The organism is Williamwhitmania taraxaci (assembly GCF_900096565.1).
GTDB classification, from domain to species: Bacteria; Bacteroidota; Bacteroidia; order Bacteroidales; family Williamwhitmaniaceae; genus Williamwhitmania; species Williamwhitmania taraxaci.
Genome location: NZ_FMYP01000011.1, coordinates 1 through 57,671 on the forward strand (window position 1 = coordinate 1; position 57,671 = coordinate 57,671).

Sequence of the window (57,671 nt, forward strand, 5' to 3'; positions counted from 1 at the left end):
ATATCCTCGGCGCATTCGCCGCCGCATAAAACCAGCATGAGGTAGGATCGAAACAAATCACTGTAGGAATACTGTGCCTTAACTCCCCGAATGCCAAGCGTTTGGTCTATGGTGTCGTAAATAGAGGCCTCCCGGATAATTTTGTCTGCAAAATTTATTCCGCCAAAAGAGTTGATGGTGTCGCTAGAATATGTAATTTTCATCCGCTACGATGTTTTCACCTAAGTAGGTGAAAATATTTTAATCGGGAAAGCCTTGTGATGATTATTATTACAGGGGTTCCCGATTATTTTATGCTTTTATGTTGCGGATATAAGGTGATAATATCTTTTATCCGATCCGGATTAATGAGTGTTTGTATTTATTGACGAATGGCTTGCTTGTTACGACTAAAATACTGCTTGTAATATTTGTCTAGGCTCAATGCCTATTGGGCTTACTTCCACCATTAGCGGAAACACTTCAACTCCTGCCGCCATTGCTACTTCTAATTTCTTTGCGTATTCGGGATCAATAGCCTTGGCAGGTGCAAATGCTTCAACATCTGTTCTTTGTATAATGTAAAGCATTACTGCACGCATTCCTTGCTTCTTTACCTCTATTAGCGTTTCTAAGTGCTTTTGTCCGCGAGTAGTTACCGCATCGGGGAATTTGGCAAGGTTTCCGTCTTTCAGGCTAACGTTTTTTACCTCTATAAAGCACTCTTCGCTTGCATTTCGAGCATATAGGTCGAATCGGCTATCACCAAAGGTGACTTCACGCCTAACTTCAGTATAACCATCAAGCCCAGGTATTTGTCCTTGGCTCACCAGTTCGTGAGCAAGCTGGTTGGGGTTGGAGGTGTTTATTCCCACCCAACCGCCATTAATCTTAATCATCTCCCACGTGAATTTAGTCTTCCTGTTTGGATCGGCAGCAGGCGACAGGTAAACTTCGGCTCCTTCTTCGAGGCAGCTCTTCATGGTGCCAGAATTAGTGCAGTGCGCTACAACCACCTCACCACTGTCGAGCATAATATCGGCAAGGAAGCGCTTGTAACGCTTAATGAGAGTTCCGTGAACTAGGGGTCTGTCGAATTTCATAATTTCTATAGTTAGTAACTACTAAACCCAAGATAAATATTGATTGTTTATTTTGCTTCCAGTTTTTTCAGCCTGAGGATAATCATCCCATTCGCTTTATTTAACTTTTATAATCGATCTATTGTGGTAATTTTGCCAGCAAATCTAGCCTAAATGAGGATTGTTATAAGGAATTTTTTTGTTATTGTTTGTGCATCAGGGCTAGTCACTGCCTGTACTGTTACTACCAATATTCCCAAGCCCAACGAATTATATAAGGTTACCAGTATTGCTCCACCGGTATCGGAGGTTTCCATACCAGTTTCCTTTAGTAAGGCTAACCTTCTTGCCGAAATAAATTCCAGGATTAATGGAGTTATTTATGAAGATATGGATCTCTCCGATGATAACCTTCAGGTAAGAGTGTGGAAGACTCAACCTATGACTATGGAGTTTTCGGGAACCACTATCCTTTATTCTATTCCAATTAAGGTTTGGGTAAATGGTAGTATTGGCATACTTGGATTTTCAGTCTCATCTACCATGGAAGCTGAAATGTCCATGGCTTTTACTACCTCATTTTCGCTTTCTAAGGATTGGAAGTTTACTCCAAAAACAACCTTAACAGGCTATAAATGGATTAAAGAGCCGGTGGCTAACTTGGGTAGTATGAAACTGCCGGTGAATTTTCTTGCCGATAAGGCAATTAAAGAGTGTAAGGGTGGTATTTGCTCGTCTATCGATAAGAATATAACAGAAGGATTCAACCTTACCGCCGTGGTAAACCAAATAACCAATGCAGCCCATCGGCCAATGCTCATTAATTCAGAGCAGAATCTTTGGTTGGTGCTGATTCCTCAAAAGATATCGGTTTCGCCATTTACCTCTACCGACACTACCGTTACAACAACGATTGGTTTAAAAACAATTTCGGAGGTAGTGGTTGGCAAAAAAATGCCGGAGTTGTGGTTAGATATTCCAATGCCTGAACTATCTCTTGGTAATGGTACCGGAAAGTATTTAAGTGTGAATTTTGGTATTGACGTTCCATACAACGAGGCTGAAATCCTGTTTTCGAAGGAAATTGTAGGTAAGACCTTTTCCAAAGGTAGGAGGTCGGTAAGGGTAGATAGTATCCGCATTTACGGAAGCGGGGAGAAGATCGTGATTGGAGCCCAACTATCGGGGAGCGTTAAAGGTTGGATTTATTTTAAAGGTATTGCCTCTTATAATGCTAGCAACCGGACTGTCGAGTTTTTGAATCTTGATTATGAGTTACAAACAAAGAATATCCTCCACCGAAGTGCATCATGGCTTTTCCGAAGCACGATTATGAACTCATTAAAGGAATCGATGGTTTTTCCTATAGGCAATGAGCTGGATAATATGCTTCTGGCAGCAAATAGAAACCTAGTTCAAAATAGAAGCATTAAGAACTTAGAGTTGAATGGAACAATTTCAACGCTGGCTATTGAGAAAATCCAACTTGTTCCCGATGCTTTTAGAGTTATGGTAACGGCTAAAGGTGAGATATCTATTATGGTTACAAAGCTAAATTAGTATGGTTTATCGCTTCGATTTTAGTGGCTTTAAAAGAAATTCAAGACCATTTAGCTTAATTTCATACATAGTTTCTAGGAGCATTCCCAGCCGTCCGGTTGGAAATCCTTTTTGCTTGAACCATACAAGGTAACTTTCAGGCAAGTCGCACAACTTCCATCCCTTGTATTTGCCAAAGGGCATAGGCATGGTTACCAATTCGAGCAGGGCTTTGGGGTCAGGTCCCAAGAGATCGTTAGACATTTGTGTGTAGATAGATTTTTGCTACTGATCAATGTTTCTGCGGTTACTCTTCTTTTCGGAGGTTGCCTTCTTATGTTCCAGCCGCCTTTCTTTTGATCCCTTTGTTGGCCGTGTTGGCTTTCGTTTCTTTCTTGGAGTTAACGCGGTTTGCAATATATCAAAAAACTTAATCACGCAAATCGCCTTATTTTTAAGTTGTGTTCGCTCTTCCTGCGATACAATAATGAGCAAGCCTGCTGCCGTAAGCCGAGATTGTATCTTTTGAGCAAGAGTCTCTTTTTCCCAAGAGGTAAGCAGTTCAGAATCAGGAACCGAAAAACGAAGCTCTACTTTTGTATTCACCTTATTTACATTCTGGCCTCCTGCTCCGCTGCTTCGAGAGGCGCTAAAAGTAAATTCTGTCGAAAAATCGCGCTTCCAAGCGGGTATTTCAAAAATCGATCTTTTTGGTTCTTCAGGCGGTAATTGGGGATTCATGGTTGTATTAAGAATTGTCACTATTGTCAACAATCACTTCTGATTCTGCTTCCAATGCAATGATATTGCCAGGATTTGTGGTTGATTTGAAGGAATAGTGCTTTTGTGAAAAATAGCTGAAAATGATAACAAACCCTGTCGCAAGCATTTTTGAAGGGGTAGGGTATATTCCTAACTGCTCAACAAATAGTTTTATTAGAATATAATTTATTAGTATAGAACCAAATACAATGATTCCGTAACGAAATAGTTGAACTCTTCCCCGCAAATCGGACTGTTGGAAGGTAATGAACTTATTCAGCAAGAACCCTGTGGGAAAAGTCACACAAAAAGAGATGATAAATGCAGCAATATAGGGGCTTACTGCAGTAAAGCCTAAATTTACAATCTCCTTATCAAGAATAAAGTTATAGCTTATGAAATATAGGAAGATATCTAGCACCATGTTTCCTCCACCGCAGGCTGCATAGCGAAATGTCTGCTGTGGTATAATCGTGCGAAATGGCTTATAGAACCAATCGATGGTGGATATTATCCAGCGCTGAAGAAAGTTAAAATTCATACTTTGTTTGTGTCTTGGATTCTTTCTGATTATGCGTTTCCCTAAAGGCATGCAAAAATAGGAAAATGTTCTATTCTACAATTGTTTGGCACGCAAAAATATGAAGTATTCCTTTTGGTCGCAGCATCATGACATAATTCTTATTGCAAGGTGCAGTATATCTGCGCCAATTCTACTGTTTTTTCTACTTTAGAATCCCTCTATTTTCAAATCTTATCACTTCTTCTTTATCTTTGCACCTCAAAAATATACAATTATGATATACATCGACTGCGACGACGTGCTGGCCGAAAGCACTCTTTCATACATTGATTTGATACACCGGGAGTTTGGTATTGAGCGTAAATTTGCGGAACTTACCTCTTTCGATTTACGAGAGTCGTTTGGACTCACTCAGCAGCAATTCGATCATTTCTTTCAATTGGTGCATACACGAGAGGAGGTTCTGAAATTTCAACCGCTTCCAGGTTCTATCGAAGTTCTTAATGAGTGGCGCAACCAAGGTATTAAGGTTGCTATTGTAACGGGCCGTATTACAGCAGCCTATGAATCAACGTTAGAGTGGTTGGCGATTCACAAATTTCCTTACGACTCCTTTACTATTGTCGATAAGTATAATCGTCCCGAAATGGATATGTCCATTGCAAAATCGCTCGATTACCTCAAAAAACAGCAGTTTTCGTTTGCCATTGAAGACTCCCTTACCATGTCAAAATTTCTGGCCCAGGAGATGAATCTCAATGTTGCACTGGTGAATAGGCCTTGGAATTTTGATAACAACCTAAATACAGGAATTATAAGGGTAAATACGTGGAACGATATTCGTAACAGTTACAATGTGTTATTTTCTTCAAAAACTATTGTATAGCAGTGGTTTATATTCTGTTTTCATCAATAAATCGACCGTTTGTATTTTACTTTGTAAGATAAATTGCCACAAACATTTTTTCACTATAATTCGTTTTATTTGTGCTAAGACACCCATATTATCTAGCTTTTTTGACTGCTATCGAATCGTTGTATAAGTTTTAAACGTTTGAATGGGATACAGGTCCAAATGTGAGTTGTTTTAGTAGTTTAATTAATCCTATTTTCAGTGAAAAAACAATTTCTTTATAGCATTGGTCTGTTGGCCTTAACATTAACTCTGGTGAGCTGGGGAGGTACTGGTCATCGCAGTATAAATGGACATACTACGTTTTATTTTAATCAGGAACTAAGTGCGTACACCACTTGGTCTAGTGCTCTTCAAAGTCATGCTTCTGATGCTGATAACCGGAAAGATTCTGATCCCACAGAAGGGAAGAAGCACTATATCGACATTGATAACTACTCCGAATACAATCAAAATGGAACTATAATGGAACGGTATGAAGATGCTGTTTCCAAGTATGGCTATAATGTCGGTTCTTGGGGCATCCTTCCTTGGGCAACTATTACAACATACGATACTCTTGTAAAGTGCTTTAGGCGAAATGATTTGAATAAAGCAGTTCTTGTAGCAGCCGATTTAGGACACTACGTGGGCGATGGCCATATGCCATTGCATATTACCGATAACTATGATGGACAGAATACCGGTAATAAGGGTATTCATAGTCGATATGAATCTTCAATGCTTGGTGATTATATTGGGCAAATTACCTATACACAACGTGATATTAGTGTTATTCGTAATGTAAGCCGGTATATATTCGATTATATATACAAAAACAGTAGGTATAAGGATTCAATATTTGCAGCTGACGTATACGCTCAAACCAAGGGCTCTATTAATAGTAATGCATACAATGCCGCCCTGTGGGAGAAAACAGCCACAATTACAAAGGAACTTCTTCCAAATGCGGCCCATGCGCTTGCTGAGTTAATTTATACGGCATTCATCGAGTCAAAATCTACAACAGGCGTGGAGGAGATGGTTTCAACAAAGTCTATCTCAATAGATAAGTGTTTCCCAAATCCTTTCTCGTCTTCTACATCTATTCACTATACTTTGGCAAAGTACTCAAATGTTGAAATGTTGGTGATTGATAGTAGAGGGCAACTGGTTGCCAACTTAGCTTCGGGTGTTATGAGCGAAGGCACACACGAGGTGGAATGGCATCCCACTTCTGTTTCTGCTGGTATATACTTCCTTGTGGCTCGTTCCGACAATTTTGTTGAAACTCAGAAGTTAGTCGTTGTTCGATAAAATATTTGTGATAACATGTAAAGGAGCCCTAAAGTGGCTCCTTTTTTTGTGACTTTCCGAATCATTATTTATTGCAGTAGTAATTGCGGTGTAGTATAGTCGAAAGAATAAAGGTCATTCTGTCTATATATCGGAAATGTATTGCAGACAATGGGCTAATATAAACCATATTGGTGCGAATAACTATATGGTGGTGGTTTCTTGTTGCTATTCGCGCATGGAATGGTATTGATATATAATAAACTAACTCCTAGTTACGGTTCTATTTGTAAGTTTTTAAAATCTTTCAGCTGAGCATACCGTTCTGCTAGCGATTGTATGGTTTCCGTTGTTACTAGGTCGTTTATTGCTTTACGGATGGGGGCATACCGTTCGTGCAGCGGACATGGATTGGTGCAATCGCACTTCTTAAAACCAAACCCGCACCCGGTTAAGGTGCTATCGCCCTCTATTGCATTTATTAGATCCTTAATTGGAAGATCTGCTTTCTCTTTGTCAAAAAAGAAGCCGCCGCCTTTGCCCCTTGTGGAAGAAACAAACCCATTTTTCACCATTCGTTGCAGCGTTTTGCCTGTGAAAAATTGCGGTGCATCAATTTCTCTTGCTATCTCTATAATTCCAGGTTTTCTATTGATGTTGTTTTGCGCCTGAATATAAACCAAGCCTCGCATCGCATATTCTGTCTCCTTGTTAAACATCCCGTTCCTTTTATTTAATAGCAAAAATACAAAATAAAAGATAGTTGACAACTAAAAGACCTTTTTGTCTTTAATTAAAAATATTTCATATATTTGCCTTCATAATTCTTAACAATAACTCTTATGAACAATAAACTAATGGCGACAGCATCGCTAGGCGAAATTGTAGCCAATGATTTTAGAACAGCTTTAGTATTCAAGGAAAACGGTATTGACTTTTGCTGTGGTGGCAAAAAAACGCTTAAAGAGGCATGCGATGAAAAAGCATTAGACACCAATATTATTGCACAAAAGTTGGAGGCAGTGCAAGTTGATTCGGCAAGCCCATCGCAAAATTTTAAGGACTGGGATTTAGGCTTCTTGGCAGACTATATTGTAAACAACCACCATAAGTATGTAATTAAAACCCTTCCTGAGCTGGTTTTTTACACCGAAAAAATTGCAAAGGTTCACGGTGAACGCCACCCGGAGCTGATTGAAGTTGCCGATTTGTTCGGGAAAATTAATGCCGAGTTAGTGCAACATCTTCAAAAAGAGGAGGAGATTCTTTTTCCGGCTATTAAGGAGGTGTTAAAAAGCAATTCAGTCTCGGCAAAGGCAACGGTAGCTTCAGAAATTGGCAGAATGAGCAGCGAGCATGAGTTTGCCGGAGGGGCTATGGATAAGATAAATGAGCTAACTAATGGATATGTAGTTCCTGACGATGCGTGTAATACCTATACTGTTTCGCTAAAGTTACTCCAGCAATTTGAAGACGATTTACATATCCATATTCACCTCGAAAACAACATACTATATCCGAAGTCTTTGGCTCTTTAGTTCAAATCTAATTATCCAAAACTTAAATTGTTTTCATACTATGACAACAGCAACAGCAAATTTAGAAAACGACCATATACACATACTTAGGCTAGTAGATGTTATGGAGCGCATTACCCATCTGGCTGAGGTTAATGTTGCGCATCTCGAAAACATTGTTGACCTGATACGAAACTTTGCCGACGGGCTTCACCATGCAAAGGAAGAACAAATGCTCTTTCCCAAAATGGTAGAAAAAGGTTTTTCCTTTGAGCAAGGCCCCGTTTGCGCTATGATGCACGACCACAAGGAAGGTAGAGCCTTCGTGGCTGGAATGGCAAACGCTATTGCACAGTATAAGTCAGGTAATCAAGGCGCATTAATGGATATTTTCAAGAATATGAAAGGCTATATCGAACTTCTCAGAGCGCATATTTCAAAAGAGAACAATGTTCTTTTCCGAATGGCCGATAGAGCATTTTCTGAAGAAGAACAGCTGTTTCTGTTAAGCCAATTTAAAAATGCAGAAACCGACTCAGCGCATGGAGGAGTTGTAAATAACTCTATTGCTCAGATAAATAGTCTTGCAATGTTTTATAATGTTCCATAACGTAAACCTTTATAATAGTCTAATTGGATGTGGAGAGAAAGAATTTTGTGAATCTGTTAAGCATATATCTTGATATCGTTTATCTGACGCTTCGGTACAACAGAATATTCATCCAGCGCCTGAACGGTCAGACAGCAGTGATTCACTGCAAAAATCACAGTATAGTGTGATAGTAGGTTAATTTCAGGAATTGCTGTTCTGTATTAACTTAAAAATCAAATTATAGTGTGATTTTTCTTTTGTAATTGGAGAATATGACACCAATCTAAAGCCAATTTTATCGATTTCGCTACACGATTAGGTGTAACCGAAGGTAGGACTGAAGTATTATTAACTCCTAATATTTATTTTCCAATACAAAACTTCGAGAATATATTGCCAAGAACCTCATCGTTAGTTATTTCGCCAGTAATGGTACCCAAGTAGTGTAATACCTCTCTTATATCTTGCGAAAGTAGATCGTTTGGGAGATTGTTGGAAAGCCCTGCTAGTGCTCGCTCTATACCAATTTTGACCTGATTAAGCGCCTCAAAATGTCTTGCATTGCTCACCAATACGTCGCCGTGGAGTTTCGTCGTGTCCATCACCACATTTGTAAGAGCGGTATGCAGTTCGTTTAGATTGCTGCCATCCTTTGCCGAAATGGTAATGACTTGGATGGCCGTTTTAATTTGCTTGGCAATTAACTGCTCCACGATGGTACTGCTGGCTTTATCTGCCTTATTAAGCAGTGCGAGAATCGTTTTTCCATTCAACCCAAATCGATTCACAATTTCATTGAGAAAGTCAACTTCATCCTGAGCATTTGCCGTGAGATCAAGCAGTGCTATAATAACGGACGCTCCCTCCATCTTTTGAAAGCTGCGCTCAATTCCCATTGTTTCAATTGTGTCCTGACTTTCGCGGATTCCGGCTGTATCAATCAATCGGAAACCAATTCCGTTAATCACGATTAGGTCCTCAATGGAATCGCGGGTGGTACCAGCAATTTCCGAAACAATTGCGCGCTCTTCTTTTAGCAACGTGTTTAGAAGCGTGGACTTACCTGCATTGGGTTTTCCCGCAATGGCCACTGGTATACCTTTCTTTATGGCATTGCCGAGGGAAAATGATTCGGTTAAACTTTTTGCGTATGCCGCAATTTCGAGCATAAGGTTTCGAAGCAAGGATCGCTCGGCAAACTCTACATCCTCTTCACCAAAGTCGAGCTCAAGCTCAAGCAGGGATACAAAGTTCAACAGCTTTTCACGTAGTTGATGTATCTCGTTCGATAAATTTCCTTTAAGTTGGTTGAGCGCCAATCGGTGATTAGCCTCTGAATCTGAGGCAATAAGATCGGCAACTGCTTCAGCCTGAGATAAATCTAGTTTCCCATTTAAAAAGGCTCGAAGTGTATACTCTCCGGGTTGAGCCATGCGAGCCCCAACCTCAATAAATCGCTGAAGAATTTGCTGCTGGATGTATGAGGAACCGTGGCAGCTTATTTCGGCGGAATCTTCGCCGGTGTAGGAGTGAGGTGCACGAAATAGTGAAACTAGCACCTCATCAATGAGGCTATCATTATGGTCTACAATTGTGCCGAAGTGAATTGTGTTTCCTTTTTGAGCGACCAGCGTTTTTCCATTCTTGGCAGAAATGAATACTTTGTCAACCAATTCAATGGCTCCTTTTCCACTAACTCTTATAATGGCAATGGCACCAACTCCTGCTGGGGTAGCAATGGCTGTAATAACTGCGTTATCCATGGATTTATTTTTCACAAAAATAGTCAAGTTATACGATTCAAAGAAAATGTGATCAGAGATTGATGACAGGTGCGTTTTTATAGTCTTTCAATGATTAGGCATACTGTGTGTTGAGTGGTTTTTATTATCAAAATAATATTGTAGAAAATTTGTTTTGCCCTATCGTTTATGGATTATGAAATTTATCATCTTGTTCGTGCACCTTCTTTTGCATAGACTTTAAACATTATTAACTTTTGGCTGTTTAATTTCCATTATAGTTAAATGATTCTCGAATTTTAATCGTAATATTAACCTATCACCATCAAAGTAAGCATATGAGCGTATTGGTCAACAAACATTCGAAAGTACTAGTGCATGGGTTTACCGGCTCGGAGGGAACCTTTCATGCCCAGCAGATGATTGAATACGGTACCAACGTTGTGGGAGGGGTTACCCCAGGAAAAGGTGGCCAATCACACCTCAATCTTCCTGTCTTTAATACAGCCAAGGAGGCTGTTCAAATTACTGGTGCCGATGTATCGATAATCTTTGTGCCACCTGCTTATGCTGCTGATTCTATTCTGGAAGCTGCCGATGCCGGTGTAAAACTGATTGTTGCCATTACTGAGGGTATTCCCACTTCGGATATGGTTAAGGTTAAGGAATTTTTAGCGGGGAAACCCGATGTAACCCTTGTTGGGCCAAATTGCCCTGGCGTTATTACTCCTGGAGAAGCCAAGGTGGGCATTATGCCTGGCTTTATTCATAAGAAGGGCACTGTCGGTATAGTTTCTCGTTCTGGAACATTGACATACGAGGCAGTAGATCAGATAACTAAAGAGGGGCTAGGCCAAAGCACTTGCATTGGAATTGGGGGCGACCCAATTATTGGAACTACTACCCTTGATGCGGTAAAGTTATTAATGGCCGATGCTGCAACTCAGGGAATTGTAATGATAGGTGAAATCGGTGGAACGATGGAGACTGATGCTGCTCGATGGATTAAGGAGCATGGCACTAAACCTGTGGTTGGATTTATTGCAGGTCAAACTGCGCCAAAAGGACGAAGAATGGGTCATGCTGGTGCTATAATTGGTGGTGCGGAGGATACTGCTGCTGCCAAAATGAAAATTATGCGCGAGTGTGGGATTTCGGTTGTTGAATCGCCTGCCGACTTGGGCAAGACTATGGCTGCATTGCTCAAATAGCTATAGCTGAATTGCTGTATTAATAGCCTCAATTCTCACGGATTGGGGCTATTTCTATTTGGCGAATAAAGGTAATTAGTAGTAATCTAGGTTATTACTCTGATAGAACATTACTGTTTTTAGCAAATAGTTCAGTCGATAAATCACAAGTCAGCAGTGATTATACTGAAATTCTTCTCACCAATTTTGCCGTCATTATTTACTCCTTTTGCTATTTTTGCAAAAAAACTATCCCTTGAAAACTATTCAAGACGTAGAGTCAAACCTTCAAGTATCGAGTAAAAAAGCGGTTATAAGCGTTGCACAGGCGGTGGAAGCGAATATCTTATTAGCCGAAGAGTTATTTGAATTGGCTATCAGCAATCGACAGCCTCTTGCTTGGCGTGCGGCTTGGACATTCAGCTATCTGGCCGATTGTAACTCTCCAATTTTTGAACGCTATATCCCTCGTATTATTAATGCGCTACTGCACATAAGTCATCATGGTCAGCGAGGTTGCTTTTATAGAATGCTGAGCCACAGCAAATTTAAGGCAGAGGAGTATAGTGAACTACTCGATTTTTCCATTGATATTCTTCTTAAGCCAACAATTCGTGCCTCGCATAAGTTTTATTGCCTCGATGTGCTTGAAAAATTTGCTGTGCAGATTCCTGAACTCAGGGGTGAATTAATAATGGTGGTTGAAGCGGCATTGCCAAACTTTGAAACAGAAACACTGAAGCGTAAGGGAAATAGTTGGCTAAGTAAAATGACGAACATTAGACCGTGAAAATAAAGTATTTTAGTTAAAATATTATTGATCAATTATCTACTAAATAGGTTTGCATGTCTGTTAAAGGAAGAATAATTCCGATGATCTCTCCTTCTTGTTTCTTTTCATACCTTTGTTGCCTCCAATTTGGTCTCCAATGCTGCATACAACGGGCTACATCCTTCACGATTTCTAACAGCTGTGGCTAGGATTATTCCTTAGCATAAAAATCCGTTACCTTACTTATTTTCTTACACTTCCTAAATGGGGTGTGGTTGTTCATTTCATTATATTGATATTATGTTTCGCGGAGGATTATTCGTATTCTTGGGCGCATGCAGCTATGGCGTGCTCTCTACATTTGTAAAATTGGCCTATGATGATGGTTTTTCTCTAGGTGAAGTTGTTGGGGCACAAGTTTTTTTTGGCGTAATAATTTTATGGGGGATATGGTCATTTTTGCCTCAAAAACGCGCTGTTTTCGCAAATCCGCGTGTAAGTATAACGTTGATTTTGTCAGGAATAACCACGGCAATGGTGAGTATTTGCTACTATAAATGCGTGCAGCTACTTCCTGCATCTATAGCTATACTTCTTTTGATGCAATTCACTTGGATAGGCATACTTCTCGATTGGTTAATTTGTGGCAAGCGACCTTCTTTGCTACAGCTCGTTGCCGTAACTTTGATTTTAGGAGGTACCGCTTTAGCTGGGGGCTTGCTATCGTCAACCTCACAGGTATTTAGCTGGGTAGGTGTTTTTTATGGTATAGTTTCGGCTGTATGCTTCTCCCTCTTTATATTGGTAAGTGGAAGGGTTCGCAACTCACTGCATCCCATCGCTAAAAGTGCCCTTTTAATGACGGGTTCTTGCATTACCATTTTCTTAATATTTCCACCAATGTTTTTGGTAAACGGTTCGTTGGGTGGAGGGCTTGCTCAATGGGCACTATGGCTTTCTGTGTTTGGGGTAGTTATACCTCCCGTCTTTTTTGCCAAAGGAATGCCAACGGTTGGTATTGGACTTGGATCCATTATCAGTTCAGCCGAATTGCCTGTAGCGGTAATAATGTCGGTAGTTGTACTGCACGAACAGCTGGTTATCTTGCAGTGGCTTGGTATTGCGGTAATACTTCTGGCTATTGCATTGCCTAGTATGGTTTTTTTTATGGTTAAACGTGCTGAGCACTGACCAATTTTCTTTCTCAATAAAAAAAGAGAGCCGTTGTTGCTCTCTTTTTTTTAAACGGGATGTCTTAACCTACTACTTGAGTGCATCAAAGAGTATTTCGATAGGATGAACGGCGCTTCGTCCTGTTCCATCGTGAATTTGATGGCGGCAGCTGGTTCCTGGAGCAGTAATTAGTGTTTTTGCGCTAGCCTTCCGAACAGCAGGAAATAAAACCAGCTCGCCAACCTTCATTGAAAGTTCAAAGTGCTCTTTTTCGTAGCCAAACGAACCAGCCATACCACAGCAACCGGAGGGTATCTCCTTTACTGTGTAGTTCTTCGGAATCGAAAGCATTTTCTTTGTTGGTTCAGTGCTTGCTACCGACTTCTGTTGGCAATGTCCATGCAGCAGGGTTTCTTTCTCAAGTTGGGTAAAGTCATTGGCTGAGATATTTCCATTGTCGAATTCCCTAACAATAAATTCCTCAAACAGAAGAGTATTAGGAGCAAGTTGCTTTGCTTTATTACGCAACTCTTTATCAACCAATGAAGGGTATTCATCTCTAAACGAAAGAATGGCTGATGGCTCTATTCCCACCAGAGGAGTTTCGCTTGTAATTATATCTGAAAGCAGCATTACATTCTGATTTGCAATGCGTTTTGCGGTTCTAATTAATCCTTTAGATATATAGGTGCGGCCACTCTCTCCATGTTTCGGAATTGCCACTTCATAACCAAGAGTTTGGAGTAGCTTAATTGCTTTTATACCAACTCCAACATCATTGAAGTTGGAAAATTCATCGCAGAATAAAAACACCTTTCCCTTGGCATTTAGTGGCTTAGCTACTTGATTCTTCTTAAACCATCGTGCTAGTGTGGTTTTGTATAGAGTTGGTAGGTTTCTTTCGGGGTGAAAGCCAAGCGATTTCATAAGCAGGCGCGAAACGTACCTGTTTGTTAACACGAAGTTTGTGATAGAGGGAGCCATCGACCCTAAGGCATTTATCTTGGTTATGTATGCTACTAACCTCGACCGCAAAGGAATTCCGTGTTTATCGTAGTAGTGTTGAAGGAATTCAGCCTTAAGTTTTGCCATATCTACGCTCGAGGGACACTCCGATTTACACCCCTTACAGCTTAGGCAGAGATCCATAATTTCGTATATTTCCTTGTGATCAAAGGGGCTTTCTTTTGTGCTGTTGGTAAGAAATTCCCGTAATATATTGGCTCGCGCTCGTGTGGTGGATGATTCGTTGCGGCTAGCCATGTAGCTGGGGCACATGGTGCCGCCTGCCTTTTCGGTTTTTCGGCAATCGCCCGATCCATTGCACTTTTCAGCTTCACGTAAAATTCCCCCCTCCTCGCTAAAATCGAAAATGGTTTCTATATTACGATTTGGTTTGCCCGGCTCATACCTCAAGCTTGTATTCATTTGCGGGGTATTCACTATCTTGTTGGGATTGAAAATGCCGGCAGGATCAAATACATCCTTAATTTCTTTCATCCAGCCATAGCATTTTTCGCCCACCATTATAGGAATAAATTCGCCGCGCAAACGCCCATCACCATGCTCACCACTCAATGATCCCTTGTATCGCTTCACAAGATGAGCAGTATCAATCGCCACACTTCGAAAGAGATCAACATCCTTGGGGTCTTTTAGGTTGAGAATGGGGCGGAGGTGTAGTTCGCCGGTTCCTATATGGGCATGGTAAACGCAATCGAGATTATACTTCTCCATTATTTGGGCAAAATCGTGCATGTAATCTGGTAGACGCACTGGTGCAACAGCGGTGTCTTCGATGACAGAAACTGGTTTTGCATCTCCCTTCATATTCGAAAGAACCCCTAGACCTGCTTTTCGTAAGTTCCAAACTTTTTTAACCTCGGTACCCCAAATTACAGGAAAATGGTAACCATAGCCATTTAGGCGCATTTCTGCCTCCATCTTTTCAGCCAACTCCTCAATCTCACTCCTAGTTTCTCGTGCAAATTCAACTATGAGAATTGCTCCTGGATCTCCTTCTACAAAAAAGCGGTTCTTCCGTTGCTCTATATTATCTTTTGTAAGCGAAAGGATGGTATTATCCATCATTTCAACGGCACCTGGATTATATTTTAGAGCAATTAGGTTGGCCTTGAAGGCTTCTTCCTTTGTGTGTAGATGTATGCAGACTACTGCTTTTTCTTTTGGTGGGACGGGGAGTAGGTTAAGGGTAATTTCGGTTATGATGCCAAGGGTTCCTTCCGATCCTGCTATGAGGGCGCAAAGATTAAATGGCTTGTTTTCGCTGGAAAACGGGGCGGATTCACACAGCAAATCGAGTGCATAACCGGTATTTCTACGCTTAAGACTCTTGTCTGGGAATTGTGATGTAATCTCGTTTCGGTTTTCTTCCACCGATAGAATTGATTGTATCTTTCGATATATCTCGCCTTCTAACGACTGGAGGGCGATTTTCTCTTCACATTCAGTAGATGAAAGTGGTTTAAATTCAACCTCTGAACCATCGGCGAGAAGCATTTTCAATGAGATTAGATGGTCCCGGGTACTGCCATATATTAAGGAATGAGAACCACACGAGTTATTTCCAACCATTCCGCCCATCATACATCGGTTCGAGGTGGAGGTCTCCGGTCCAAAAAAGAGCCCGTAGGTTTCTAGGTGTTGGTTCAGCTCATCGAGTATTACTCCAGGCTGAACCTTTACCCAAAGTCTATCTTGGTTTAGTTCAATGATTTGACCAAAGTATCGCGAAATATCCACAACTAATCCATCACCAACCACTTGGCCTGCAAGAGAAGTGCCTGCTGCCCGAGGTATAAGCGGAATACTATTTGCTGAGGCAAAACGGATGAGTTTTTGAAGATCAAATATGTTTCGGGGTATGGCAACGCCTATAGGAATTTCACGGTATGCTGAAGCGTCGGTTGCATACTGCATGCGCGCGCTTATATCTGTAAACAGTTCGCCTTCAAGTTGCTTTTTTAGTAAGGTAAGGCTGTTGGTTTTATGGTTTACTTTCATTGGGCTCTTATTTAAGGAGCCGTAAAAGTAAAAAATCCTAAGTGAGTAGTTTTCTATTCTGATAATTAATTCCGTTTAAATGCAGTTGCTTCTACGATTGTTGCGATATCTGTGTTAACTTACCATATGTTTTGGCAGAAGGATATTCTGCACATGTTTGTCTTCTGTAACTATACCAATAGAAATTATTACTTTTGTAAAAAAGAAATAGCTATGTCCTATTTTCGAATTTGGATGCACGTGGTGCTAATTACTGAGGGGCAGGAAGAGTTGTTGGATGATGTTACGGCTAATAGTATTACGTCCAACATAAAAGCGAAGGCAATGGAAAAGGGGATTCTTGTGGATTCTGCAGGTGCCTCGAAGGAGCATGTACACTTTCTGATTTCTCTCGGTGTAAATCAGAACGTAGGCGCGGTAATTGAAGATTTAAAGGAAATAGTTAGTAGAATGGTGAATATGCCAAAGTTAACAGCTACACCTCTGTTTTGGGATGATGGTTATTTTGCTTTCTCTGCAAGCCATTCACTAATTGATAAGGTTAGGGAATACATCAAGGGACAGGTTGTTTTGCACCAGCGAAAAACGTTTCAAGAGGAGTTTTCCGAGTTTTGCGAGAAGCATGGCTTTATAATAAAGCGGTAAAATATTAGGCGGTTTGTATTTCCTTTCAGAAAGGAAAAATTAAGAAATTATTGCCTCTGATACTCAGAGATGCTAAGTGTAATTGTAAATTATTTTAGTATTTCTTCGCTTGGCTACTCCTAAATATTATGAAAACTGATACTTACGAATATTTTATTGGCACTTTTGGCAATAATGCCTCTGAGCAGAAAAGAGGATTGTAAATATCTTTCATTGTCATAAGGCTAATAGGTTTCCCTATTATGGTCGAGGAATAGCGATTACAATCGTTTGTTTTTTCTTAAAACGAAGAAAGTCATGACTCTAATAGACATTGCTTGAGCCAGATGAGAAATCTGGCACAGTTTTAACAAAAAGGTGTTGTAAAAATGCTTTTTTTTAGTGGAAACCACGCTTTTTTCAGTATTTTTACATCGGAATGCTGATTAATACAATATTCTGTAATACAATGTATTATATCAATATGGTTGCTAGGAATACTGCATTTGCCTTTTGTTACCGTAACCGTGGTCTCAACCGCGTGGGGAGTTGTCACTCCTCATTAGTCCTATCAAATTCCTCCAAATTGTCTTTTCTACCTCTGAATAATAACCAATTCATAACTTTTTTAAGATGGTAATTCTCGTATTAAACTGCGGCAGTTCGTCCATTAAGTATCAACTTATTGACATGATAAGTGACAAATCCAGCAATCTCCTTGCCAAAGGCATGGTTGAGCGTATTGGATTAAACGACGGAATACTTGCTCATAAGCCAAACGGCAAGGACAAGTTTGAGGTAACCAAGAGTATTCCTGATCACACCATCGGGATCAACATGATTCTTGAAGCACTTGTTGATAAGGATCATGGCGTTATTGGCAGTTTGACGGATATTTCTGCAGTAGGCCACCGTGTTGCTCACGGAGGCGAATTCTTTACCGAGAGCGTATTGATAACGGACAAAGTGAAGGAGGAGATCGAAAAGTGTATCGAACTTGCTCCTCTCCATAACCCCGCTAACCTCAAGGGTGTTCTAAGTATGGAAAACCTTCTTCCAGGAGTCTCTCAGGTTGCTGTTTTCGATACCAGTTTTCACCAATCCATGCCACCGCATAGCTACCTCTATGCTATTCCTTATAAGTTTTATGAAAAATATAAGGTTCGTCGCTACGGTTTCCACGGTACTAGTCATAAGTTTGTTGCTCAAAAGGCTTGCAAATTGGTTGACATCGATTTCGATAATTCAAAAATTATTACCTGTCACCTTGGAAATGGTGCGTCTATAACTGCCATTCAAAACGGAAAATCGCTCGATACTTCAATGGGATTTACTCCGGTGGATGGTCTTATCATGGGTACCCGCAGCGGTACGGTTGATCCCGGTGTTCTTCTTTATCTGGCTGATAAAGAAAATCTTAACCTTAAGGGTGTTAACGATCTAATTAACAAACAAAGTGGGGTTCAAGGTATTTCTGGAATCTCTTCCGATATGCGCGATATTGAATGCGCTGCGGCTAATGGCAACGAGCGCGCTATTCTCGCCCTCGATATGTACTACTATAGAGTAACCAAATTTATCGGTGCTTATGCAGCGGTAATGGGAGGTGTTGATCTTATTGTATTTACCGGTGGCATCGGTGAGAACGATCCAGTGCTTCGCGAGAAAGTATCTACTATGTTTGCATTCATGGGTGTCGATTTTGATGCTGAGGCAAATAAGGGCGTTCGGGGTAAGGATAAACTTCTAACTAAACCAAACTCCAGAGTAAAAGTAATGGCGATTACTACTGACGAGGAATTGGTTATTGCAACCGATACTCGCTCAATTGTTAGCAAATTGAAATAATTTTAAAATATTTTCACTTATGGCAATAACAAAACTTGACCAAATCTTTGACGTAGTTCGACTCAAAGGCAAAAAGAGACTTGTGGCTGCTTATGCCAACGATTCTCATACAATTGGCGCTGTTGGCATGGCTGTTGACATGGGAATTATCGATGGTATTCTTGTGGGCGACGAAGCTACTATTAAAAGGGTTTGCGACGAAGAAAAGATAGATGTAAAGAAATTTCGCATCGTTCAGGAAGCCGACGAAATGAAGGCTGCAAGCAAAGCGGTGGAACTCATAAATAAGGGCGAAGGCGATATTCTTATGAAGGGACTTGTAAGTACCGACAAGTATATGCGCGCTATTCTTAACAAGGAAACTGGCTTGATGCCTCCTAAGGCAGTGCTTACCCACGTTACCGTTGTGGAGGTGCCTACATATCATAAGCTACTTGTTGTTAGTGATGTTGCTGTAATTCCTGCTCCCGATTTTAACCAAAAGGTGGCAATAACTAACTATGTAATTAAGGTGGCTCAATCTCTTCAAATTGAGAAGCCTAAGGTTGCTATATTAGCTGCTACCGAGCAAATGCTTGCAGGTATGCTTGCATGTTCCGAAGCGGCCATGATCTCGAAAATGGCCGATCGCGGCCAAATTAAGGGCGCATTTGTGGATGGTCCTTTAGCACTTGATGTAGCAATCGATAAAGAATCGGCTGAAATAAAGAAGATTGGTGGTAATGTCGCTGGCGATGCCGATTGCATTGTATTTCCAAATATCGAATCGGGGAACGTGTTCTTTAAAACCTGCACAAAGTTAGCAAAGGGTGAACTTGGCGCAATGGTAATGGGAGCAAAGGTTCCATGCGTACTCACCTCTAGGGGCGATAGCGTTAAGTCTAAAATGTATTCAATTGCCTTGGCTGCATTATCTACAAAATAGTAACCACCGCGAAAAAAAATACTAAGAATGGAAGATTTTAGAGTATTGGCAATTAATCCAGGTTCTACTTCTACTAAAATTGCTGTATATCAAGGAAATAAATCAATTTTCTTGAAAAATATAAAGCATTCAACAGAGGAACTACAAGGATATTGTCATATTTCCGAACAATTTGAGTTTCGTAAGGAGATTATTCTCAGAGAACTTGAATCTGCTGATATCAAAATAGATTCTATTCACGCTGTTGTTGGACGGGGCGGTTTAGTAAAACCAATTGAATCTGGTGTTTATTTGGTAAATGAGCGCATGAAAGAGGACCTTAAAGTGGGGATTCTTGGAGAACATGCCAGTAACTTGGGAGGATTAATTGCAGATAATATCGCACAAAGCCTACCCAATACCAAAGCTTACATCGCCGATCCTGTCGTTGTTGACGAAATGCAACCAGTAGCGCGTGTCTCAGGACATCCGCGGTTTGAGCGTCTGTCCATATTTCATGCGCTAAACCAGAAAGCTATTGCACGTACCTACTCCAAATCACTCGACAAAAAATATGAGGAGATAAACCTAATTATTGCTCACCTTGGTGGGGGTATTTCGGTAGGAGCCCATCATAATGGTCGGGTAATCGATGTAAACAATGCATTGGATGGTGAAGGTCCTTTTTCACCGGAGCGTTCTGGCACTTTACCATCGGCTGCTTTAGCTAAGCTTTGCTTTAGTGGCGAGGTTACCCTAGCAGAGGTGAAGAAGATGATTAACGGACAAGGTGGACTTGTTGCCTTTATGGGAACAAATGACGCTTATGAGGTTGAAATGAGAGCTAAGGCTGGAGATGAGAAGGCTGTTTTGATCCAAGACGCAATGTCGTACCAAGTTGGTAAAGCAATTGGTGGAATGGCAGCCGTGCTTAAAGGTAAAGTAGATGGAATATTGCTAACTGGTGGTATTGCTCACAATCCATTTCTTGTAGATTATGTAAAGGAGATGGTTGGCTTTATTGCTCCGATCGTAGTATATCCAGGTGAAGACGAAATGCAGGCTTTGGCTATCAATGGCCTTATGGTGCTGCGTGGCGAGGTTGAACCGAAAGAGTATAGGTAAGATTTGTTTTTAAGAAGCAAGTCTCGTCATTAATAATGGCTGTCCATATTACTTGGGCAGCCATTATTTTTTGGTTTTATGGAGTGGTAATGGCGACAGGAATTACTTTACCATTAAATAATTTTCCACCAGTTACCGCAAAATTAACAATCCATGCAGCCATATCTGTAGAGCTTACCGGAGAGGTAAAACCGGGGAATGCTTCTTTAAGCATAGGCGTATTTACCGATCCTAGCGCTACACAGTTCACGCTTATTTTGGATTCCTTCAACTCTTCGGCTAGGCATTCAGTCAAGACGGCTAGAGCACCCTTCGTGGCGCTATAGATGCTCAGTCCTTTAAATTTCTGGCTTCCTTGAAAACCTCCCATGCTGCTTATGTTCACGATATGTGGCGATGTGCCTTTTCGCATCATTGGGAGCAGGATTCGGGTTAGCTGTGCTGGAGCAAGAAAATTCACGCTACACATTTGCAATGCTTCCTCTGCTGTAATGCTTTCAAATGGTTTATTAATCAGGAATCCTGCGTTATTAATGAGAATATCAATATGTGGCAAAAACTGCTGAATCTTTGGCAGCAGTACCGTTTCGTACTGTGACACTTGTTCCAAATCGAAAACTATTGGGTAGAGATGTGCTTGAACATTCTTCCGAATACATGCGTTTTTAAGGTCTTTTAATCCTGCTTCATTTCTTGATATGGCCACAATATTATTATCACCAATTTCGGCAAAGCATTGCGCCATTTCAAAGCCAATACCTCGGCTTCCTCCTGTAATAAGTATATTCATGAGTATATGTATAAGTAATTTGTTCCTTTACCGTAATTATTTAAGTGGCTCAAACGGTATTAGCCAGTGCCAATCTACCCGAAAAAACTTTTCCCTCTGTAGCAAAGGTACCTGTCTTTTTTGTTTCTACCTTTATATCTTTAAAAATATATGCATTTTTTTGACCTGAAATAAGTTGTATTGGTGTTTCTTTTATGAAACAACCATTATGTATAAAGATGGTAAAATGTAGTTTAGGATGAGAAAAGTTTTTTTTTATGCTCTGTCGCTGTTAGCCTTTCTGGCCATCTCCAATCTTGGATTTGCCCAATACTATGAATCTGCCAATGGACCAAAAAAGCCAAATCGGTGGTTTTTTGGCGGAAATCTTGGTTTCTCAGCAGGTTCAGTAACCTATATCGAAGTTGCACCAATCGTTGGTTACAGGCTAACTCCAAAACTCGCGGTAGGAAGTGGCATAAAATACCAGTATTTCAATGATACAAGAGAGTCGTATGGATTAAGTAATTTTGAAACGCACGTTTACGGCCTTAACCTATTTAGTACCTATTCATTGCTCGATAATCTTGAAGAAACACTTGGTATTTCTGGAATTGGAGGTATATTGTTGCAGGTCGAATACGAAGGCCTTAGTCTTGAGCGAAAATACTTCGACTATCCCACCTTCCCCGAAAATGGGCGGATGTGGGTTTCAAACTATCTGGTTGGTTTTGGGATACGACAACCCATAGGCCAGCGCTCTTCCGTAAATATACTATTCTTGTGGAGTATCGATCCACCCAAAACTTCTCCGAATTCAAATCCTATCATTCGAATCGGATTTAACTTTTAGGCCACTTCGTTGTTATTAAGTCTGCACTGGAAAACTTCGAAAAATATTTTTTTTTAAGTTGTTTGATGTAAGGTTGATATGAATGATTAATGTCATTTTGCAGAAAGAATTATTAATTGTTTCTTTGCACCCAAATAATTAAGTAGTATTCAAAACAGATAAGCTAATGAATATCGGACAAAACAAAGTAGTGTCACTCAGCTATGAGTTGACTGTTAACGGTGAAGTTATCCAAACGGTTGACAATACCAATCCTATGACTTTTATGGTTGGTCGTGGTTACCTATTACCAAAATTCGAAGAGAATATCACAAACCTAAAAGTTGGTGATACTTTTGACTTTGCTATTTCCAGCGAGGAAGCATATGGTGAAAGGAATGAAGATTATACCGTTGAGTTACCAAAGGATGCATTCATGGTTGAAGGCGAATTCGACAGTGAATTTATTTTTCCAGGCAACGTAATTCCAATGGTTGATGCCGAAGGCAATCACCTAGAGGGAACCGTTCTTCGCGTTGAAGAGGCTATTGTTGCTGTGGACTTCAATCACCCACTTGCAGGTAAAGGCCTTGCATTTAAGGGCGAAATTGTTGACGTTCGCGAGGCTACTGCCGACGAACTTGAGCATGGTCATATCCACGGAGACGATCATTCCTCTTGCGGTTGCGATGACGAAGGTTGCGAAGGCGGCGGTTGTGGCGACAAAGCAGAAAAGGAAATGGGTGGCTGTGGTTGCGGCTGCGGTTGCAACTAAACCAACACACATAATATTTTTAGGCTGCCTAACTAGGCAGCCTTTTTTTTTCTATTTTGCCAAGGAAAAACTTAAGGTTATGGGAATAAAAAAAATGCCACTCTATACAAAAATCCTCCTCGGAATGGGGTTGGGCCTTGTTTGGGGAATTATAGCTGTATGGCTTGGGGCTACTGCGTTTAGTTCGATGTGGATTAAGCCCTTTGGCGTGATATTCCTCAATCTTTTAAAGTTGATTGCCATTCCGTTGATCTTTGTTTCTTTGGTTAAGGGGATTTCTAGTCTTTCTGATATTAGTCGTCTCTCGAGCATTGGCGTAAAAACACTTTCTATTTACATTGTAACAACAGTACTTGCCGTAAGTATTGGATTAATAGTTGTAAATATTGTCAATCCAGGTTCATTTTTTCCTCAGGAAAAACGCGCTGAACTTATTCACAAATACTCCACTGTTGTGGAAGAGAAGAAGGCAGAGGTTAAAAAAGTTAAAGACCAATCTCCATTAGCCATTATTGTGGATATGGTTCCCGAAAATGTTATCAGCGCTGCTTCGGATAATAGAAATATGTTGCAGGTTATTTTGTTTGCCGCTCTTTTTGGAGTGGCCTTGGCCCTTACTAAAGGAACCAACACTGGAGTCGTAATCAATTTTTTCGATGGATTAAACGACGTGATCCTCAAAATTATCGACATTATAATGCTTTTTGCTCCGATAGGGGTTTTCGCTTTGCTTGGTTCCCTTATCGTGGACTTTGCAGGGGAGAGTATATCTTCAGCTGGAGGCTTGTTTGTGGCACTCGGTCTCTATTCGCTTACGGTAATTATTGGTTTGTTCTTTATTCTTTTAATCGTTTATCCGATTCTTATTAGAATATTCGGAAAGATGAACCCTCTATTCTTTTTAAAGGGGATTTTCCCTGCTCAACTCGTTGCTTTCTCCTCATCCTCCAGTGCTGCCACTTTACCCGTTACAATGGAACAAGTAGAACGTGAGCTAAAAGTGCCAAAGGAAATATGCAGTTTCGTTCTCCCGGTGGGTTCAACCGTAAATATGGATGGGACAAGCCTCTACCAAGCAGTTGCTGCTGTTTTTATTGCTCAAGTCTTTGGAATTGAACTTTCTATGACTCAACAGCTAACTATTGTTTTTACCGCAGTGCTCGCCTCAATTGGTGCGGCAGGGGTTCCGGGTGCGGGAATAATCATGTTGTTAATAGTACTTAATTCGGTGGGGATTCCGCCCGAAGGGCTTGCGCTTATTCTGGCCGTTGATCGACCTCTCGATATGCTCCGAACAGTGGTAAATGTAACGGGTGATGCCATGGTATCTGTGTTTGTTGCTCGAAGTGAAAAGTTGCTTTAATCTGCAAAATCATCTATGGTTTTTTAGATATTGCCGCGTTTTTCTATTATAGTTATGTCGCTCATTTTTAGTTTAAAAAAAATAATGAATTGATGTTCTTGCTGTTATATTTTTATTTCTGAATAAAAGTTCGTATATTTGCATATGTTCATATGATTTCCCTCCGGTAACCAACCTTGAAGTTGCCAATGAACATGTTCTTTTTAATTAAAAATTAACGCTATGTTAACATTCCAAAAAATTAACAGCGACAAAGATTTTTCTGTTGTTACCCGCAATCAGTTTGTCGATTTCTTGTATATCCAACTCGGTGAATTTGGTGACGCCCCAGACGCAATTCAAAAGTGTATTGATTATGCTTTTTCCTCCGAGTCTGGAAAGGGTGGATTTTGTATGATTGCCTTCGATGAAGGAGTAATTGTTGGTGGTTTAATAATGAATTTTACGGGTATGAATAGTTTTATACCCCCAAATATCCTTGTTTACGTGGCTGTGGATATTAATCAAAGGGGAAAGGGGTTAGGTCGCCAACTTATCGATCACTCAGTAAATCAATGTCATGGAAGTGTTGCCCTTCACGTAGAGTACGAGAATCCAGCCAAAAAGTTATACGAACGGCTGGGATTTAAGTCTAAGTACGCAGAGATGAGGTTAAATCGATAAGGAGAAATTATGGCACAGTTAATCGTTCACACCAATCGTATCATTGCAAATCTCGAGAAAATTCAAAAGTTTCTTGAAAAAAATGATTTTTCCTGGACGCTCGTTACAAAAATTCTTTCCGGTCAGGAGGATGCTCTGCGGGCAATACTGTTGCATCCTATTGCGACCAAACTGTATAGTGTAGGGGATTCCAGAATTTCTGGATTACGGCTTGTCAAAGAAATAAATCCCGCGGTGAAAACAATGTACATTAAGCCACCAGCAATGGATGTGGTGAAATCAATAATTGACTACGCTGACATTTCCCTCAATACTTCCCTGCGTACCATAGAGGCCCTCAACAAGGCCGCCGCTGCTGCTGGGAAAATCCATCAAATTATTATAATGCTGGAACTTGGGGAGTTGCGCGAAGGTGTCCTCCGGGAGCGGGTTGTTGATTTCTATGCCAAGGTTTTCGATTTGAACAATATAGAAGTGCTTGGACTTGGAACAAATTTGGGTTGCATGTACGGAGTGCAGCCTACCTATGATAAATTGCTGCACCTTTCGCTCTACAAACAGCTGTTGGAGTTGAAGTTTAATAAGCAAATACCGCTGATTTCTGGCGGGAGTTCTATAGTTCTTCCCTTAGTTGGAAAATCTGCAATGCCTAAAAATGTAAACCATTTACGCATTGGAGAATCAGCGTTTATGGGTACAAGTCCTTGGGATGGTAAGCAATTTTCGACACTTTCCACTAAAGCCTTTGAATTTAAAGCGAATATTATTGAACTCGCATCAAAGAAAAATTTCCCCGACGATCAGCTTACTGATGGGAATATTGGTCACTTTGTAGACTCTTCAGGGGAAACCCAGGGGTTGACGTATCGAGCCATTGTCGATTTTGGTCTAATTGATGTTGATGCTTCCGATTTGGCGATAGTCGACGATAGTGTTAAGTTTGTAGGAACCACCTCCGATATGACCGTTTTTGATCTTGGCGAGGCCAAGGAAGGAAAGGTTCATGGACAATATAAGGTTGGTGACAGGTTAGTATTCACACCTTCTTACATGGGGGTTGCAAGGCTTATGAGCACTCGGTTCGTCGATAAGGTTATGCTTTAGTTTGGTTATTTTGAAGCATTTTTAAAAAAATCATAAATCGGTTCCTATTTTAATGCAGTATGTGAAAATAGAGTTTTGACCCATATAATTGATTAAATATTAAGTTTTTGACTATAAATTCCGTATTATGGAATAATGTAGATTATAGACAATGGTATTTAACAATATGTTTTAAAAGAGCGATACCGGTGGGTATCGCTCTTTCTGTTCCCAATAAAGACTACAAATCAGAATTATGGAGAGATTACTTTTCCGTGTTTATAATGGTTATAAACAAATTGCAGGTGGAGTTGTTAGTTGGTTGTAATTAAAATTGTAGCCAAATAATTCGTTATAAAATGTCACAATTCGAGCTTAAAATGCCTAAGATGGGCGAAAGCGTTGAGCAGGCAACCATCACTCGTTGGTTTGTAAAAGAAGGCGACACCATTGAAGAAGATGATGCTTTACTCGAAATTGCCACCGATAAGGTAGATTCCGAAATTCCATCACCTGTGGCCGGAACTGTATTGAAGATTCTCTTTAAACAAGATGACTTAGTGCCGGTGGGTGCTGTTATTGCCCTCATCGGAGACAGTGCATCGTTGCCAGATGCCAAACCTGCTGCTGAATCTACACCTGTTAGTCCAATTGTTAATCATGGAGTAGAACCTAAGCAGGACGGGTCAAAAGAGTTTAAATCGACCAAGTTCTATTCACCCCTAGTAAAGAATATGGCCAATCAAGAAAATATCTCTATTGAAGAGCTTGATGGTATCTCTGGAACCGGGAATGAAGGTAGGGTGAGGAAAGAGGATATCTTGACTTTCTTAACCAAACGAGGCAATGTTCCTCAGGCATTGAGCAATTCTGCGCCAACAAAATCGGATCAATCAGTAGCTCAAAAACAGCCAAAAGTAACGGTATCGTTAGGTGCAGAGGATACTATCATCGAGATGGATCGTATGCGCAAGCTTATTGCAGAGCATATGGTAAACTCCAAGAACATAGCCGCTCACGTTACTGCCATGGTGGAGGCTGATGTAACCAACTTGGTGGAGTGGCGCAATAAAAATAAGGATGCCTTTCAAAAGCGTTGCGGTACAAAACTCACGTTTATGCCAATGTTTACAGAGGCTGTGGCCAAGGCATTGCGCGACTACCCAATGGTTAATTCTTCGGTTGATGGTGAGAGAGTGATTGTTCGAAAGCATGTTAACATTGGTATTGCCGTTGCACTCCCTTCAGGAAATCTTATTGTACCTGTAATCAGGGATGCCGATTTAAAAAATATTGGTGGTTTGGCTACCGATATAAATACTCTTGCTGATAAGGCTCGTGAAAATAAGCTTTTGCCCGATGAAATTCAAGGTGGGACATTTACCATAACCAACTTTGGTTCGTTCCGCAATGTAATGGGAACTCCAATCATCAACCAGCCTCAAGTGGCCATTTTAGCAACAGGTACTATTGAGAAGAAACCGGCTGTATTAGAAACTCAGTTTGGAGATATTATTGTGGTCAGGCAGAAAATGTTTTTATCGCTTTCATACGATCATCGTATTGTAGATGGCGCATTAGGTGGTGCCTTCATCCGAAAAATTGCAGATTACCTTGAACAATTCGACCCATTAACCGCAATCTAGAACAAATCGAAATCATGGAAAAAAGAAATCAAAAACAATTTGGTATAAAACAAACTCCTAAGGAAACTTTGCGTCAATGGTTTTACCTGATGACCCTTGGGCGTTCTCTCGACAATAAGGCTCCTAACTATTTAAAACAAGCATTGGGGTGGAGTTATCACGCACCGTATGCCGGACATGATGGAATTCAGCTGGCTATAGGTCAGGCCTTTGATAAGGGGAAGGATCATCTTTTTCCCTACTATCGGGATATGCTAACGGCCATCTCAGCAGGACTTACCGCTGAAGAGATAATTTTAAATGGTATCAGTAAAGCAACTGACCCCGCTAGTGGGGGTCGGCATATGTCCAACCACTTTGCGAAACCTGAGTGGAATATCCATAATACATCAAGCTGTACCGGGAACCATACACTTCATGCAGCAGGGGTAGGACGCGCCATAAAATACTACAAGCATATGGGCGTGGCCATTAGTTCGCAGGGCGAATCATCTGTTTCGGAGGGCTATGTTTATGAGGCGATTAATGGTGCCTCGAACGAAAAACTCCCCGTCATATTTGTATTTCAAGATAATGGCTATGGTATTTCAGTCCCCAAGGCTGATCAAACAGCCAACCGAAAGGTAGCAAACAACTTTTCTGGATTTAAAAATATACGGATTTTCCATTGCAACGGAAAAGATGTTTTTGATTCCATGAATACAATGGCTGAAGCAAAGGTTTGGGTATTAGAAAACCAAATGCCTGCAATTGTTCAGGCCAACTGCGTTCGGATGCAAAGCCATTCAAATTCCGATAGGCATGAGCTTTATCGGGATAAAGATGAGTTGAGTTATTCGACAGATAATGATCCGCTTGCTAAATTTCATCGTCTTTTAGTTAAGTACGGCCGGTTTACAGAGGAAGAGCTTGCTGTCATTGAAGAGCAAGTTAAGGCAGAGGTTAAGGAAGCCCATAAGAAAGCAATGGCTGCTCCAGATCCCGCCCCTGCATCAATTTTTAACTTTGTGATGCCCGACGCGTACATTTCTGAAAAATTCCCGAATGGTTTACATCAGGAGCAAGGGGAGCCAATTAAGTTAATCGAGGCGATAAACCAAACGCTTAAAGAAGAGTTTCGTCACAATCCCGACACTTTTATATGGGGCCAAGATATGGCTAATAAAGAGAAGGGGGGTATCTTTAATGTATCCAAAGGGATGCAACAGGAGTTTGGTCGCGAACGCGTTTTTAATGCTCCAATTGCAGAGGATTACATAATGGGTACTGCCAATGGGATGTCCCGTTTTAACGAAAAAATACGGATTGTTGTAGAAGGAGCAGAGTTCGCCGATTATTTCTGGCCTGCCATGGAGCAATATGTCGAATCTTCACACGACTATTGGAGGTCCAATGGAAAATTTTCACCTAACGTTACCATTCGCTTGGCATCAGGTGGTTACATTGGAGGCGGACTTTATCACTCTCAAAATATCGAAGGTGCATTGGCTTCTATTCCAGGCGTGCGAATTGTCTATCCCTCTTTTGCCGATGATGCTGCCGGTTTATTGCGCTCAGCAATGCGCAGTAAGGGTTTAACTTTGTTTCTCGAACCAAAGGCACTATACAATGCGCCAAAAGCGGCAACGCCTATTCCTGAAGGATTCGAAGTTCCTTTTGGCAAGGCAAGGGTAAGGCGATTGGGGACAGATATCTCAATTGTTACCTATGGGAATACCACCCATATGTGCATTGAAGCTGCTGAAATTCTCGAAAAAGAAATGGGTATTTCCATCGAGGTTATCGATATACGCTCACTCATTCCACTCGATAAGGAGACTATCCTAACCTCGATTAAAAAAACGAATAAAGTTCTTGTTGTTCATGAAGACAAGGTGTTCGGCGGATTTGGAGGAGAGTTAGCCTCTGTTATTTCAGATGAAGCATTCGAGTTTCTGGATGCCCCCGTTAAGCGGATTGGTTCCACTTATACTCCGGTCGGTTTTAATCGGATTCTCGAAGCGGCCATCTTACCCAATACCGAAAAGATTATAGCAGCATTAAAAGAACTGAGTAAATATTAAACGATAAAGGATGAAAAAAATAGGTGTTTTTTATAGCTTTCGTTCCATCAAAACCGCTAAGATTGCCGATATAATTGTTGAAAAATTCGGCAAGGATAAGGCGGTGGCTGTTGATGTTGATCATGCATGGGAAAAAGATTTTCTAGCATACGATAAATTAATATTTGGGGTTCCAACTTGGTTCGATGGAGAGTTACCAAGCTATTGGGATGAGTTAATTCCAATGCTCGAGGATATTGATTTTAAGGGCAAAAAGGTGGCAGTCTTTGGCAATGGAAACCAAAAAGATTATGGCGAAAATTTTGGCGATGCCGTGGGCATCATGGCTGAGATAATAAAATCTGCAGGTGCCGAGGTTATAGGTTTTACGTCCACGGAGGGCTACTCCTTTGAATCCTCTAAGGCCGATATGGGCAACGAACAGTTTTGCGGACTAATACTCGATTTTGAAAATCAAATCAAACTAAACCTTCCGAGGATCGAACAGTGGGTTGATCATTTAAAACGTGAGATTTAATATTGTAAAGTATTCGTTTAAGCATATCACCCCTTACAAATAATCATTTGCAAGGGGTGATTTGCTAAAATACCTTTCACAATTTGATTTTAATCCCTATTTTTACCAGTGGTGTTGTTATACCCAACTTTATATTTACATTCGTTCGTTATATTTCCCAAGAATAGAAACATAATATTTAAGATATGAGTCCATATGTTGTTCAAGGAACAGGTGAAACTCCTGGTGTTGTTTTAGATAAAGAGGTAGGCCGATTCGAGTTCACAGGCAAGTCATTACCTGAAGATGCGAAAGAGTTTTATGGTCCAATTTTGGCTTGGTTTGACGAATACTCAACGGCCACAAATCCGCAAACCATTTTAAAAATGAAAATGGATTATTTTAACACCGCCTCGTCCAAAATGCTCCTTGAAGTATTCGAACGTATAAAAACCTTGCACGAAGCTGGAAGTAAGGTAGTAATTGAGTGGCATTATCATGAAGATGATGAAGATATGTATGATGCTGGCCAAGATTATTCCGATATGATCGGGGTTCCCTTTGAATTTGTTAGTCACCAACAAGCAATGGCCTAATTTTATATTAAACTTAATATCAATTAGATAGAAGGAGTGATGAGGGCGATATTTATTGAAGAGTCAGGTTCCACCCCTAAAATCGAATTAGATAGGGATTCTGGCGTTTTTAGAATTGTTGGTAAATCGTTTCCTGAAGATGTAAAAAGTTTTTACATTCCGGTGATTGATTGGATTCAGCAATATGTACAAGATCCTAATAATGAAACGCTGTTTGAATTTTCCTTAGAGTATTTTAATACTGCATCTTCCAAAATGCTCCTTGTTATGCTCAGTCAACTAAAGGAGATACAAAAACAAGAAAAGAAAATAACCGTTCTCTGGCGATATCCGGAGAACGATATTGAGATTGAGGATGCCGGCATAGAGTTCAGTGAGGTAATTAATATCCCATTCATTTTCCGTAGGGTATCCAATAGTTCTACTCTTTAGATTTTTTCCGATGAAAGACTTAAACATTCCTGCCACAAAAAATACACCCAGTATTATTTACGATCCAAAGTGTGGAGTTCTCGCAATCAAAGGTGTATGTCATCCCGAAAATGTAAAAGATGTATTTTTCCCGGTATTTGAATGGATTGATGAAATGAGCCAAGGGGATAGTGTATTCCCCAATGGTGTTTTTCGGGTTCATTTCTTTTTTCGGTATCTTAATTCTGCTTCACTTAAATATGTTGCAATGTTCTTGCAAAAGCTGAATCTGCTTGCATTGAATGAGATCCCAGTGGAAGTGGAGTGGCAATATGAGGCCGATGATGAGGATATGAAAGAGACCTGCCAAGAACTTTTTTCTTTTCTGGAACTAAAATTGAAATATTCACTAATTACGATTCCTTTTGAAAACTAATACATCATCTAGTATTCGTAGTCAGTTTACATCCACTCCAAAAATACCTATTTCCAGATCCTTCTACTATATCTGATTTTTGGTGTCTAAAATTGGGAGTAATAACAAAAAAAGAGACAATCAATTGATTGTCTCTTTTTTTGTGATCTCGCTGGGGTTCGGACCCAGGACCCCATCCTTAAAAGGGATGTGCTCTACCAACTGAGCTACGAAATCATTACTGTTTTTCCTTTTTGGCGATGCAAAGATACGGAAAAATATTTCTATTCTGCAAGTCTATAACCTAATATTTATTGGTATTTTATTTATTTTGTTGAGATTCAGTTTACTAAAAAGTGATTTTTTTTGCCTAAACCATTTATCTCTTGAAAAAGTCCTGTCTGGTAATGAATTTTGTGGAAAATATAGCTCCTCTTTTCATATCTCCCTTCAAAAAGAATTATCGCTACAATTCGATAATAATCTGGATGGTCCTATTGACCCTATTGTTGTAACAAAATATTTCCTTTGAATGGTTTGGCGCTAATCTTTGTTATTACTACTATTGCTTGATATTTTTGGTGAGCCCATAATTATGGCTGCTTTCTACTTTATTGGGAATGAAAATGAGAAACGGTATGGATTATTTGGGAAAAGTTGTGGTGATAACAGGAGCTTCCTCGGGAATAGGAATGGCTTGTGCCTATGAATTTGGGAGGAGAGGTGCTAAGGTTGCGTTAGGAGCTCGAAGTATTGAAGAACTTAAACGTATTCAAACCGATTTGGAATCGAATGGTATCTCTTGCTTCGTTTCTATGGTTGATGTAAGCAATGAATCAGATTGTAAGCAGTTTGCCTTGGACGTTTACACCGCTTTTGGGAAAGTTGATGTGCTCATTAATAACGCAGGGATTTCAATGCGTGCGCTTTTTAGCGATGTTGATTTAAGCGTGTTGCACAAACTAATGGATGTAAATTTCTGGGGAACCGTTTACTGCACAAAATATTTTTATGCCTATTTGCTTAAAGCGAAGGGAAGCATTGTTGGTGTATCTTCAGTTGCCGGAATTCATGGTCTTCCTGCTCGGACAGGATATAGCGCCTCTAAATTCGCTATGCAGGGCTTTTTGGAGACTATTCGAATTGAGAATTTGCACCAAGGGCTCCATGTAATGGTTGTTGCACCAGGTTTTACCGCATCTAATGTGCGAAAGAGCGCTCTTACTGCCGATGGAACCAACCAAGGAGAATCGCCTAGAGAGGAGACTAATATGATGACCTCCGAAGAGGTTGCCCACCGCATAGCAAATGGTGTCATCGCTCGAAAGAGACAGCTTGTAATGACTTTTGAGGGGAAGGCAACCCTTATCCTGAAAAAGTTTCTTCCTCGTTTGTTAGATCGAATTGTTTATAACCATATGGCCAAGGAGCCCAATTCTCCTTTTAAATAATAGACCCCATGCTAGCTAATAGGACTGAATTCCGAGTAAGGTATGGCGAAACCGATCAAATGGGGATTGTACATCATTCCGTTTACCCTCTCTACTTCGAAATGGGCCGAACTGAACTTTTTCGCCAGATTGGCTATCCGTATGGCGAGATGGAAAAGATGGGAATTATTATGCCTCTTAACGAATTGAAGGTAAAATACATTAATCCAACTCATTACGATGATTTGCTGATTGTTGAAACAACCATTACAAACTTTTCACCCGTAAAGGTTGTATTCTCCTATCGGATTATTAATTTGATAGGTAAACTATTTACTACTGGGGAGACTACCCTCGTGTGTGTTCACAAAATTACTGGAAAGCCAGGAAGATTACCCCTTGATATCTACACTATGATAAATAGTCTTTTTTCAGATGGCAACGCTCTATAGGTCTTTTTGTTTGATTTTTCTTGTCGGCATTCTTGGTTCATGTTCGAAAAAGGAACCTAGTCTTGAGAGCCTGATTAGTCATCTACGAAAGGATTTTTCAAATGAACACTTCTCCATTGCCCCATCGATGGCCTCTGTTTTTATCGATGAGACCTTGCCAGGTGGTTCTGAACTTAAAGCATTGATGGATGATCTAACTTCAATGGAGGTAATTGTTATTTCGCCTAATCATGGCAAAGCGGATAAAGGATTGGACCTTTTTAAAATAATAAATCGCCGATTAAGAAAGCAGGATTTGACTCTTTTGGGTCAATTCAGATCCGAGAAGGAAACCGTTGATGTCTGGATCGTTAAAATTGGCGAAATTACTGATTTGATGGTGGTTAATCAGAGCGAATCCTATCTGTATTTGGTTCACTTTAAGGGTACTATCAACGAAGATAATATTCGAGCACTGTTGCATCCCGAAAATAGGCCTATTTTGGAATACCTGTACAGGTTAAAAGCAAACTAGCCAGGCTTTACTCAGTTACAAATTCTCATGCCAACTAATCGAACTATATATATAGCGATCATTTTGGTTTTTTCTCCGAAAAATCGTTTATGTTTGTATAGTAAAATAAATTCTACAGAATATGAAAACAAGGATGTTTTTGACAATGTTAGTGGCTCTCGCCGCATTTTCTTCCTGTTCAAAAGATGAAGATCCTGCTCCTCTTACAAAAGAGCAAGCGAAAGCTGAAGTTGTCACTTTAAAAGCCAACTATGCTACCGAAATGAAGGCAATGGATAACAATGAGGGCGTTAAAGTTTTAGAGAGTTTTGACGGTCTTAATTTGCCTTTCGAACTGCCTGGTGGAGAAATGTCGCGTAGCCAGATTAACGCTTTCTATTCCAACGTGGAGCAGGTTAAAAGTAGCGATATCTCTTCGCTAAAAAGAAGTATTGGTGAGTACGACGATACATTCGTGTTTAAGGATTATGTAGGCACATGGGAATGGAATGGAAACACTAAAGAATTCAAAAAAACATCAACAACGCCATCCGATAAAATAGTGCTAAAGTTCCCATATCCAAGTAATAGCGCAACCAATAATGCTGTATACACTATTACCAAGAGTAGTTTTACGTCAGAATCAGATGGTGGTGAGTTTGCAGCTAATATTACGCTGAGCGGTAGTGAGGTATATAATATTTCGCTTTCTGCATCAGGTGGCAATTCTTTTTCCTCTCTCAACTATAATAGTAAGACTGTTTACACTTCACTAACCACACCTAAAGTTAGCTACGAACACAACAACTCAATGAACATTAGTGGTTCTGATTCAAAACTTTCAGTGAAAGCTTCCTATTCAGTGAAAAAGAATGGGGAAATTGTGTTGGCTGGTGATTATGATGTTACTTCATCAACAAGCAATAATGCAGCTACAGTTGTTATGAAGTCAACCCTTCGTATTGTAAATATTAAATTTGTGTATGAAGTTTCCTATAGTGCCAATTCTGGCGACGGATCAGCAAGTATGAATCAGAATATTAAAATGGGTGTTTATAAGGTGGATGGAGCAAAGATTGGTGACATAAAATACGAGAGTGTTAATGGAACTGTAGTTGCTATTTTCTACTATACCAGTGGTGAGAAGGTTCCTGCTCTGGAATTATTTGGTGACGTATTTAAGGCGTGGAATGATCTGTATGGTAAAATGCTTAAATTTTAGTTGATAACCTTTTTATTTGATAGTCGCTCCCTTGGGAGCGACTATTTTTTTGTCAAAATATTGCATACTAATTGCAATAGTTGGTAGTATTGATGCAGCCATTGATTTCCGTTCATCAAAACAGGTTGCAGCCATTTTGTATGGTCAACTTTATACTTTACTTTATATGACAATGTATTAGCCATTTTCAAGAAATCTTTTTAGAATCGTCTGCTTGATTATTCTTATCGCTTTTATTGTTGCGATAGGAAAATATAAACTAATGTTGTATTTTGCATTACAACCAAATTCGAAATATTATGAAACGTTTATTCTTATCGATTTGCGCATTAGTGTTTATGATTTCTGTGGCTAATGCCCAGCTATTTAAGTTTGGAATTAAAGCAGGGGTTAGTTCCTCCAGAATTAAGTTTGATACTAAGACTCTTAATAATGGCACCAATGATTATGAAATAAAATCAGGTGACGCACTCGTAGGTATGCACTTCGGTTTTGTAAGTAGAGTGCAACTTCTCGGTCTGTTCGTCCAACCCGAGCTCTACTTTTCTTCAACTGGCGGCGATGTTAAGATTAAGAACATTACAGCTAATACTGAAACTATTAAAAAGCAAAAATTTAGCCGAATTGATATTCCTGTGTTAGTGGGTTGGAAGTTTGGCCCTGCTCGGGTTGGCGTAGGCCCAGTTGCCTCCATCATTATTGCCGATAAAGCTGTTCTTAAGGAGTATACCGGGTATGAAGAGCAGTTCAATAAGGCCACTTTTGGTTACCAAGTTGGAGTAGGGTTGGATTTATGGAAGTTAGGTGTTGATCTTCGGTATGAAGGAAGCCTTAGCAAACTTGGCGATGGAGTTAAAATTGGTGGTCAAACCAGATCATTCGATAGTCGTAACTCTCAAGTTTTGGCAAGTGTATCTCTATATTTTTAGTTGATATATGGCTGTTAAACGCGTTCCATACGTCGTTTGAGTGTAGCCTGTTTTTACAAAAGCAACAGGATGAGTATTATTAATAGTATTGATATGGAGGCAAATTTGTTTGTAATAATTACAAGCATTATTGTAGTCCTATTGATCCTACTGATAATACTCATTTTGGTTGTAATTAAGTCAAGAAAAACTGTTCTTTGGCAGAAGAGCCTTATGGCGCAATTCTTTGACGATAACCAATCAAAAGAGGCTCGCATTCAAGAGTTAATGCTCGAAAAAAAAGGGTTAATACGAAAGCTTGGAGATGCTCGTGCTAAGGTCGATGAAGCTAATTTGTTGAAATCGAATTTTTTGGCAAATATGTCGCATGAGTTACGCACTCCAATGAATGGAATCATTGGTTTTACACAACTGCTTAGGGATGAATTAACTCCCGATAAGCGCGAACAATATGTTGGAATTGTTGTAGATAGTGGCGAACAGCTTGTTCAATTGCTCGATAATATTGTGGATATTTCCCGAATGGATGCTGGTGTGATTTCCTTTAATCGATCACCTTGTAACCTCGACGAGATGCTTTTTGATCTTTTTACCCAGTTTAATGAGATAAAATACAAGCAAGATAAGGATGATCTGATTTTGAGATTCTATAATTTAGCTGACGACCAGGTTAATATTATTAACACCGATTGTGTTCGATTACGCCAAGTTTTCTCCAACCTGATTGGGAATGCGCTTAAGTTTACTCATAAAGGGATTATCGAATTTGGTTTTACCAATAGTAGTGACCATGAATTACTTTTCTTTGTTAAGGATACCGGTATTGGCATTCCTGAGGAAAAACAGTGTATTGTTTTTGAGCGATTTCGTCAAGTAGAACAAGGATCAACCCGGAAATATGGTGGGACTGGTCTAGGGCTTTATATCTCCAAGCAGATAATCAATGGTTTGAACGGAAAAATATGGTTTGAATCCACACCAGAGCAAGGATCTATATTCTACTTTACTTTACCCTATGAAAGTGTTGAAATAAAAGAAGATATTTCATTTTTTCACACTACTCAAAGGGCCTTCTCTTGGGCCAATATGGTTATTCTTGTGGTGGAGGAAAAGGAATCGAACTATCAACATCTCGAGAACCTGCTTAAAGATACTGAGGCTACCTTAATTTGGGCAAAGAATGATGCGGAGACAATAAGCATGTGCCTCAATGGAGATGCGCCGAACATTGTATTAATGGATAATCAAATGTACAATGTTGATGGGGGTGAAACTATACAGGAAATTAGGAAGCATAAGTCTAAGTCTGAACTCCCTATAATCATTCACACGGATTATGCCCTGCCAAACGATAATCTTCAATACCTTGAGGTGGGATGCAATGATTATATTGCAAAACCGATCAATCAGGAAGCCTTACTCAACAAGATTGATCGGTTTCTTTCTAAAGCCTAAAGATTGTTTACAGCCTTTCTTAGCTTAACTAAGCGGGTAAGAAGCCATTCCAGTTTATCCAGATGTAACATATTTGCACCGTCCGACATGGCAATTGCTGGATTCGGATGCGTTTCTAAGAAGAGACCATCTACTCCAACCGCAATTCCGGCTCGTGCAACAGTATCAATTAAATCAGGCCGACCTCCGGTTATTCCTCCAGCTTGGTTTGGCTGTTGTAGTGAATGTGTAATATCCAATATTACGGGCAATCCGGTTTTTTGCATTTCAGGGATTCCTCGGTAGTCAATAATAAGGTCTTGGTAGCCAAAGGTGGTTCCTCTATCGGTTAGCATTACGCGATTATTTCCCGTTTCAAATACCTTTTGAGCAGCAAATTTCATTCCTTCAGGACTAAGGAATTGGCCTTTCTTAATATTCACAATTTTCCCAGTTCTTCCTGCAGCTTCAAGTAGGTCAGTTTGGCGACAAAGAAATGCCGGAATTTGAAGAATATCCGCATATTCCGCAGCCATTGCTGCTTCATCGGGGTTGTGAATATCGGTGACGATAGGCACATTTAACTCCTTTTTTATGCGTCCAAGTAGCTTTAGCGCCTCCATATCCCCAATTCCTTGGAATGAATCCAACTTGGAGCGGTTGGCCTTCCGATAGGACGCCTTGAAAACAAACGGTATTTTTAATTTGTCGGTTATCTCCTTTATCCTGAGTGCAGTATTGTAGGTTATCTCTTCTGTTTCAACTACACACGGCCCAGCTAAAAGGAAAAAGTTACCACTGTCGGTATTTCGTAAGTTTGGTAAGTCGTAAAGCATATCGTTTTTTTTTTACAAAATTAAGAAAACTAAAATGAATACTTTCCCTTCCACAGGCTATTCTGCTTCAGTAGTAACTCTTTTTCCTTGCTATTATTCCCAGGGTTGTAGAATACCGTTCGAGATATCTTCTCTGGAAGATACTCTTGATCAGCAAAATTGCCATCAAAACTATGTGCGTATTGGTATTCTTTACCGTAGCCAATATCTTTCATTAACTTTGTTGGAGCGTTTCTTAAGTGGAGTGGCACAGGTAAATTTCCAGTTTCACCAACTTTTTGAAGCGCAGCATCTATAGCTATGTAGCTGGAGTTGCTCTTCGGGCTAGTGGCAAGATAAATTGCAACTTCCGAAAGAATAATTCGAGATTCGGGCATTCCAATTACATTAACAGCCTGAAATCCATTAGTTGCCAGAAGAAGCGCGTTAGGATTCGCTAATCCAATATCTTCTGAAGCCGATATTATGAGCCTTCGTGCAATGAATTTTGGATCTTCTCCGCCTTCAATCATTCGTGCCAACCAGTATACGGCTGCCTGAGGATCGCTGCCGCGAATAGATTTGATTAGTGCACTGGCAATATCGTAATGTTGCTCGCCATTCTTATCATAAAGAGCAATATTCTCTTGAAGGCGACTAGTTACGATAAGGTTGGACACGATTATGGTCTCTTCCTCGGAAGCTCCAACAACAATTTCAAGGATATTCAGGAGTTTTCGTGCATCGCCTCCTGCAAATCGAAGTATTGCATCGGTTTCTTCAATAATAACTGTCTTTTGCTTAAGGAAAAGGTCTGTGGTAAGCGCTCTTTCGAGCAATTTGAGCATGTCCGCATCTTCCAGCGACTTGAGTATAAATACCTGACATCGTGATAATAGTGGCGATATTACCTCAAACGATGGATTCTCTGTGGTGGCTCCAATTAGAGTAACAATTCCTTGTTCAACTGCACTTAATAGGGAATCTTGTTGGGCTTTATTAAAACGATGGATTTCATCGATAAATAGAATTGGTGGTGCTGAGTTGAAAAATTGCAGTTTTTTTGCTTTCTCGAAGACCTCTCTTACCTCTTTTACTCCAGAATTAATAGCATTTAGGACAAAAATATTGCGGTTCAGCTCGTGGGCTACTAATTTTGCCAACGTAGTTTTACCAACACCTGGAGGCCCCCAAAGCAAGAATGAGGGAAGGTTTCCCGATTCAATTGCTCGGCGAAGAATGGCACCTTTACCCACAAGATGCGCTTGGCCGAGGTAATCCTCAATCTTTGTTGGCCTTAGCCTTTCGGCTAACGGAGTTTGGTTATCCATTTTTTTTGTGTAAAAATAGTATATTCTCCGATTTCTTACGAACCATATTATAAGGGTTACTGTTAATTCAGAAGAAATTAATACATTTCAGCAAATTTTAAACAAACCTGCTATGAAAAAGAAAACCTTCTTACTTCGATTAGGGCTGATTGGCTTGATCGCCTATACACCAATGAGCTTGGTAGCCCAACAGGATGTTACTGCTTTTTTAAGAGTGAGCCAACAGGATGCAACCAAGCTATCTGAAGCTTATTTAAGGCCGTTTGGCAAGGGATTGGGATGGGGGTTGAGTGGTAGTTGGTATAATAGCGGCAAGCCTCATAAATTGGGTGGTTTTGACCTTACATTCTCTCTTAATACTGTTATTGTTCCTTCATCGGATAAGAGTTTTGACGTAAATAGTTTAGGACTAAATAATGTTTCTCTTGTAACTGGTCAGAATTCCTCTTCTCCAACTGTATCGGGTGGTGGAAGTGGACCCAAAGTGAAGTATAATGGAACGGTTGATGTTGGAGGAGTTCCTGTTAACCAGAGTGTTCAGTTTACCTTACCTAGTGGTGGGAATTTAAGCGCAATACCGGTTCCCATACTCCAAGCTGGTGTTGGACTACCTTTTCATACCGAAATTGTGGGGCGCTTTGTTCCTAAAACTGATATTCCCGATGTTGGCAACGTGAGCTTGTGGGGTATTGGTATTAAAAACGAATTTAAAGAGCTTATACCGGGCATAAGCCTGCTTCCATTTAGCCTTTCGGCCATGGTTGGGTATACAAGCTTTAATTCGGATATAGATATATCATATAAGCCAGAGGCTTCGGCACCAAGTGCATCCTACTACAATGATCAAATGCTTAATATTAAATCTTCGGCTATTGCCACTCGATTAATTATTTCAAAATCGATACCTGTTCTTACAGTTTATGCTGGCTTGGGATATAATATCACCAAAACTACAATGGATTTAAAAGGTAATTTCCCGGTAGGATTGGAGCAACAAGGCGGGAATGTTGTGGTATCTGGAAATCAAAATTGGACTGATCCATTTAGCCTTTCCTTTAAGAATAATGGAGTTTCTGCTAATGCAGGGATTCGTATAAAACTTGCAATTATTGCCTTCCATATTGATTATACCTTGTCCAAATACTCAACGGTTAATGCGGGTATTGGTATAAATTTTAGATAGTTATAATTCTTGATCTTTGCAGTAAGACAGAATGGCATAACAATTGAATATGAAAAAAGAGAGGGTGTCAACGACACCCTCTCTTTTATTTATGAGTAAAATCCGTTATGTTATGAGCTATCTTAAGTATTTTGTAGATCTTTCGATTCTCATCATATATTGGAGTGTAGGTCTCCAAAAAGGTATACGTTTCATTGTTAACTTTCAGCTTTGTAGTTTCCTTCTTTATAACCCCTCGGCGTAAATCATTCCAGAATTTGTCGTATTCTTTTTTCTGTTTTGCATCAAGAACAATATTAGCCGAGTGATGCTCTCCAATGACAGCTTCTCTGGGTTTATTGAGCACGGCAACAAAGGCGTCATTTACGCTAGTTATTCTGCCATCGAGGCTATATTCAACTACGTAACTGGATGCATTGAGCGCATTGATTAGCGACTCCATTTCACCTGTTTTTCTTGCAGCTTCCTCCTGGGTTGCTTGTAACTCTTCCATGTTTTGTCGCATCTCCTCTTCTTGAGACGCCAGCTCCTCCGATTGTTGCCGTGAGGCCTCGAGCAGTTCCACTGTTCTAATGTTTATCTTAACATTCGAAAGGGTGGCTGCAATAGTTTCACCAATTTTTTCAATAAACTCAACAACGTAATCTTCTATTATCTCCAGTGAGGCTATTTCAATTACACCAAAGACATCATCATTCAACGTTAGAGGCACTAAAAGGAGGCAGGTTGGTGATTTCTCTCCCAATCCAGAAGCAATAGTTATGTAACCCTCTGGTATTTCCGTTAAGTAAATTGTTTCCGACTCTTGGGCACAACGTCCTACAAGGCCTTCACTTATTTCAACTCGCTTTTCTAAAAACTTTCGCTTATCGTATGCGTAGCAAGATTTTAGTTCTAAGTACTTATCGGAGGCGTTATCTTCATTCTTTAGAAATAAGCCACCCAAATTGCAGTTGCTATACTTAACTAGGTTGGATATTACTTGATAGGATAATTCCTCTAGGTTGTTGTTATTTTGTCGAAGGATTTCGGCGAACATTGCGAGCCCTCTTGTGGCCCAACTATGCTTTTCATCTTCCTGCCGCCTCACTTCTTCTTGGTTTTTTGAATGGACTAAACTCTTCTGCATCTCTAGTAGTGCCTTACCAAGCATATCGTTTCTACCCAAACTTTGGTAGTTGACCTCAAGATTTCCCACGCCAATCTCCTTTGCAAACTCTGTAGTTTTCCCTAGACCCTGTATTAAGGTGTTTACAGATGTGCTTATATCCTCAATCTCATCACCGGTATTGGCTTCTAGTAGGTTGTTTGTATCAAATTCCCCTTTTGCTAAACTTCTGATTACGCTTATGGTCCTTACAAGGGGATGGGTAATGTTATAGGCCAATACCCACAAAACTCCCATCAAGAGAAGGAATCCAAACACTCCAATCATTAGGCTATTTCGAAAAGCGATATCTGCCTCTTTAACAAGAACTTTCAGGGGTGCAACTATAGCGATAGACCATGGTGTTTTCGATTTCCCAATAAATATTGGTGCATAGGAGACATAAACAGTCGAGGCAAGTGAGGAATCGAGGGTTGAATAGTTGAAGGCTTTTCCTGTTTTAATCTGTTCTGAGATATTATTCAGGCTATCCAGTAAAGGCATTACTTCCTTGATCTTCTTTCCAACTAATTCTCGGTTTGGATGCGCTACAATTGCTCCATCGTTCGATACTAAGTAAGCGAAGCTGTTTTCAAAAGGTTTTATGCTTTCTACAATTGGCTGGAATCGTTCAAGGGAGAGATCCAATCCAAAAACTCCCAAAAATCTATTATTTTCAATCAGTGGCACACAAACAGAGGATTCTAAGATAGGTTTTCCTCCTTCTAAATAGGTAAACCAATAGGGATTAAGAACTGTTTCCTCTTTAGATTGCTTCATTAAGAAGTAAGCTCCAGTTACATTATCTCCATCCAAATTTAATATTTCTTCCTTATACCGAAGTGCATTATTTTCCCACCAGAAGGTATAGCGTTGGCGTCCATAATCCTTTTTATAAGTGGAATCAAAGGTGCTAATCTCAAAGTTAACCCATACCGAGAGAAATTCTGGATTTTCAACCGCTACTCCTTCGAGGGCACGCTTAATGCTTTCAACCTGCTGGTTCTTGGGGATGTCTTTGATTTTGGAAAGGGAATGCGCTAGGCCTCGGGTCATGTTCATATCGACATTGAGGTTAGCCTTAGTCAGATTTGCATTTTCACGAGCATAGGCATCCGCAATTTCCTTCGCATCCTTGAGGGCAAGGTTTTGTAACTTGGCGCTCATGTACCCCATGGAGGCGGTATATACGATTGCAGTAACCGTGAGAATAGAGAGCAAAAGCTTTGTTCTAATTTTTAGCTTGATTCTCATTGGATTGGTTTGTTGATTGTTTCAGCCACCAAAATAAGCAAAAAAAAGGATCATTGCAGAGATTTTGGCTGAGAAAAGAACATATTATTGTAGTCATTTGCACATACATTTTACCAATTTGTGGATTTTAACTAGGTTTGTAAAAACTAATTTGTAATAACCATGAAACTACTTAATGGTAAAACTGCCCTAATTACGGGCGGTGCAAGAGGAATTGGAAAAGCAATTTCACTGAAATTTGCAGAACAAGGTGCTAATATTGCCTTCACCGACCTTGTAGAAGATGAAAACTTTCAAAACACGGAAAAGGAATTACGAGCCTTTGGAGTAAAAGTTAAGGGTTTCGTATCCGATGCTTCTAAGTTTGAAGATTCCCAAAAGCTAGTGGATGGTGTGGTTAAGGAATTTGGCTCAATAGAGATACTTGTAAATAATGCAGGTATTACTAGAGACACATTACTGCTTCGAATGACTGAAGAGCAATGGGATTTGGTAATAAATGTGAATCTTAAGTCTGTATTCAACCTAACTAAGGCTGTGCAGGGCATCATGCTGAAGAAAAAAAATGGATCGATTATCAATATGAGTTCGGTCGTTGGTTTATCTGGGAATGCCGGTCAAGCAAACTATTCTGCTTCCAAAGCAGGTATTATTGGCTTTACAAAGTCAATCGCCAAAGAATTAGGCTCCAGAAATATACGTTGTAATGCAATTGCTCCTGGCTTTATCATAACTGAAATGACTCATAAATTGCCAGAAGATGTTCGAAATGAGTGGGTTAGTAAGATTCCTTTGAGGAGAGGAGGAACTCCTGAAGATGTTGCTAATGTTTGCGTTTTCCTTGGATCGGAATTGTCTAGTTACGTTACAGGACAAGTTATTCCTGTTTGCGGCGGCATGCAAGATTAACTAAACATCGTATTATAATAGGTAGAGCCATCCCTTGGGTGGCTCTATTTTTTTGGCATGAAAGTTGTATTTTTTAGAACATAAAAAATAGCACTTATGATACGTAATCGCATTATAATACTACTGGGATTAGCATCCATATTAAGTGGCTGCAGCTATCAAACCTATATTTCTATTGAGACATTAGAGCCCCCTATGTCTTACTATTTAAATCCCACTAACCCCATTACTGTAAACTACAATTACTCGCCAAGTAATCGCTTGCCGAAAATTCTTGGAAATAGGAATGATATCGATAGCCTTGCCTCAGACTTTGCTGCTTCTGCAATTACCTCGTCTATAAAGCAAAATTCATTGTATCCTCAAACGAATGTGGTTATAACTCAATTACAAGTCGATGATAGTCGAGCTGATAAGAATTTCGTTCTCTCAGAAAGTGAATTATTTAAGGTAGTCCAAAAAACAAAGGGAGAGGTGATTCTTTCGTTGGATTACTTCTCGCTTAGTCCTGAAATTACAGCGTTCCCTTCATCTGCAGGTGGTTATGCCTCCATTCTTGAGGTGGATGCAGTAGGAGCGTGGCGTGCATACTCAACCGAATCGAAGCAAGTTGTTGGGGAATATTTTTTTAAACAAGTTTATAATTGGGATGGAAGCGGTGGATCTAAACAACTTGCTATAAATAGCCTTCCAAACTTAAATGAAGTTGCCTCATGGGTCGGATCGGAATGTGGAACTACTAGTGCAAAAGCTTTCGCCCCTTTTTGGAATACGGTATATAGGAGCATTTTTGTCGGAGTTGATGCCAAGTGGGTTCAAGCCAAGAATTATGCTAAGATTGGCGATTGGGAAAATGCCGTTAAGATATGGAGTTGGCAGGTAGGTGGAAGTAAAACTCCTAAACTCAAATGGCAAGCGGCATATAATCTGGCTGTTGCCAGCGAAGTCCAGAACGACTTAATGCTCGCAATAAGTTGGCTCGATGTAGCCGATTCATTAATTCCTAGCACTTCAGAAGTGTCTAAATACCGCGAAATTATTCAACTGAGGTTGAAGTCACAGAAATTATTAGAATCCTTTAAGTAAAGGACCCTAACTTCTTTGAAAAGTAATAAAAAGAGTTACTTTTGCGCACGATTTATGCCTCTTTAGCTCAGCGGTAGAGCAGCTGTTTCGTAAACAGCAGGTCGTGGGTTCAAATCCCATGAGAGGCTCTTTAGTAATTGAGTGGCATTAGCCGCTCTTTTTTTATCTACTATGGTTGCAGAAATAATTACAATTGGTGATGAGATCTTAATAGGTCAAACCGTAGATACCAATTCAAACTACATTGCGTCACAACTTAGCTCTGTGGGGATTATTGTACGCCAGATTACTGCGGTTTCGGATGATCCTTACCATATAAAGGCGGCGCTAGTTAATGCAGAACAAGCGGCTGATGTCATAATAATGACTGGAGGATTAGGTCCAACCAAAGATGATTTAACAATCAAAACACTTTCCGATTTCTTTGGAATGCCGTTAGAACTGAATAATGAGGTTCTAAATCATGTTGAGTCTTTGCTCTCTGCACGTGGGGTCGTTATGAACGATTTAAATCGAAATCAGGCTTTAGTACCGACAGGAGCAATCGTTCTTCCAAATAAGATTGGAACAGCGTCAGGATTGCTTTTTGAGAGAGGAGCAAGACGATTCTTTTCATTGCCTGGTGTTCCTTTCGAGATGAAGCATCTCATGAAGGAGCAGGTAATGCCGTTATTGATGCTACAATTAAATGACGTTGTGGTCGTGCATCGTACGGTAATGACTATAGGCTTACCGGAATCTACCCTTGCAGAAATGCTTACGGAATGGGAAGATAACCTGCCAGTTCATATTAAATTGGCTTACCTTCCTAGTCCAACATCCCTGAAATTACGTCTTTCTGCCCGAGGAAATAGTAGCGAATTGCTAGAATCTGAGATTCAGCATCAAATTACTAAGTTGCAGCAAATCATACCTGATAATATTTTTTCATTAGTTGATGAACCGATAGAGGTAGTTGTTGGTAATATATTGTCAAACAATAAATTAACATTGTCGGTTGCAGAAAGTTGTACGGGTGGGAATATTGCTCATATGGTTACTTCGGTTGAAGGTAGCAGCAGGTATTTTATGGGCGGTGTTATTGCCTATTCTAACACAGCTAAGGTAAAGTTGATTGGAGTAGATTCTGGTACAATTGAGACCTACGGAGCGGTAAGCGGGGAAGTGGTGTCGGAAATGGCTAAAGGTTGTAGATTGCTTTTTAATACCGATTATGCCATTGCTATCTCCGGAATTGCTGGGCCGGGAGGTGGAACCGACGAAAAGCCAGTTGGCACTATTTGGATTGCTATAGCTGGTCCTGAGGGAGTTGTTGCTGAAAGGCATCGTTTTGGAGATAATCGTGAACGAAATATTATTCGTGCATCTTCTCGTGCCCTAAACATTCTCCGACTCGAACTATTGAAAAAAAAGTAAATTGAGGCAAAATATCTTTGGTAATATTTGATGGACTGGAATAAAATGCCTTAATTTGCGCTCTGTTTTGGAAAATAAAGTAAGGCTAAAATACTGAACAATGTCAAAGATTTGTCAGATCACAGGTAGGATACCTAGAGTTGGAAACAATGTTTCTCACTCAAATGTTAAGACTAAGAGGATGTTTAATCCTAATCTCCAGAAGAAGAAATTCTTCCTTGAGGAGGAAAACCGCTGGGTAGTTCTTAAAGTTTCGGCTGCCGGAATGAGAACTATCAACAAGCTTGGGTTGAAAGAAGCTATTAAAAGAGCTCAAAGCATCGGTTTAATTTGCGAATACTAAGAAACTGTAAAAAAGGCATTTAGCAATGGCAAAGAAAGGTAATCGCGTTCAGGTCATATTAGAATGCACCGAACATAAGGAAAGTGGAATGCCCGGGACTTCGAGGTACATTACCACTAAGAACAAAAAGAATACTCCTGATAGAATTGAGCGTAAGAAATATAACTCAATTCTTAAAAAAGTAACTCTCCACAGGGAAATTAAATAAGTTTGAGCCATGGCAAAGAAAGTAGTAGCATCGTTGCAAAAAGGCGCTGGTAAAAACTATACCAAATGCCTTAAACTGGTAAAGTCTGAGAAGACTGACGCCTACGTTTTTAAAGAAGAAATGATCCTAAATGCTGAAGTGAAAGACTTCTTCAGCAAGAAATAAAACGTTTTGTTTTAAAACAAAGAAAGCTTCTGTTAAGGAAGCTTTTTTGTTATAATCATATTCCTAATTGAGTTATCATGGGTTTTTTTGATATTTTCTCGGGAAAATCGGAGTCATTAGACAAAGGACTCGAAAAAACGAAGGAGAGTGTTCTTCTGAAACTTTCTCGTGTTGTTGCTGGTCGGTCTAAGGTTGATGACGATGTGCTCGATGACCTAGAGGAGATGTTGGTTACCTCTGATGTAGGGGTGGAGACCACGCTAAAAATTATTGGTCGGATCCAAGATAGAGTAGCAAAAGAGAAATACCTTAATACTGCTGAACTCAACGGTATCCTGCGTGAGGAGATATCCTTCTTACTTGAGGAGAGCCATGCGAATAATGACTATACGGAAGCGAATTCGCTTGGTGAGCCTTATGTTATTATGGTTGTTGGGGTAAATGGAGTGGGAAAAACTACAACCATAGGGAAACTCGCAAACATGTTTGCCAAGGCTGGAAAAAAGGTCATAATTGGTGCCGGAGATACCTTTAGGGCTGCTGCTGTGGACCAACTTGTTGTCTGGGCCGAAAGAGCGAATGTGGAAATTGTGAAGCAGCAAATGGGCTCTGATCCCGCCTCGGTTGCTTTTGATACCTTGGCTTCTGCAAAGACAAAAAATGCGGATATCGTTATTATTGATACCGCAGGGCGACTCCACAATAAGATTGCCTTGATGAACGAGCTTACCAAGATCAAAACCGTGATGAAGAAAGTGATCCCAACTGCGCCTCATGAGGTTTTGCTCGTTCTTGATGGATCTACTGGGCAGAATGCTTTTGAACAGGCCAAACAATTCACCTTAGCCACGGAGGTTACGGCATTAGCCATTACAAAACTCGACGGAACCGCAAAAGGTGGAGTAGTAATTGGTATCTCAGACCAATTCAAGATTCCGGTAAGGTATATTGGACTTGGTGAAGGAATTGATGATTTGCAGTTATTTGATAGAAAGGCTTTTGTCGATACACTTTTCAAGTAAACCACTTGTTTTGCAAATATCATCTTGGTAATGGGTTTACGCAATTGCGTTTAAACCCATACTGTTTTTAATCTAGTATAGCATCTTTGTTATGGGAAGTAAGAGTAAAACTGTAAATGTAGTTACACTAGGGTGTTCTAAAAATATTGTTGATTCAGAGCAGGTTATGCGCCAGCTTACTAGTTCTGGTTTTTCGGTTGTTCATAATTCTGATGATCTTTCTAAATCGAATATTGTTCTTATAAATACCTGTGGTTTTATTGGCGATGCCAAGGAAGAATCAATTGAAATGATCCTGAAGTTTGCTGAGGCAAAGAAAAGTGGTCAAATCGATAAAATTTTTGTTTTTGGTTGCCTTTCCCAGCGCTACAGAGAGGAACTCTCAGCAGAGATGCCCGAGATTGACGGTTTCTTTGGTGTAAACGAACTGAAAACGGTAGTAAAGGTAATCGGTGCCGAGTATAGGCAGCAACTGCTAAATGAGCGGGAATTAACAACACCAGATCATTATGCCTACCTTAAAATATCTGAGGGCTGTTCATGGGGCTGTTCTTACTGCGCCATTCCCCTGATTCGAGGGAAGCATGTTTCCCGTCGCATGGAAGATTTGGTGGTAGAGGCCCAACTATTGGCAAAAAAGGGGGTGAGAGAGTTGATTGTTATTGCCCAGGATTCGACATACTACGGACAAGATATTTACGGCAAAAGAAGAATTTCTGAATTGCTCACCGAACTCTCATCGATTGATGGAATTGAATGGATACGGCTTCACTATGCATTCCCATCTCAGTTTCCAGAAGAGTTAATTGAAACTATTGCAAATAACCCTAAGATTTGTAATTATTTGGATATTCCCTTTCAACATATTAGCGATACAGTGCTGCTAAATATGAGACGTGGAATTTCTATGGAAGAGACCTATACGCTTATCGAAAAATTGCGAAAGGGTATTCCAAATTTAGCGCTTAGAACCACACTTCTGGTTGGTCATCCGGGTGAGGGGATCGATGAGTTTGACGAGTTATGTCGTTTTGTGACTAAAGTGAAATTTGACCGTCTCGGCGTTTTTCCTTACTCAGAAGAGGAGGGAACTTATGGTGCAAAAAGTTTTCAAGACACTATTCCGTTGGAAGAGAAGCTTCGTAGAGCAGGGGAAATAATGAAATTGCAGCAAAACATTGCAGAGGAACTTAATCGCCAAAAAATAGGGTCAGTAATTCGAGTGATTATTGACCAAGAAGAAGCTGATTTCTATATTGGCCGGACCGAGCATGATTCACCGGAAGTGGATGGTGAGGTAATGGTTAAAAAAGGTGATTTTAGTTTGATTTGTGGTGAGTTCTATAACGTAAAGATTATGGATTCAATCGATTATGATTTAATAGGAGATGTTATTCTCTAGTTATCAAAAAAAAGGCGGTTTCTGAAAACCGCCTTTTTCTATCCTATTTAGTCATTTTGATCATCGCTATCGGCAACTCCATTTTTGGCAACTTTTATATTTAAATCTTCCTTGCCTTTTGTGAAACCAACTGAGATTACTGTGCCTTGAGCAATGGATCCCTTTATAATAACTTCGGCCAATGGATCTTCCAAATACTTTTGGATTGCACGCTTTAGAGGTCTTGCTCCAAATTGCACATCGTAGCCTTTTTCCACGATAAAATCCTTCGCTGCTAGGCTAATCTTTATAACGAAGCCTAAACCTGCAACACGATCAATTAGACCTTTAAGTTCAAGATCAATAATCTTATGTAACTCTTTGCGCTCAAGCTGGTTGAACATAATGATATCATCGATACGATTCAGAAATTCGGGAGCGAAGGTTCTCTTCAACGCTTTTTGAACTAGGCTTTTAGAGTATTCTCCAGTTCCCTGATCCTTGGCTTGTGTCGAAAATCCAACACTTTGGCCAAATTCCTTTAAATCGCGACTACCAATATTGGAGGTCATTATTACGATGGTATTTTTAAAGTCAACCTTTCTGCCTAAACTATCTGTAAGAATACCTTCGTCCAGAACCTGCAAAAGAATATGAAAAACGTCGGGATGTGCTTTCTCTATTTCATCAAGGAGAACAACGGAGTATGGTTTTCTTCTCACTTTTTCTGTAAGCTGTCCACCTTCCTCATAACCAATGTATCCGGGAGGGGCTCCGACTAAGCGCGATACAGAAAATTTCTCCATATATTCGCTCATATCAACCCGAATTAGATTATCGGTAGTATCGAACAAGTATTTCGCTAATACCTTAGCCAGTTGTGTCTTTCCAACGCCGGTAGGTCCTAAGAAAACAAACGTTCCTATGGGTTTTAGCGGATCTTTAAGCCCTGCCCGGTTGCGTTGAATAGACTTAACGATTTTATCAATGGCATTGTCTTGCCCAATTACCTTTGTTTTAAGCTCGTCGGCCATTTTTAGTAGTCGTTCGCCTTCGGCCTGTGCAATTCGTTGAACAGGTACACCGGTCATCATGGCAACTACTTCAGCAACCTTTTCAGCATCAACGGTTTCTCTGTTTTGAGTTAGATCTTTCTCCCACTTTTTTTGCTCCTGATCGAGTAGTTCAGTAAACTGCCGCTCTCTATCTCTAAAGGACGCAGCCATTTCGAAGTTCTGATTTTTAACTGCTTTTAGTTTTTCATTTCGAGTCTCCTCAATTTGCTTCTCAAGAAGAAGAACCCTTTCAGGAACTTTTATATTGGCAATATGCACTCGTGAACCAGCTTCATCTAAGGCGTCAATTGCTTTATCTGGGAGATGTCTATCTGATATGTATCGCTGGGTGAGCTTAACGCAGGCATCAATAGCATCAGGTGTATATATGACGTTGTGGTGATCCTCATATCGCTCCTTAATGTTGTTGAGTATTTCGTATGTTTCCTCCGGCGAGGTTGGTTCAACCATAACCTTCTGAAAACGACGTTCTAGGGCTCCATCTTTTTCGATGTGTTCTCGGTATTCATCGAGTGTTGTGGCTCCAATACACTGAATTTCGCCACGAGCAAGTGCTGGTTTAAGCATATTTGCTGCATCCAACGATCCTGTTGCACCTCCTGCTCCAACAATTGTGTGTATCTCATCAATAAATAGAATAACGTTATTGGTCTTGGCGAGTTCATTGAGGATTGCCTTCATCCGCTCCTCAAACTGCCCGCGATACTTTGTTCCGGCAACAATTGCGGCTAAGTCTAACGCAACCACACGCTTATTGAAAAGCACCCGCGATACTTTTTTCTTCGTAATCCGAAGAGCTAAACCTTCGGCAATTGCTGATTTACCAACGCCGGGTTCACCTATTAATATTGGATTGTTCTTCTTTCTCCGACTAAGGATTTGCGCAATTCGTTCAATCTCCTTTTCACGTCCAATAATTGGATCAAGCCGATTCTCTTCAGCTGCTTTGGTAAGATCTATTCCGAAATTATCGAGGACCGGCGTATCCGAGTTTGGCCGCGAACCAGGCTGTGGATTGCTTTTGGGTATACCAAACTGTTCTTTTTCATCGTCATCGTCGGAGTAATCGGCACGGGATTGCACTTGACTTCCTTCCATTTTATTGCGAATGGCATAGTAATCAATATTTGAATCACCAAGAACTTGAGCAACAAGGCTTCCTTCATCCTTAAGTATGGCCAGTAGGAGATGAGCTGATGTGATAGTTTCACTTTTAAGCGAGCGTGCCTCCAGAAAAACTAACTTTAGGGCTCTTTCTGCAGATTTATACAGGTTAAGATTATCTAGTTCCGATAAATCCACGATTGCATCGGTTCTAACTCTATCCTCGACTTGCTGCTTTAGGTTAGGCAAATCGGCACCCAATGACTTGAGTATATCCACTGCCATTCCTTCTCCCTCACGCAAAATGCCAAGAAATAGATGCTCTGTACCAATTGACGGATTTCCAAGTCGGATAGCTTCTTCTTTGCTATAACTTAAAATATCCTTAATTCTTTTTGAAAAATTAGAGTCCATATTATACTCCGATTGTTGAAAATTTCTACTAAAGTAATACAATAAACCCAAAATGTGATGGGATGTTTATGAAAAATGTGATAGAATTTTGAAAAGAACCGTTTTTGTATCGTGCCTTTCCAACTATTGAACACTAAGGTAAAAAATGTTAATAAATTAGGGTGATTAAGTGTCGCTATATCCATAAAAAATAAGTATTTTAGCACGCTAAAATGAAAAGAGAAACCATCAGATTATGGCTGAAGGAGAAAGAATTGTAAAGATAAACATTGAGGAAGAGATGAAATCTGCCTATATCGATTATTCGATGTCGGTAATTGTATCTCGCGCGCTGCCTGATGTAAGGGATGGACTTAAACCGGTTCACAGAAGAGTACTGTTTGGTATGTCTGAACTGGGAGTGATGGCCACTAAGCCCTACAAAAAATCTGCGCGTATTGTTGGAGAGGTTCTTGGTAAGTATCACCCTCACGGAGACACCTCAGTATATGATGCAATGGTTAGAATGGCCCAACCGTGGTCGTTACGATATCCGTTGGTAGATGGTCAGGGTAACTTTGGTTCAGTGGATGGCGATAGCCCTGCTGCGATGCGTTATACTGAGGCCAGGTTCAAGAAAATTGCAGAAGAAACGCTTGCTGATATCGATAAGCAAACTGTCGATTTCAAGTTAAACTTTGACGATACCCTCGAAGAGCCAACCGTTCTCCCCACTAGGATTCCCGTTTTGCTCGTAAATGGTGCATCGGGTATTGCAGTGGGTATGGCAACAAATATGGCCCCGCACAACCTTGGGGAGGTAATTGATGCAATTGGCGCTTACATCGACAACAATGAAATAACAATAGAGGAACTTCTTAAGTATATTAAAGGCCCTGATTTTCCGACTGGTGGAACCATTTATGGATACCAAGGAATTAAGGAAGCATTTGAAACTGGGAGAGGACGAATTGTTGTTAGGGCTAAATCGGAACTTGAGTTTACCGACAGCGGTAGAGCAAAGATTATAATTACCGAGATTCCCTACATGGTCAATAAGGCAGAGATGATCAAGAAAATTGCCGATTTGATCAATGAAAAGAAATTGGAAGGTATCTCTTACATCAATGATGAATCCGATAGAACAGGGATGCGCATTGTGATTATTCTCAAGCGTGAAGCTGTTGCAAATGTGGTGCTTAATAATCTTTATAAGTATACACAACTGCAATCGACCTTTCCTATTAATAATATAGCACTTGTTGACGGACGGCCTAAGCAATTGAACCTGAAGGATTTAATTTCATGTTTTGTTGCTCACCGACATGACGTTATTATTCGTCGAACTAGGTTTGATTTGGACCAAGCAGCAAAAAGGGCTCATATTCTTGAAGGGTTGCTTATTGCACTTGACCATATTGATGAAATTATCGCCTTGATTCGTTCCTCTGCCACTCCTGACATTGCAAGAGAAGGGCTGATGTCGAAGTTTAATCTATCCGACTTACAGTCTAGGGCAATCATTGAAATGAGGTTGCGAAGCCTAACTGGTCTTGAGCGCGACAAACTGAAAGAAGAGTTTGACGAGTTGATGAAACGAATAGAGTATTTCAAGTTGATTTTGTCCGACGTGGTATTGCAAATGAAAATCATTAAGGATGAGTTGCTTGAGGTTAAGGATAAGTATAATGATCCACGTAGAACGGATATCGTTCATACTGCCGAAGAATTTAATCCTGAGGACTTTTATGCCGACGATGATGCTGTTATTACCATTTCGCATCTAGGATACATAAAACGTACACCGCTTACAGAGTTTAAGACACAAAATAGGGGTGGGGTTGGAACCAAAGGATCGGCCACTAGGGATGCTGACTTTATTGAGCATATTTTTGTGGCATCCATGCACAACACCATGCTGTTCTTTACCGAGAAGGGGCGCTGCTATTGGCTTAAGGTTTATGATATTCCCGAAGGTGCAAAATCAACGAAGGGCAGAGCTATTCAAAACATTATAAATATTGAGCCTGACGATAAGGTTAAAGCATATATTAATCTCAAGAAGCTTACTGATCAGGAGTATATTACCAATAACTATATTATTCTCTGTACAAAAAAAGGAATAATAAAGAAGACGTTATTGGAAGCTTACTCTCGACCAAGACAAACTGGAGTTAATGCAATTACCATCAAGGAAGGCGATCAACTAATTGAGGCTAAATTAACTAACGGTAAGTCAGATATTCTTCTTGCTGCAAGAGAAGGAAAGGCAGTTAGATTTCCTGAAGACCAAGCTCGTGCAATTGGTAGAACTGGATCTGGAGTTAAGGGTATTTCCATCTCGGCAACGAATGAGGTTGTGGGTATGGTCTGTACCGATGTCGATATGCAGGATATACTGGTTGTGTCGGAAAAGGGCTTTGGAAAGCGTTCAAGCCTTGAAGATTACCGAATAATTAATAGGGGAGGCAAGGGAGTAAAAACCCTTAGCATCACTGATAAAACGGGTGATCTTATTGCAATTAAGGGTGTTACTGATAATCATGATCTTATGATAATTACAAAGTCAGGAATCACCATTCGTTTGCATGTTTGCGACATACGAGTAACCGGAAGAGCAACTCAAGGTGTTAAGCTGATAAACTTACGCAAACAGGATGAAATTGCTGCCGTAGCATTAGTTGAAAAGGGTGAGGATGATGAAATTCCTGAACTTATAGCTAATGAGGAATCTACGCCAGAAACACCTGTCGAAGAATAGAAATAATTACTAGTTTTGTGAAATAAATTTTTTACTAACCCAATCCGTGATTATAATGAAAAAATTACTTTTTTTAGCAGCGACAGTTGGTTTGTCCGCTCAAGTTGCACTAGCTCAAGTTGGAGGTAATACCGATGCAGAGCAAATTAAAGGTAAACTAGCAAAGAGTGATAAGGATATCGAAAACCCTAAGAAACAAGCACAACCAAAGACTTGGATTACCAGAGGTGATGTGTTTAGCGAGGTTATCGATGTTCATTGTTCAAATCTTCGTGCTGGCATGACTCAAACTGAAGCATCGCTTCTTTTGGGAAAGCCTACTGCTAGTGATCAAGCATTAGTAAATGAACAGACTTACGAAACTGCAGTATACCCGTATTTTACGTTGTATATTCAGCAGGGAAAGGTTGCTTTTTGGAAGGAGACCAACTATTTTGTTGAAAATCCTTACGCAAAGGCTTACGAGTCATATGATAAAGCTTTTGTATTAGATGTGGACAAAAAAAGCACCAAAAAAGTAAAAGTAGGTTTCGAGTCACTTAAGCAAAAGTATAATACTTCGGCAATGAATAATTATATTGCTACCGATTATGCTGGTGCTTTTGCCGCATTTGAGGGATCTTACATGTGTTCAAAACATCCTACAATAAATATGGTTGATTCTATAATTATTTATTATGCAGGATTAACGGCACAGTTGGCCGGAAAAAATGACGAAGCCATTAAGTATCTCAGCATGGCCAAAGACATTAACTTTGATCAGGATGGAGATCTCTACTACTATTTGTTTACTAGTTATATGCAGGCTAATGATACAGTAAAGGCAGGAAGCACTATTGAGGCTGGGTTTTCTCAATATCCTACAAATAAGATGCTTATGCTAGCTCTTATAAATTACTATATTGTAAAGAATGAGAATCCAATTAAGGTAATCGGCTACCTTGATAAAGCTATTGAGAGTGACCAACAAAATCCTTCTTTGTATTTTGCTGAGGCAGCACTTTACGAGAAACTTCCTGATCTTGATAAAGCTATTGTCAGCTATAAAAAAGCAATAGAAATGTCGCCAGAATATTTTGATGCGTATTTCAATCTAGGCGTTTTGTATTATAACCAAGGTGCTGCCACAGTAGGAACTGCAAGCAAGTTAGATATAAACGACACAAAAGGTTATGATAAGTTAATGGCTGACGCAGATGTTTCTTTCAAGTTAGCATTACCTTATATCGAAAAATCTTTTCAGTTGAAGCCTGAAGAACTTGTGGTTGTTGAAACCTTGAAGAATCTATATTTCCGTTTCCGGAACGATAGCGAGGAGATGATGAAGAAGTATACCGAATTTAAGGATAAGTATGATGCTATGAAGGCTAAGTAGAAATAATGAGAGCGGGCTTTGGTGCCCGCTCTTTTACTTTGTTTAACTTAACATAATATTAATTATAGGACAATTATTTGTGAATATTTTAGATCTACAATAGATATTTGTAGAACGTAAACGATTAGCAACGCTTGCACGAAGGGAATTAGAATTATTTTTTATTTTTGATGTTCATTATATCCTGCTATTTCATTTTTTAGCGTATAATTGCAGAAAATTAGAAGGTTTACGATATATGGAAAAGAAGGAAAAAAAACGAGTAATCACAAACGTCAAGAGTCTTCCTACAGAATTACTCGAACTTGTAAAAGCGAAGTATCCTTTGGGATATTGGGACTATATAAAGAAGTTTGAGAAGCCTAATGGGGATTTTTTCTACTATTTTACGCTAGATAACGAGGATGCTAGTTACCTGGTGAAGGTAGATGTGAAAATTGATACTAAGATTAAAGAGGACGACGAAAAGGATTATTTTGAGGATCATGATGACTCTGTTCCGGACGAAGGCAGTGATGATGATCCCGCAGAGGAAACTCCGAGTGATGATTATGACGATTAAAGTGGGTTAAGTTAATCCACTCTTACTTGTTCTAATACTACTTTTCCTTTTCTTAATCCGATAACTCTGCATTCAATATGGCTATCCAATTCTGGATAGCTTTTATTTATCGGCCATTCTACAGCGGTTTTTTCATTGAAGGTATCGATTACAAGAACCCTTGAGATTTGTTTAAAATCTTCTTCCCTTGTGTAAGAGACGACCTCCACTAATTTAAATAGATAAACACTTCCAATCATATATACTGGGTGGTTTGGCTCAATAAGGAATAATCCTTTCTTGCTTAACTTACTCACCACGCCAACAAACGTTACTCCTACTTTCAATCCATATTTTTTATAGGGGCGACTATTGATGAAATGCTTTGTTCTATCGGGTGCTTCAACCACGAAATACGGGCGGTTTTCTAGTCCAATTTCAGCGATAATCTTAAATTTGTAGTAGGAGCCTTCCTCCAGAGTCTTAATTGATTTAGGCTTGTTTT

General features: G+C 40.0%; 55 protein-coding genes and 2 tRNA genes (1 of these 57 running past the window's edge). 42 read left to right on the plus strand and 15 right to left on the minus strand.

Going from position 1 to position 57,671, the window contains the following annotated elements; genetic code table 11:
* The coding region (locus BLS65_RS04345) for a hypothetical protein (RefSeq protein ID WP_394331446.1) at nucleotides 1-203 on the minus strand (203 nt) is incomplete at its 3' end.
* Between the two features lie 186 nt (nucleotides 204-389).
* The gene (sfsA, locus tag BLS65_RS04350; RefSeq protein ID WP_092436248.1) at nucleotides 390-1,082 is read right to left on the minus strand and encodes a DNA/RNA nuclease SfsA; all 693 of its coding nucleotides are present in this window, start codon (nucleotides 1,080-1,082) and stop codon (nucleotides 390-392) included.
* 153 nt (nucleotides 1,083-1,235) lie between these two features.
* Here sfsA and BLS65_RS04355 point away from each other — a divergent pair, with 153 nt between their 5' ends.
* Nucleotides 1,236-2,621, plus strand: a complete 1,386-nt coding sequence (locus BLS65_RS04355; RefSeq protein WP_092436250.1) for a DUF4403 family protein — start codon at nucleotides 1,236-1,238, stop codon at nucleotides 2,619-2,621.
* Between the two features lie 6 nt (nucleotides 2,622-2,627).
* On the opposite strand, the gene BLS65_RS04360 is transcribed toward BLS65_RS04355, so the two are convergent.
* From BLS65_RS04360 to BLS65_RS04370, 3 genes are read right to left on the minus strand one after another with little or no spacing between them, the layout of a single operon-like run.
* On the minus strand, nucleotides 2,628-2,864 hold the full coding sequence (locus BLS65_RS04360) for a DUF3820 family protein (RefSeq protein ID WP_092436252.1): 237 nt from the start codon (nucleotides 2,862-2,864) through the stop codon (nucleotides 2,628-2,630).
* Nucleotides 2,865-2,885: 21 nt separating this feature from the next.
* Nucleotides 2,886-3,341: an alternative ribosome rescue aminoacyl-tRNA hydrolase ArfB gene (gene arfB / locus BLS65_RS04365; protein WP_092436396.1), complete on the minus strand. Its 456-nt coding sequence runs from the start codon at nucleotides 3,339-3,341 to the stop codon at nucleotides 2,886-2,888.
* A gap of 7 nt (nucleotides 3,342-3,348) precedes the next feature.
* Entirely contained in the window at nucleotides 3,349-3,903 is a 555-nt protein-coding gene (locus BLS65_RS04370; protein WP_092436398.1) for a GtrA family protein, read from the minus strand.
* A 256-nt stretch (nucleotides 3,904-4,159) separates the two neighbouring features.
* Between BLS65_RS04370 and BLS65_RS04375 the strand changes: the two genes are divergently transcribed.
* A complete protein-coding gene (locus BLS65_RS04375; protein ID WP_092436253.1) occupies nucleotides 4,160-4,771 on the plus strand; it encodes a 5' nucleotidase, NT5C type in 612 nt (203 codons plus the stop codon).
* 228 nt (nucleotides 4,772-4,999) lie between these two features.
* A complete protein-coding gene (locus BLS65_RS04380; RefSeq protein WP_092436255.1) occupies nucleotides 5,000-6,094 on the plus strand; it encodes a T9SS type A sorting domain-containing protein in 1,095 nt (364 codons plus the stop codon).
* Between the two features lie 254 nt (nucleotides 6,095-6,348).
* Here BLS65_RS04380 and BLS65_RS04385 read toward each other — a convergent pair whose 3' ends face one another.
* Complete coding sequence (locus BLS65_RS04385; protein WP_092436257.1) at nucleotides 6,349-6,792, minus strand: RrF2 family transcriptional regulator; 444 nt, start codon at nucleotides 6,790-6,792, stop codon at nucleotides 6,349-6,351.
* Between the two features lie 123 nt (nucleotides 6,793-6,915).
* Between BLS65_RS04385 and ric the strand changes: the two genes are divergently transcribed.
* Both ric and BLS65_RS04395 read left to right on the plus strand, forming a co-directional pair.
* Nucleotides 6,916-7,611, plus strand: coding sequence for an iron-sulfur cluster repair di-iron protein (ric, locus tag BLS65_RS04390; protein ID WP_092436260.1), 696 nt, complete (start codon nucleotides 6,916-6,918; stop codon nucleotides 7,609-7,611).
* Nucleotides 7,612-7,651: 40 nt separating this feature from the next.
* Complete coding sequence (locus BLS65_RS04395) at nucleotides 7,652-8,200, plus strand: hemerythrin domain-containing protein (protein WP_092436263.1); 549 nt, start codon at nucleotides 7,652-7,654, stop codon at nucleotides 8,198-8,200.
* 344 nt (nucleotides 8,201-8,544) lie between these two features.
* Here the strand turns inward: BLS65_RS04395 and mnmE are convergent, their stop codons facing one another.
* Nucleotides 8,545-9,945: a tRNA uridine-5-carboxymethylaminomethyl(34) synthesis GTPase MnmE gene (mnmE, locus tag BLS65_RS04400; RefSeq protein WP_092436265.1), complete on the minus strand. Its 1,401-nt coding sequence runs from the start codon at nucleotides 9,943-9,945 to the stop codon at nucleotides 8,545-8,547.
* 317 nt (nucleotides 9,946-10,262) lie between these two features.
* Here mnmE and sucD point away from each other — a divergent pair, with 317 nt between their 5' ends.
* The 3 genes from sucD (at nucleotide 10,263) to BLS65_RS04415 (ending at nucleotide 13,077) form a co-directional block, all read left to right on the plus strand.
* Nucleotides 10,263-11,135: a succinate--CoA ligase subunit alpha gene (gene sucD / locus BLS65_RS04405; RefSeq protein ID WP_092436268.1), complete on the plus strand. Its 873-nt coding sequence runs from the start codon at nucleotides 10,263-10,265 to the stop codon at nucleotides 11,133-11,135.
* A 235-nt stretch (nucleotides 11,136-11,370) separates the two neighbouring features.
* Nucleotides 11,371-11,904, plus strand: coding sequence for a hypothetical protein (locus BLS65_RS04410; RefSeq protein WP_125869765.1), 534 nt, complete (start codon nucleotides 11,371-11,373; stop codon nucleotides 11,902-11,904).
* A gap of 282 nt (nucleotides 11,905-12,186) precedes the next feature.
* On the plus strand, nucleotides 12,187-13,077 hold the full coding sequence (locus BLS65_RS04415; RefSeq protein ID WP_092436272.1) for an EamA family transporter: 891 nt from the start codon (nucleotides 12,187-12,189) through the stop codon (nucleotides 13,075-13,077).
* Nucleotides 13,078-13,149: 72 nt separating this feature from the next.
* Here the strand turns inward: BLS65_RS04415 and BLS65_RS04420 are convergent, their stop codons facing one another.
* Complete coding sequence (locus tag BLS65_RS04420) at nucleotides 13,150-16,083, minus strand: FAD-binding and (Fe-S)-binding domain-containing protein (protein ID WP_092436274.1); 2,934 nt, start codon at nucleotides 16,081-16,083, stop codon at nucleotides 13,150-13,152.
* Between the two features lie 213 nt (nucleotides 16,084-16,296).
* Between BLS65_RS04420 and BLS65_RS04425 the strand changes: the two genes are divergently transcribed.
* From BLS65_RS04425 to buk, 4 genes are all read left to right on the plus strand, one after another.
* Complete coding sequence (locus BLS65_RS04425) at nucleotides 16,297-16,728, plus strand: transposase (protein WP_170829996.1); 432 nt, start codon at nucleotides 16,297-16,299, stop codon at nucleotides 16,726-16,728.
* Nucleotides 16,729-17,340: 612 nt separating this feature from the next.
* On the plus strand, nucleotides 17,341-18,555 hold the full coding sequence (locus BLS65_RS04430; RefSeq protein ID WP_092436279.1) for an acetate/propionate family kinase: 1,215 nt from the start codon (nucleotides 17,341-17,343) through the stop codon (nucleotides 18,553-18,555).
* Between the two features lie 19 nt (nucleotides 18,556-18,574).
* Entirely contained in the window at nucleotides 18,575-19,480 is a 906-nt protein-coding gene (locus BLS65_RS04435; RefSeq protein WP_092436281.1) for a phosphate acyltransferase, read from the plus strand.
* A 27-nt stretch (nucleotides 19,481-19,507) separates the two neighbouring features.
* Nucleotides 19,508-20,584, plus strand: a complete 1,077-nt coding sequence (gene buk, locus BLS65_RS04440) for a butyrate kinase (RefSeq protein WP_092436284.1) — start codon at nucleotides 19,508-19,510, stop codon at nucleotides 20,582-20,584.
* Nucleotides 20,585-20,660: 76 nt separating this feature from the next.
* Here buk and BLS65_RS04445 read toward each other — a convergent pair whose 3' ends face one another.
* Nucleotides 20,661-21,374, minus strand: a complete 714-nt coding sequence (locus BLS65_RS04445) for an SDR family NAD(P)-dependent oxidoreductase (protein WP_092436287.1) — start codon at nucleotides 21,372-21,374, stop codon at nucleotides 20,661-20,663.
* 238 nt (nucleotides 21,375-21,612) lie between these two features.
* On the opposite strand from BLS65_RS04445, the gene BLS65_RS04450 reads away from it, so the two are divergent.
* The 11 genes from BLS65_RS04450 to BLS65_RS04500 all read left to right on the plus strand — a co-directional run bounded on the left by BLS65_RS04450 (nucleotide 21,613) and on the right by BLS65_RS04500 (nucleotide 31,717).
* A complete protein-coding gene (locus BLS65_RS04450) occupies nucleotides 21,613-22,206 on the plus strand; it encodes a hypothetical protein (protein WP_092436289.1) in 594 nt (197 codons plus the stop codon).
* A 166-nt stretch (nucleotides 22,207-22,372) separates the two neighbouring features.
* Nucleotides 22,373-22,960: an FKBP-type peptidyl-prolyl cis-trans isomerase gene (locus tag BLS65_RS04455; protein WP_092436291.1), complete on the plus strand. Its 588-nt coding sequence runs from the start codon at nucleotides 22,373-22,375 to the stop codon at nucleotides 22,958-22,960.
* A 79-nt stretch (nucleotides 22,961-23,039) separates the two neighbouring features.
* A complete protein-coding gene (locus BLS65_RS04460) occupies nucleotides 23,040-24,323 on the plus strand; it encodes a dicarboxylate/amino acid:cation symporter (protein WP_092436400.1) in 1,284 nt (427 codons plus the stop codon).
* Between the two features lie 222 nt (nucleotides 24,324-24,545).
* Nucleotides 24,546-24,986: a GNAT family N-acetyltransferase gene (locus tag BLS65_RS04465; protein ID WP_092436293.1), complete on the plus strand. Its 441-nt coding sequence runs from the start codon at nucleotides 24,546-24,548 to the stop codon at nucleotides 24,984-24,986.
* A gap of 9 nt (nucleotides 24,987-24,995) precedes the next feature.
* Complete coding sequence (locus tag BLS65_RS04470) at nucleotides 24,996-26,090, plus strand: alanine racemase (RefSeq protein WP_092436295.1); 1,095 nt, start codon at nucleotides 24,996-24,998, stop codon at nucleotides 26,088-26,090.
* Nucleotides 26,091-26,428: 338 nt separating this feature from the next.
* Complete coding sequence (locus BLS65_RS04475; protein ID WP_092436297.1) at nucleotides 26,429-27,715, plus strand: dihydrolipoamide acetyltransferase family protein; 1,287 nt, start codon at nucleotides 26,429-26,431, stop codon at nucleotides 27,713-27,715.
* A gap of 14 nt (nucleotides 27,716-27,729) precedes the next feature.
* On the plus strand, nucleotides 27,730-29,778 hold the full coding sequence (locus BLS65_RS04480; RefSeq protein WP_092436299.1) for an alpha-ketoacid dehydrogenase subunit alpha/beta: 2,049 nt from the start codon (nucleotides 27,730-27,732) through the stop codon (nucleotides 29,776-29,778).
* 10 nt (nucleotides 29,779-29,788) lie between these two features.
* Nucleotides 29,789-30,295 carry a flavodoxin gene (locus tag BLS65_RS04485; RefSeq protein ID WP_092436302.1) on the plus strand — a complete coding sequence of 169 codons (507 nt, stop codon included), beginning with the start codon at nucleotides 29,789-29,791 and terminating at the stop codon, nucleotides 30,293-30,295.
* Between the two features lie 185 nt (nucleotides 30,296-30,480).
* Nucleotides 30,481-30,870, plus strand: a complete 390-nt coding sequence (locus BLS65_RS04490) for a DUF1987 domain-containing protein (protein ID WP_092436304.1) — start codon at nucleotides 30,481-30,483, stop codon at nucleotides 30,868-30,870.
* 39 nt (nucleotides 30,871-30,909) lie between these two features.
* Nucleotides 30,910-31,302 carry a DUF1987 domain-containing protein gene (locus BLS65_RS04495; protein WP_092436306.1) on the plus strand — a complete coding sequence of 131 codons (393 nt, stop codon included), beginning with the start codon at nucleotides 30,910-30,912 and terminating at the stop codon, nucleotides 31,300-31,302.
* A gap of 10 nt (nucleotides 31,303-31,312) precedes the next feature.
* Nucleotides 31,313-31,717, plus strand: coding sequence for a DUF1987 domain-containing protein (locus BLS65_RS04500; protein ID WP_092436308.1), 405 nt, complete (start codon nucleotides 31,313-31,315; stop codon nucleotides 31,715-31,717).
* 143 nt (nucleotides 31,718-31,860) lie between these two features.
* On the opposite strand, the gene BLS65_RS04505 is transcribed toward BLS65_RS04500, so the two are convergent.
* Nucleotides 31,861-31,933: transfer RNA gene (locus BLS65_RS04505), tRNA-Lys, on the minus strand.
* A 389-nt stretch (nucleotides 31,934-32,322) separates the two neighbouring features.
* Here BLS65_RS04505 and BLS65_RS04510 point away from each other — a divergent pair.
* The 6 genes from BLS65_RS04510 to BLS65_RS04535 all read left to right on the plus strand — a co-directional run bounded on the left by BLS65_RS04510 (nucleotide 32,323) and on the right by BLS65_RS04535 (nucleotide 37,677).
* The gene (locus tag BLS65_RS04510; RefSeq protein ID WP_244500661.1) at nucleotides 32,323-33,147 is read left to right on the plus strand and encodes an SDR family oxidoreductase; all 825 of its coding nucleotides are present in this window, start codon (nucleotides 32,323-32,325) and stop codon (nucleotides 33,145-33,147) included.
* Between the two features lie 8 nt (nucleotides 33,148-33,155).
* On the plus strand, nucleotides 33,156-33,578 hold the full coding sequence (locus tag BLS65_RS04515) for an acyl-CoA thioesterase (protein ID WP_092436310.1): 423 nt from the start codon (nucleotides 33,156-33,158) through the stop codon (nucleotides 33,576-33,578).
* A gap of 10 nt (nucleotides 33,579-33,588) precedes the next feature.
* Entirely contained in the window at nucleotides 33,589-34,092 is a 504-nt protein-coding gene (locus BLS65_RS04520; protein ID WP_170829997.1) for a DUF4252 domain-containing protein, read from the plus strand.
* 121 nt (nucleotides 34,093-34,213) lie between these two features.
* On the plus strand, nucleotides 34,214-35,293 hold the full coding sequence (locus BLS65_RS04525) for a hypothetical protein (RefSeq protein ID WP_092436314.1): 1,080 nt from the start codon (nucleotides 34,214-34,216) through the stop codon (nucleotides 35,291-35,293).
* Between the two features lie 299 nt (nucleotides 35,294-35,592).
* On the plus strand, nucleotides 35,593-36,222 hold the full coding sequence (locus BLS65_RS04530; RefSeq protein WP_092436316.1) for a porin family protein: 630 nt from the start codon (nucleotides 35,593-35,595) through the stop codon (nucleotides 36,220-36,222).
* Nucleotides 36,223-36,291: 69 nt separating this feature from the next.
* Nucleotides 36,292-37,677 carry a hybrid sensor histidine kinase/response regulator gene (locus BLS65_RS04535; RefSeq protein ID WP_092436318.1) on the plus strand — a complete coding sequence of 462 codons (1,386 nt, stop codon included), beginning with the start codon at nucleotides 36,292-36,294 and terminating at the stop codon, nucleotides 37,675-37,677.
* On the opposite strand, the gene kdsA is transcribed toward BLS65_RS04535, so the two are convergent.
* The gene (kdsA, locus tag BLS65_RS04540) at nucleotides 37,674-38,492 is read right to left on the minus strand and encodes a 3-deoxy-8-phosphooctulonate synthase (protein WP_092436320.1); all 819 of its coding nucleotides are present in this window, start codon (nucleotides 38,490-38,492) and stop codon (nucleotides 37,674-37,676) included. The two genes, BLS65_RS04535 and kdsA, sit on opposite strands and share 4 nt — an antisense overlap.
* 29 nt (nucleotides 38,493-38,521) lie before the next feature.
* A complete protein-coding gene (locus tag BLS65_RS04545) occupies nucleotides 38,522-39,802 on the minus strand; it encodes a replication-associated recombination protein A (RefSeq protein WP_092436322.1) in 1,281 nt (426 codons plus the stop codon).
* A gap of 112 nt (nucleotides 39,803-39,914) precedes the next feature.
* Here BLS65_RS04545 and BLS65_RS04550 point away from each other — a divergent pair, with 112 nt between their 5' ends.
* Nucleotides 39,915-40,985, plus strand: coding sequence for a DUF6588 family protein (locus BLS65_RS04550; protein ID WP_092436325.1), 1,071 nt, complete (start codon nucleotides 39,915-39,917; stop codon nucleotides 40,983-40,985).
* Between the two features lie 85 nt (nucleotides 40,986-41,070).
* Here BLS65_RS04550 and BLS65_RS04555 read toward each other — a convergent pair whose 3' ends face one another.
* Nucleotides 41,071-43,386, minus strand: a complete 2,316-nt coding sequence (locus BLS65_RS04555) for a cache domain-containing protein (protein WP_092436327.1) — start codon at nucleotides 43,384-43,386, stop codon at nucleotides 41,071-41,073.
* A gap of 162 nt (nucleotides 43,387-43,548) precedes the next feature.
* Here BLS65_RS04555 and fabG point away from each other — a divergent pair, with 162 nt between their 5' ends.
* From fabG to rimO, 9 genes are all read left to right on the plus strand, one after another.
* Complete coding sequence (gene fabG / locus BLS65_RS04560) at nucleotides 43,549-44,295, plus strand: 3-oxoacyl-[acyl-carrier-protein] reductase (protein WP_092436330.1); 747 nt, start codon at nucleotides 43,549-43,551, stop codon at nucleotides 44,293-44,295.
* A gap of 96 nt (nucleotides 44,296-44,391) precedes the next feature.
* Nucleotides 44,392-45,381 carry a DUF6340 family protein gene (locus tag BLS65_RS04565; protein WP_125869766.1) on the plus strand — a complete coding sequence of 330 codons (990 nt, stop codon included), beginning with the start codon at nucleotides 44,392-44,394 and terminating at the stop codon, nucleotides 45,379-45,381.
* A gap of 56 nt (nucleotides 45,382-45,437) precedes the next feature.
* Nucleotides 45,438-45,509 (plus strand) — tRNA-Thr (locus tag BLS65_RS04570).
* A 43-nt stretch (nucleotides 45,510-45,552) separates the two neighbouring features.
* Complete coding sequence (locus BLS65_RS04575; protein WP_092436334.1) at nucleotides 45,553-46,797, plus strand: competence/damage-inducible protein A; 1,245 nt, start codon at nucleotides 45,553-45,555, stop codon at nucleotides 46,795-46,797.
* A 100-nt stretch (nucleotides 46,798-46,897) separates the two neighbouring features.
* A complete protein-coding gene (gene rpmB / locus BLS65_RS04580) occupies nucleotides 46,898-47,140 on the plus strand; it encodes a 50S ribosomal protein L28 (RefSeq protein ID WP_092436336.1) in 243 nt (80 codons plus the stop codon).
* Nucleotides 47,141-47,165: 25 nt separating this feature from the next.
* On the plus strand, nucleotides 47,166-47,348 hold the full coding sequence (rpmG, locus tag BLS65_RS04585) for a 50S ribosomal protein L33 (protein ID WP_092436338.1): 183 nt from the start codon (nucleotides 47,166-47,168) through the stop codon (nucleotides 47,346-47,348).
* A gap of 9 nt (nucleotides 47,349-47,357) precedes the next feature.
* Nucleotides 47,358-47,513, plus strand: a complete 156-nt coding sequence (locus BLS65_RS04590) for a DUF4295 domain-containing protein (RefSeq protein ID WP_092436348.1) — start codon at nucleotides 47,358-47,360, stop codon at nucleotides 47,511-47,513.
* 77 nt (nucleotides 47,514-47,590) lie between these two features.
* Nucleotides 47,591-48,535, plus strand: coding sequence for a signal recognition particle-docking protein FtsY (gene ftsY / locus BLS65_RS04595; RefSeq protein WP_092436350.1), 945 nt, complete (start codon nucleotides 47,591-47,593; stop codon nucleotides 48,533-48,535).
* A gap of 91 nt (nucleotides 48,536-48,626) precedes the next feature.
* Nucleotides 48,627-49,937: a 30S ribosomal protein S12 methylthiotransferase RimO gene (rimO, locus tag BLS65_RS04600; protein WP_092436352.1), complete on the plus strand. Its 1,311-nt coding sequence runs from the start codon at nucleotides 48,627-48,629 to the stop codon at nucleotides 49,935-49,937.
* A gap of 47 nt (nucleotides 49,938-49,984) precedes the next feature.
* Here the strand turns inward: rimO and BLS65_RS04605 are convergent, their stop codons facing one another.
* Entirely contained in the window at nucleotides 49,985-52,510 is a 2,526-nt protein-coding gene (locus tag BLS65_RS04605) for an ATP-dependent Clp protease ATP-binding subunit (RefSeq protein WP_092436354.1), read from the minus strand.
* A 235-nt stretch (nucleotides 52,511-52,745) separates the two neighbouring features.
* Between BLS65_RS04605 and gyrA the strand changes: the two genes are divergently transcribed.
* The 3 genes from gyrA to BLS65_RS04620 all read left to right on the plus strand — a co-directional run bounded on the left by gyrA (nucleotide 52,746) and on the right by BLS65_RS04620 (nucleotide 57,187).
* Nucleotides 52,746-55,250 carry a DNA gyrase subunit A gene (gene gyrA, locus BLS65_RS04610; RefSeq protein WP_092436356.1) on the plus strand — a complete coding sequence of 835 codons (2,505 nt, stop codon included), beginning with the start codon at nucleotides 52,746-52,748 and terminating at the stop codon, nucleotides 55,248-55,250.
* A gap of 55 nt (nucleotides 55,251-55,305) precedes the next feature.
* Nucleotides 55,306-56,625: a tetratricopeptide repeat protein gene (locus BLS65_RS04615; protein ID WP_092436358.1), complete on the plus strand. Its 1,320-nt coding sequence runs from the start codon at nucleotides 55,306-55,308 to the stop codon at nucleotides 56,623-56,625.
* Nucleotides 56,626-56,863: 238 nt separating this feature from the next.
* Nucleotides 56,864-57,187, plus strand: a complete 324-nt coding sequence (locus BLS65_RS04620; RefSeq protein ID WP_092436361.1) for a hypothetical protein — start codon at nucleotides 56,864-56,866, stop codon at nucleotides 57,185-57,187.
* 11 nt (nucleotides 57,188-57,198) lie between these two features.
* Here BLS65_RS04620 and BLS65_RS04625 read toward each other — a convergent pair whose 3' ends face one another.
* Nucleotides 57,199-57,671, minus strand: partial view of a hypothetical protein gene (locus BLS65_RS04625; RefSeq protein WP_092436363.1) — the 3' portion only. Its footprint extends 436 nt past the window's final position; 473 of the gene's 909 nt are visible here — the last part of the coding sequence; the start codon falls outside the window, past its right edge; it ends in the stop codon at nucleotides 57,199-57,201.

Bases quoted from the DNA above. Each gene is read 5' to 3' on its own strand.
- BLS65_RS04455 (WP_092436291.1), top strand. From the start codon at position 22,373: ATGAATATCGGACAAAACAAAGTAGTGTCACTCAGCTATGAGTTGACT.
- BLS65_RS04485 (WP_092436302.1), top strand. From the start codon at position 29,789: ATGAAAAAAATAGGTGTTTTTTATAGCTTTCGTTCCATCAAAACCGCT.
- BLS65_RS04360 (WP_092436252.1), bottom strand. From the start codon at position 2,864: ATGTCTAACGATCTCTTGGGACCTGACCCCAAAGCCCTGCTCGAATTG.
- arfB (WP_092436396.1), bottom strand. From the start codon at position 3,341: ATGAATCCCCAATTACCGCCTGAAGAACCAAAAAGATCGATTTTTGAA.
- sfsA (WP_092436248.1), bottom strand. From the start codon at position 1,082: ATGAAATTCGACAGACCCCTAGTTCACGGAACTCTCATTAAGCGTTAC.
- kdsA (WP_092436320.1), bottom strand. From the start codon at position 38,492: ATGCTTTACGACTTACCAAACTTACGAAATACCGACAGTGGTAACTTT.
- BLS65_RS04460 (WP_092436400.1), top strand. From the start codon at position 23,040: ATGGGAATAAAAAAAATGCCACTCTATACAAAAATCCTCCTCGGAATG.
- ftsY (WP_092436350.1), top strand. From the start codon at position 47,591: ATGGGTTTTTTTGATATTTTCTCGGGAAAATCGGAGTCATTAGACAAA.
- BLS65_RS04500 (WP_092436308.1), top strand. From the start codon at position 31,313: ATGAAAGACTTAAACATTCCTGCCACAAAAAATACACCCAGTATTATT.
- BLS65_RS04620 (WP_092436361.1), top strand. From the start codon at position 56,864: ATGGAAAAGAAGGAAAAAAAACGAGTAATCACAAACGTCAAGAGTCTT.
- BLS65_RS04420 (WP_092436274.1), bottom strand. From the start codon at position 16,083: ATGAAAGTAAACCATAAAACCAACAGCCTTACCTTACTAAAAAAGCAA.
- BLS65_RS04430 (WP_092436279.1), top strand. From the start codon at position 17,341: ATGGTAATTCTCGTATTAAACTGCGGCAGTTCGTCCATTAAGTATCAA.
- BLS65_RS04355 (WP_092436250.1), top strand. From the start codon at position 1,236: ATGAGGATTGTTATAAGGAATTTTTTTGTTATTGTTTGTGCATCAGGG.
- BLS65_RS04415 (WP_092436272.1), top strand. From the start codon at position 12,187: ATGTTTCGCGGAGGATTATTCGTATTCTTGGGCGCATGCAGCTATGGC.
- BLS65_RS04435 (WP_092436281.1), top strand. From the start codon at position 18,575: ATGGCAATAACAAAACTTGACCAAATCTTTGACGTAGTTCGACTCAAA.
- BLS65_RS04470 (WP_092436295.1), top strand. From the start codon at position 24,996: ATGGCACAGTTAATCGTTCACACCAATCGTATCATTGCAAATCTCGAG.
- BLS65_RS04550 (WP_092436325.1), top strand. From the start codon at position 39,915: ATGAAAAAGAAAACCTTCTTACTTCGATTAGGGCTGATTGGCTTGATC.
- BLS65_RS04445 (WP_092436287.1), bottom strand. From the start codon at position 21,374: ATGAATATACTTATTACAGGAGGAAGCCGAGGTATTGGCTTTGAAATG.
- BLS65_RS04575 (WP_092436334.1), top strand. From the start codon at position 45,553: ATGGTTGCAGAAATAATTACAATTGGTGATGAGATCTTAATAGGTCAA.
- BLS65_RS04545 (WP_092436322.1), bottom strand. From the start codon at position 39,802: ATGGATAACCAAACTCCGTTAGCCGAAAGGCTAAGGCCAACAAAGATT.
- BLS65_RS04515 (WP_092436310.1), top strand. From the start codon at position 33,156: ATGCTAGCTAATAGGACTGAATTCCGAGTAAGGTATGGCGAAACCGAT.
- BLS65_RS04375 (WP_092436253.1), top strand. From the start codon at position 4,160: ATGATATACATCGACTGCGACGACGTGCTGGCCGAAAGCACTCTTTCA.
- ric (WP_092436260.1), top strand. From the start codon at position 6,916: ATGAACAATAAACTAATGGCGACAGCATCGCTAGGCGAAATTGTAGCC.
- fabG (WP_092436330.1), top strand. From the start codon at position 43,549: ATGAAACTACTTAATGGTAAAACTGCCCTAATTACGGGCGGTGCAAGA.
- gyrA (WP_092436356.1), top strand. From the start codon at position 52,746: ATGGCTGAAGGAGAAAGAATTGTAAAGATAAACATTGAGGAAGAGATG.
- BLS65_RS04530 (WP_092436316.1), top strand. From the start codon at position 35,593: ATGAAACGTTTATTCTTATCGATTTGCGCATTAGTGTTTATGATTTCT.
- BLS65_RS04425 (WP_170829996.1), top strand. From the start codon at position 16,297: ATGTCCTATTTTCGAATTTGGATGCACGTGGTGCTAATTACTGAGGGG.
- BLS65_RS04395 (WP_092436263.1), top strand. From the start codon at position 7,652: ATGACAACAGCAACAGCAAATTTAGAAAACGACCATATACACATACTT.
- BLS65_RS04465 (WP_092436293.1), top strand. From the start codon at position 24,546: ATGTTAACATTCCAAAAAATTAACAGCGACAAAGATTTTTCTGTTGTT.
- sucD (WP_092436268.1), top strand. From the start codon at position 10,263: ATGAGCGTATTGGTCAACAAACATTCGAAAGTACTAGTGCATGGGTTT.
- BLS65_RS04535 (WP_092436318.1), top strand. From the start codon at position 36,292: ATGAGTATTATTAATAGTATTGATATGGAGGCAAATTTGTTTGTAATA.
- BLS65_RS04480 (WP_092436299.1), top strand. From the start codon at position 27,730: ATGGAAAAAAGAAATCAAAAACAATTTGGTATAAAACAAACTCCTAAG.
- BLS65_RS04615 (WP_092436358.1), top strand. From the start codon at position 55,306: ATGAAAAAATTACTTTTTTTAGCAGCGACAGTTGGTTTGTCCGCTCAA.
- buk (WP_092436284.1), top strand. From the start codon at position 19,508: ATGGAAGATTTTAGAGTATTGGCAATTAATCCAGGTTCTACTTCTACT.
- BLS65_RS04525 (WP_092436314.1), top strand. From the start codon at position 34,214: ATGAAAACAAGGATGTTTTTGACAATGTTAGTGGCTCTCGCCGCATTT.
- BLS65_RS04510 (WP_244500661.1), top strand. From the start codon at position 32,323: ATGAGAAACGGTATGGATTATTTGGGAAAAGTTGTGGTGATAACAGGA.
- mnmE (WP_092436265.1), bottom strand. From the start codon at position 9,945: ATGGATAACGCAGTTATTACAGCCATTGCTACCCCAGCAGGAGTTGGT.
- BLS65_RS04590 (WP_092436348.1), top strand. From the start codon at position 47,358: ATGGCAAAGAAAGTAGTAGCATCGTTGCAAAAAGGCGCTGGTAAAAAC.
- BLS65_RS04475 (WP_092436297.1), top strand. From the start codon at position 26,429: ATGTCACAATTCGAGCTTAAAATGCCTAAGATGGGCGAAAGCGTTGAG.
- BLS65_RS04555 (WP_092436327.1), bottom strand. From the start codon at position 43,386: ATGAGAATCAAGCTAAAAATTAGAACAAAGCTTTTGCTCTCTATTCTC.
- rpmG (WP_092436338.1), top strand. From the start codon at position 47,166: ATGGCAAAGAAAGGTAATCGCGTTCAGGTCATATTAGAATGCACCGAA.
- rimO (WP_092436352.1), top strand. From the start codon at position 48,627: ATGGGAAGTAAGAGTAAAACTGTAAATGTAGTTACACTAGGGTGTTCT.
- BLS65_RS04385 (WP_092436257.1), bottom strand. From the start codon at position 6,792: ATGTTTAACAAGGAGACAGAATATGCGATGCGAGGCTTGGTTTATATT.
- BLS65_RS04495 (WP_092436306.1), top strand. From the start codon at position 30,910: ATGAGGGCGATATTTATTGAAGAGTCAGGTTCCACCCCTAAAATCGAA.
- rpmB (WP_092436336.1), top strand. From the start codon at position 46,898: ATGTCAAAGATTTGTCAGATCACAGGTAGGATACCTAGAGTTGGAAAC.
- BLS65_RS04490 (WP_092436304.1), top strand. From the start codon at position 30,481: ATGAGTCCATATGTTGTTCAAGGAACAGGTGAAACTCCTGGTGTTGTT.
- BLS65_RS04370 (WP_092436398.1), bottom strand. From the start codon at position 3,903: ATGAATTTTAACTTTCTTCAGCGCTGGATAATATCCACCATCGATTGG.
- BLS65_RS04450 (WP_092436289.1), top strand. From the start codon at position 21,613: ATGAGAAAAGTTTTTTTTTATGCTCTGTCGCTGTTAGCCTTTCTGGCC.
- BLS65_RS04565 (WP_125869766.1), top strand. From the start codon at position 44,392: ATGATACGTAATCGCATTATAATACTACTGGGATTAGCATCCATATTA.
- BLS65_RS04605 (WP_092436354.1), bottom strand. From the start codon at position 52,510: ATGGACTCTAATTTTTCAAAAAGAATTAAGGATATTTTAAGTTATAGC.